Origin of the sequence: Bradyrhizobium sp. WSM2793 (genome assembly GCF_000379585.1) — a bacterium.
Taxonomy (GTDB): domain Bacteria; phylum Pseudomonadota; class Alphaproteobacteria; order Rhizobiales; family Xanthobacteraceae; genus Bradyrhizobium.
This window is the reverse complement of sequence record NZ_KB902777.1, coordinates 55193-110214: the sequence shown is the minus strand read 5'-3', so window position 1 is coordinate 110214 and position 55022 is coordinate 55193. Positions and strand designations below refer to the sequence as shown.

The 55022-nt window shown below is 64.2% G+C and carries 56 protein-coding genes and 1 tRNA gene (2 of these 57 running past the window's edge); 32 read left to right on the top strand and 25 right to left on the bottom strand.

Annotation, left to right across the window (positions count from 1 at the left end):
- Positions 1–411, top strand: the 3' portion of a protein-coding gene (gene recG, locus A3AS_RS0112735) for an ATP-dependent DNA helicase RecG (RefSeq protein ID WP_018317966.1). Its footprint begins 1698 nt before the window's first position; the window shows 411 of its 2109 coding nt (coding positions 1699–2109); its start codon lies beyond the left edge, outside the window; the stop codon is at positions 409–411.
- A gap of 112 nt (positions 412–523) precedes the next feature.
- On the opposite strand, the gene A3AS_RS0112730 is transcribed toward recG, so the two are convergent.
- The 3 genes from A3AS_RS0112730 to glmS all read right to left on the bottom strand — a co-directional run bounded on the left by A3AS_RS0112730 (position 524) and on the right by glmS (position 4167).
- Positions 524–1381 carry an NAD(P)-dependent oxidoreductase gene (locus A3AS_RS0112730; protein ID WP_026201943.1) on the bottom strand — a complete coding sequence of 286 codons (858 nt, stop codon included), beginning with the start codon at positions 1379–1381 and terminating at the stop codon, positions 524–526.
- Positions 1382–1485: 104 nt separating this feature from the next.
- A complete protein-coding gene (locus A3AS_RS0112725) occupies positions 1486–2256 on the bottom strand; it encodes a DUF502 domain-containing protein (protein ID WP_018317964.1) in 771 nt (256 codons plus the stop codon).
- 84 nt (positions 2257–2340) lie between these two features.
- Positions 2341–4167 (bottom strand): glutamine--fructose-6-phosphate transaminase (isomerizing), encoded by a 1827-nt coding sequence (gene glmS / locus A3AS_RS0112720; RefSeq protein ID WP_018317963.1) that lies wholly within the window; start codon positions 4165–4167, stop codon positions 2341–2343.
- A 221-nt stretch (positions 4168–4388) separates the two neighbouring features.
- Between glmS and A3AS_RS0112715 the strand changes: the two genes are divergently transcribed.
- On the top strand, positions 4389–4607 hold the full coding sequence (locus tag A3AS_RS0112715; protein ID WP_018317962.1) for a hypothetical protein: 219 nt from the start codon (positions 4389–4391) through the stop codon (positions 4605–4607).
- 145 nt (positions 4608–4752) lie between these two features.
- Here the strand turns inward: A3AS_RS0112715 and glmU are convergent, their stop codons facing one another.
- Positions 4753–6108 (bottom strand): bifunctional UDP-N-acetylglucosamine diphosphorylase/glucosamine-1-phosphate N-acetyltransferase GlmU, encoded by a 1356-nt coding sequence (gene glmU / locus A3AS_RS0112710; RefSeq protein ID WP_018317961.1) that lies wholly within the window; start codon positions 6106–6108, stop codon positions 4753–4755.
- Between the two features lie 174 nt (positions 6109–6282).
- Between glmU and A3AS_RS0112705 the strand changes: the two genes are divergently transcribed.
- From A3AS_RS0112705 to A3AS_RS0112685, 5 genes are all read left to right on the top strand, one after another.
- Positions 6283–7680 (top strand): hypothetical protein, encoded by a 1398-nt coding sequence (locus A3AS_RS0112705; protein ID WP_018317960.1) that lies wholly within the window; start codon positions 6283–6285, stop codon positions 7678–7680.
- Positions 7681–7855: 175 nt separating this feature from the next.
- Positions 7856–8113 carry a hypothetical protein gene (locus A3AS_RS0112700; RefSeq protein ID WP_018317959.1) on the top strand — a complete coding sequence of 86 codons (258 nt, stop codon included), beginning with the start codon at positions 7856–7858 and terminating at the stop codon, positions 8111–8113.
- A 230-nt stretch (positions 8114–8343) separates the two neighbouring features.
- Positions 8344–8784 (top strand): MgtC/SapB family protein, encoded by a 441-nt coding sequence (locus A3AS_RS0112695; protein ID WP_018317958.1) that lies wholly within the window; start codon positions 8344–8346, stop codon positions 8782–8784.
- A gap of 74 nt (positions 8785–8858) precedes the next feature.
- Positions 8859–9014, top strand: coding sequence for a hypothetical protein (locus tag A3AS_RS48270; protein ID WP_018317957.1), 156 nt, complete (start codon positions 8859–8861; stop codon positions 9012–9014).
- Positions 9015–9104: 90 nt separating this feature from the next.
- Positions 9105–9485 (top strand): hypothetical protein, encoded by a 381-nt coding sequence (locus A3AS_RS0112685; protein ID WP_018317956.1) that lies wholly within the window; start codon positions 9105–9107, stop codon positions 9483–9485.
- Here A3AS_RS0112685 and A3AS_RS0112680 read toward each other — a convergent pair.
- Positions 9445–11004, bottom strand: coding sequence for a beta-1,6-glucan synthase (locus A3AS_RS0112680; protein ID WP_026201942.1), 1560 nt, complete (start codon positions 11002–11004; stop codon positions 9445–9447). The genes A3AS_RS0112685 and A3AS_RS0112680 overlap by 41 nt on opposite strands.
- Positions 11005–11372: 368 nt before the next feature.
- On the opposite strand from A3AS_RS0112680, the gene A3AS_RS0112675 reads away from it, so the two are divergent.
- The 4 genes from A3AS_RS0112675 (at position 11373) to A3AS_RS47175 (ending at position 15512) form a co-directional block, all read left to right on the top strand.
- Positions 11373–11963, top strand: coding sequence for a hypothetical protein (locus A3AS_RS0112675; protein WP_018317955.1), 591 nt, complete (start codon positions 11373–11375; stop codon positions 11961–11963).
- Positions 11964–12197: 234 nt separating this feature from the next.
- Positions 12198–14864: a glycosyltransferase gene (locus A3AS_RS0112670; protein ID WP_018317954.1), complete on the top strand. Its 2667-nt coding sequence runs from the start codon at positions 12198–12200 to the stop codon at positions 14862–14864.
- A gap of 348 nt (positions 14865–15212) precedes the next feature.
- Positions 15213–15288 (top strand) — tRNA-Lys (locus tag A3AS_RS0112665).
- 17 nt (positions 15289–15305) lie between these two features.
- Entirely contained in the window at positions 15306–15512 is a 207-nt protein-coding gene (locus tag A3AS_RS47175) for a hypothetical protein (protein WP_157644263.1), read from the top strand.
- Between the two features lie 1762 nt (positions 15513–17274).
- Here A3AS_RS47175 and A3AS_RS47170 read toward each other — a convergent pair.
- The gene (locus A3AS_RS47170; RefSeq protein ID WP_157644262.1) at positions 17275–17514 is read right to left on the bottom strand and encodes a hypothetical protein; all 240 of its coding nucleotides are present in this window, start codon (positions 17512–17514) and stop codon (positions 17275–17277) included.
- A gap of 379 nt (positions 17515–17893) precedes the next feature.
- Between A3AS_RS47170 and A3AS_RS0112650 the strand changes: the two genes are divergently transcribed.
- Together A3AS_RS0112650 and A3AS_RS48265 are read left to right on the top strand one after the other, a co-directional pair.
- Positions 17894–18088: a hypothetical protein gene (locus tag A3AS_RS0112650; protein WP_018317951.1), complete on the top strand. Its 195-nt coding sequence runs from the start codon at positions 17894–17896 to the stop codon at positions 18086–18088.
- A gap of 1304 nt (positions 18089–19392) precedes the next feature.
- Positions 19393–19563: a hypothetical protein gene (locus A3AS_RS48265; RefSeq protein WP_018317950.1), complete on the top strand. Its 171-nt coding sequence runs from the start codon at positions 19393–19395 to the stop codon at positions 19561–19563.
- Between the two features lie 51 nt (positions 19564–19614).
- Here the strand turns inward: A3AS_RS48265 and A3AS_RS0112635 are convergent, their stop codons facing one another.
- The gene (locus tag A3AS_RS0112635) at positions 19615–19827 is read right to left on the bottom strand and encodes a hypothetical protein (RefSeq protein ID WP_018317949.1); all 213 of its coding nucleotides are present in this window, start codon (positions 19825–19827) and stop codon (positions 19615–19617) included.
- 211 nt (positions 19828–20038) lie between these two features.
- Between A3AS_RS0112635 and A3AS_RS0112630 the strand changes: the two genes are divergently transcribed.
- Positions 20039–20281 (top strand): hypothetical protein, encoded by a 243-nt coding sequence (locus tag A3AS_RS0112630; protein WP_026201940.1) that lies wholly within the window; start codon positions 20039–20041, stop codon positions 20279–20281.
- Between the two features lie 60 nt (positions 20282–20341).
- Here the strand turns inward: A3AS_RS0112630 and A3AS_RS0112625 are convergent, their stop codons facing one another.
- A complete protein-coding gene (locus A3AS_RS0112625; RefSeq protein ID WP_018317947.1) occupies positions 20342–21010 on the bottom strand; it encodes a hypothetical protein in 669 nt (222 codons plus the stop codon).
- 1214 nt (positions 21011–22224) lie between these two features.
- Positions 22225–25554 (bottom strand): DEAD/DEAH box helicase, encoded by a 3330-nt coding sequence (locus tag A3AS_RS0112620; RefSeq protein ID WP_157644261.1) that lies wholly within the window; start codon positions 25552–25554, stop codon positions 22225–22227.
- A 560-nt stretch (positions 25555–26114) separates the two neighbouring features.
- On the opposite strand from A3AS_RS0112620, the gene A3AS_RS0112615 reads away from it, so the two are divergent.
- Entirely contained in the window at positions 26115–26354 is a 240-nt protein-coding gene (locus A3AS_RS0112615; protein ID WP_018317945.1) for a hypothetical protein, read from the top strand.
- Positions 26355–26802: 448 nt separating this feature from the next.
- On the opposite strand, the gene A3AS_RS0112610 is transcribed toward A3AS_RS0112615, so the two are convergent.
- Together A3AS_RS0112610 and A3AS_RS0112605 are read right to left on the bottom strand one after the other, a co-directional pair.
- On the bottom strand, positions 26803–27195 hold the full coding sequence (locus tag A3AS_RS0112610; protein ID WP_018317944.1) for an NUDIX hydrolase: 393 nt from the start codon (positions 27193–27195) through the stop codon (positions 26803–26805).
- A 143-nt stretch (positions 27196–27338) separates the two neighbouring features.
- Positions 27339–28418, bottom strand: a complete 1080-nt coding sequence (locus A3AS_RS0112605) for an AI-2E family transporter (protein ID WP_018317943.1) — start codon at positions 28416–28418, stop codon at positions 27339–27341.
- A gap of 150 nt (positions 28419–28568) precedes the next feature.
- On the opposite strand from A3AS_RS0112605, the gene A3AS_RS47165 reads away from it, so the two are divergent.
- From A3AS_RS47165 to A3AS_RS0112590, 3 genes are all read left to right on the top strand, one after another.
- Complete coding sequence (locus A3AS_RS47165; RefSeq protein ID WP_026201938.1) at positions 28569–28781, top strand: hypothetical protein; 213 nt, start codon at positions 28569–28571, stop codon at positions 28779–28781.
- A gap of 132 nt (positions 28782–28913) precedes the next feature.
- Positions 28914–29141: a hypothetical protein gene (locus A3AS_RS0112595; RefSeq protein ID WP_018317941.1), complete on the top strand. Its 228-nt coding sequence runs from the start codon at positions 28914–28916 to the stop codon at positions 29139–29141.
- A 137-nt stretch (positions 29142–29278) separates the two neighbouring features.
- Entirely contained in the window at positions 29279–29581 is a 303-nt protein-coding gene (locus A3AS_RS0112590; RefSeq protein ID WP_018317940.1) for a hypothetical protein, read from the top strand.
- A 25-nt stretch (positions 29582–29606) separates the two neighbouring features.
- On the opposite strand, the gene A3AS_RS0112585 is transcribed toward A3AS_RS0112590, so the two are convergent.
- The 3 genes from A3AS_RS0112585 to A3AS_RS0112575 all read right to left on the bottom strand — a co-directional run bounded on the left by A3AS_RS0112585 (position 29607) and on the right by A3AS_RS0112575 (position 31093).
- Positions 29607–30041 (bottom strand): hypothetical protein, encoded by a 435-nt coding sequence (locus tag A3AS_RS0112585; protein WP_018317939.1) that lies wholly within the window; start codon positions 30039–30041, stop codon positions 29607–29609.
- Positions 30042–30203: 162 nt separating this feature from the next.
- Positions 30204–30422, bottom strand: coding sequence for a hypothetical protein (locus A3AS_RS0112580; protein ID WP_026201937.1), 219 nt, complete (start codon positions 30420–30422; stop codon positions 30204–30206).
- 386 nt (positions 30423–30808) lie between these two features.
- Positions 30809–31093 (bottom strand): hypothetical protein, encoded by a 285-nt coding sequence (locus A3AS_RS0112575; RefSeq protein ID WP_026201936.1) that lies wholly within the window; start codon positions 31091–31093, stop codon positions 30809–30811.
- Between the two features lie 186 nt (positions 31094–31279).
- Between A3AS_RS0112575 and A3AS_RS0112570 the strand changes: the two genes are divergently transcribed.
- The 3 genes from A3AS_RS0112570 (at position 31280) to A3AS_RS0112560 (ending at position 32880) form a co-directional block, all read left to right on the top strand.
- The gene (locus tag A3AS_RS0112570) at positions 31280–31867 is read left to right on the top strand and encodes a formyltransferase family protein (RefSeq protein ID WP_018317936.1); all 588 of its coding nucleotides are present in this window, start codon (positions 31280–31282) and stop codon (positions 31865–31867) included.
- 172 nt (positions 31868–32039) lie between these two features.
- Positions 32040–32390, top strand: a complete 351-nt coding sequence (locus tag A3AS_RS0112565; protein ID WP_026201935.1) for a hypothetical protein — start codon at positions 32040–32042, stop codon at positions 32388–32390.
- Positions 32335–32880 carry a hypothetical protein gene (locus tag A3AS_RS0112560; RefSeq protein WP_018317934.1) on the top strand — a complete coding sequence of 182 codons (546 nt, stop codon included), beginning with the start codon at positions 32335–32337 and terminating at the stop codon, positions 32878–32880. The genes A3AS_RS0112565 and A3AS_RS0112560 overlap by 56 nt, the downstream gene beginning before the upstream one ends.
- A gap of 52 nt (positions 32881–32932) precedes the next feature.
- On the opposite strand, the gene A3AS_RS0112555 is transcribed toward A3AS_RS0112560, so the two are convergent.
- Positions 32933–33331, bottom strand: coding sequence for a RidA family protein (locus tag A3AS_RS0112555; protein ID WP_018317933.1), 399 nt, complete (start codon positions 33329–33331; stop codon positions 32933–32935).
- Between the two features lie 152 nt (positions 33332–33483).
- Here A3AS_RS0112555 and A3AS_RS0112550 point away from each other — a divergent pair, with 152 nt between their 5' ends.
- Both A3AS_RS0112550 and A3AS_RS0112545 read left to right on the top strand, forming a co-directional pair.
- Positions 33484–34359 (top strand): DMT family transporter, encoded by an 876-nt coding sequence (locus A3AS_RS0112550; protein ID WP_018317932.1) that lies wholly within the window; start codon positions 33484–33486, stop codon positions 34357–34359.
- Positions 34360–34560: 201 nt separating this feature from the next.
- Positions 34561–35994 carry a caspase family protein gene (locus A3AS_RS0112545; RefSeq protein WP_018317931.1) on the top strand — a complete coding sequence of 478 codons (1434 nt, stop codon included), beginning with the start codon at positions 34561–34563 and terminating at the stop codon, positions 35992–35994.
- Positions 35995–36088: 94 nt separating this feature from the next.
- Here the strand turns inward: A3AS_RS0112545 and A3AS_RS0112540 are convergent, their stop codons facing one another.
- Both A3AS_RS0112540 and cysK read right to left on the bottom strand, forming a co-directional pair.
- Positions 36089–36331, bottom strand: a complete 243-nt coding sequence (locus A3AS_RS0112540) for a BrnA antitoxin family protein (protein ID WP_018317930.1) — start codon at positions 36329–36331, stop codon at positions 36089–36091.
- 3 nt (positions 36332–36334) lie between these two features.
- The gene (gene cysK, locus A3AS_RS0112535; RefSeq protein WP_018317929.1) at positions 36335–37312 is read right to left on the bottom strand and encodes a cysteine synthase A; all 978 of its coding nucleotides are present in this window, start codon (positions 37310–37312) and stop codon (positions 36335–36337) included.
- A gap of 221 nt (positions 37313–37533) precedes the next feature.
- On the opposite strand from cysK, the gene A3AS_RS0112530 reads away from it, so the two are divergent.
- The gene (locus A3AS_RS0112530; protein WP_018317928.1) at positions 37534–37752 is read left to right on the top strand and encodes a hypothetical protein; all 219 of its coding nucleotides are present in this window, start codon (positions 37534–37536) and stop codon (positions 37750–37752) included.
- 15 nt (positions 37753–37767) lie between these two features.
- On the opposite strand, the gene tgt is transcribed toward A3AS_RS0112530, so the two are convergent.
- Complete coding sequence (tgt, locus tag A3AS_RS0112525; RefSeq protein WP_018317927.1) at positions 37768–38913, bottom strand: tRNA guanosine(34) transglycosylase Tgt; 1146 nt, start codon at positions 38911–38913, stop codon at positions 37768–37770.
- Positions 38914–39103: 190 nt separating this feature from the next.
- Between tgt and A3AS_RS0112520 the strand changes: the two genes are divergently transcribed.
- The 4 genes from A3AS_RS0112520 to A3AS_RS0112505 all read left to right on the top strand — a co-directional run bounded on the left by A3AS_RS0112520 (position 39104) and on the right by A3AS_RS0112505 (position 43328).
- A complete protein-coding gene (locus tag A3AS_RS0112520) occupies positions 39104–40312 on the top strand; it encodes a patatin-like phospholipase family protein (RefSeq protein ID WP_018317926.1) in 1209 nt (402 codons plus the stop codon).
- A 136-nt stretch (positions 40313–40448) separates the two neighbouring features.
- Positions 40449–41195 carry a TetR/AcrR family transcriptional regulator gene (locus A3AS_RS0112515; protein ID WP_018317925.1) on the top strand — a complete coding sequence of 249 codons (747 nt, stop codon included), beginning with the start codon at positions 40449–40451 and terminating at the stop codon, positions 41193–41195.
- A 251-nt stretch (positions 41196–41446) separates the two neighbouring features.
- Positions 41447–42049 (top strand): PepSY domain-containing protein, encoded by a 603-nt coding sequence (locus A3AS_RS0112510; protein WP_018317924.1) that lies wholly within the window; start codon positions 41447–41449, stop codon positions 42047–42049.
- 241 nt (positions 42050–42290) lie between these two features.
- Positions 42291–43328, top strand: coding sequence for an aspartate-semialdehyde dehydrogenase (locus A3AS_RS0112505; RefSeq protein WP_018317923.1), 1038 nt, complete (start codon positions 42291–42293; stop codon positions 43326–43328).
- Positions 43329–43454: 126 nt separating this feature from the next.
- Here A3AS_RS0112505 and queA read toward each other — a convergent pair whose 3' ends face one another.
- From queA to coaD, 5 genes are all read right to left on the bottom strand, one after another.
- Complete coding sequence (gene queA / locus A3AS_RS0112500; protein WP_018317922.1) at positions 43455–44528, bottom strand: tRNA preQ1(34) S-adenosylmethionine ribosyltransferase-isomerase QueA; 1074 nt, start codon at positions 44526–44528, stop codon at positions 43455–43457.
- A 166-nt stretch (positions 44529–44694) separates the two neighbouring features.
- A complete protein-coding gene (locus A3AS_RS0112495; protein WP_018317921.1) occupies positions 44695–45159 on the bottom strand; it encodes a peptidylprolyl isomerase in 465 nt (154 codons plus the stop codon).
- The gene (locus A3AS_RS0112490; RefSeq protein WP_018317920.1) at positions 45156–45578 is read right to left on the bottom strand and encodes a hypothetical protein; all 423 of its coding nucleotides are present in this window, start codon (positions 45576–45578) and stop codon (positions 45156–45158) included. Before A3AS_RS0112490 ends, A3AS_RS0112495 begins: the two co-directional genes overlap by 4 nt.
- Positions 45579–45587: 9 nt before the next feature.
- Entirely contained in the window at positions 45588–46151 is a 564-nt protein-coding gene (locus tag A3AS_RS0112485; RefSeq protein WP_018317919.1) for a peptidylprolyl isomerase, read from the bottom strand.
- A gap of 35 nt (positions 46152–46186) precedes the next feature.
- The gene (gene coaD / locus A3AS_RS0112480; RefSeq protein WP_018317918.1) at positions 46187–46684 is read right to left on the bottom strand and encodes a pantetheine-phosphate adenylyltransferase; all 498 of its coding nucleotides are present in this window, start codon (positions 46682–46684) and stop codon (positions 46187–46189) included.
- A gap of 261 nt (positions 46685–46945) precedes the next feature.
- Between coaD and A3AS_RS0112475 the strand changes: the two genes are divergently transcribed.
- The 3 genes from A3AS_RS0112475 (at position 46946) to A3AS_RS0112465 (ending at position 50307) form a co-directional block, all read left to right on the top strand.
- Complete coding sequence (locus A3AS_RS0112475; RefSeq protein ID WP_018317917.1) at positions 46946–47203, top strand: hypothetical protein; 258 nt, start codon at positions 46946–46948, stop codon at positions 47201–47203.
- A gap of 174 nt (positions 47204–47377) precedes the next feature.
- Positions 47378–49231: a potassium transporter Kup gene (locus tag A3AS_RS0112470; RefSeq protein WP_018317916.1), complete on the top strand. Its 1854-nt coding sequence runs from the start codon at positions 47378–47380 to the stop codon at positions 49229–49231.
- A 110-nt stretch (positions 49232–49341) separates the two neighbouring features.
- A complete protein-coding gene (locus A3AS_RS0112465) occupies positions 49342–50307 on the top strand; it encodes a phosphotransferase family protein (RefSeq protein WP_049814861.1) in 966 nt (321 codons plus the stop codon).
- Positions 50308–50316: 9 nt separating this feature from the next.
- Here the strand turns inward: A3AS_RS0112465 and gyrA are convergent, their stop codons facing one another.
- Together gyrA and A3AS_RS0112455 are read right to left on the bottom strand one after the other, a co-directional pair.
- Positions 50317–53055: a DNA gyrase subunit A gene (gyrA, locus tag A3AS_RS0112460; RefSeq protein ID WP_018317914.1), complete on the bottom strand. Its 2739-nt coding sequence runs from the start codon at positions 53053–53055 to the stop codon at positions 50317–50319.
- A gap of 354 nt (positions 53056–53409) precedes the next feature.
- Positions 53410–53907 carry a single-stranded DNA-binding protein gene (locus A3AS_RS0112455; RefSeq protein WP_018317913.1) on the bottom strand — a complete coding sequence of 166 codons (498 nt, stop codon included), beginning with the start codon at positions 53905–53907 and terminating at the stop codon, positions 53410–53412.
- 448 nt (positions 53908–54355) lie between these two features.
- On the opposite strand from A3AS_RS0112455, the gene A3AS_RS0112450 reads away from it, so the two are divergent.
- Positions 54356–55022, top strand: the 5' portion of a protein-coding gene (locus A3AS_RS0112450; RefSeq protein WP_018317912.1) for an outer membrane protein. It continues 83 nt past the right edge of the window; 667 of the gene's 750 nt are visible here — the first part of the coding sequence; its start codon is at positions 54356–54358; its stop codon lies off the right edge, out of view.

Genomic DNA, 55022 nt, shown 5'->3' with positions numbered 1-55022 from the left:
ATCGAGAATGCCGAGCGTTTTGGCCTTGCCCAGCTGCACCAGCTGCGCGGCCGCATCGGACGCGGCTCGGAGGCTTCGACCTGCCTGCTGCTCTACTCCGAGCCGCTCGGCGAGATGTCGAAGGCACGCCTGAAGGTGATCCGCGAGACCACCGACGGTTTTCGCATCGCCGAGGAAGACCTCAAGCTGCGCGGCGAAGGCGACGTGCTGGGCGTGCGCCAGAGCGGCCTGCCCGGCTACCGCATCGCGCGCTCGGAGGTCCACGGCCAGCTCATCACCCAGGCCAGAGACGAGGCGCTGCGCATCCTCAAGGACGATCCAAAGCTGAAGGGCGAGCGCGGCGAGGCGCTGCGGTGCCTCTTGTATCTGTATGAGCGCGACGAGGCGATCCCGCTGATTGGGGCGGGCTGAGGTTCAGGCGCGACGTCTCCTCCTCGTCATTGCGAGCGCAGCGAAGCAATGACGCATGGACACACAGACCCGCGCACTTCGACCAAACTGCCGGAGCGATGGTGCGGGGCCACTAGGCCTTCTTCCGCGCGATCCCCGCGGCAAACGCCTTCATCAGCGCCGCATCCGCCGCCTCGCCGCTTGCATCCTTTGCAAGATGCTCGAACCATCTGGCAAACCCCTCGTAGATCTGGCTGGCCGGATGATCCGGGCCGAGGAAACCGGAAATCTCACGCATCTCGGCGACCCAGCGATAGGCCTTGGGGATCATGTCGGGCAGCGCGACTTCGAGCCGCGCCAGGACCGCGGGCTGGCTCAGCGCCAGTTCGTCGCGCAGCGCATCCGCAGCGCCCGCTTTCGTCGCCGCAACCACCATGGCCGAGCCGATGCCGGCGAGGCCCTTGACGATGCCGGCGTACGACATCTTTAGAGCCGATGCCGCGCCGACCGGGCCCTCGACGACACGCACATCGAGGCCAAAATCCTTCAGCACCGCGACGTCCTTCGCGTGCTCGCCGCACACATAAAAGGCCGGGCTCTTGCCGCCCGGCTGCGGCGGAAAACCGATGATGCCGCCATCGACGAACGGCGCCTGCGCCGAGCCGATGATCTCCTCAATTCTCTGCACGGTATCGACGTTGACGGCGTTGCAATCGACCACGATTGGCTTCTTGTCGCGCCTGACGATCAGCGCGGCCAGCCGTTCAGCCAGCGCGACGGCTTCGCCCGGCGGCACGATCGAGAGGATGATGTCGGCGCCCGCAATTTGATTGTCATCGGCACCGACCATGCCGGCTTCCGCCGCGCGTTTCCGCGTCGCCTCGCTCCGCCCGTCCAAAGACGTCAGCACGCGCGCGCCATGCTCGACGAGGCGGCGGGCGACGGCGCCGCCCATGGCGCCGGGTGCGAGAATCGCAATGGTCTTGGACATCATGTACTCCAGATCGAATTCCGAGCGGGGCGCTCAGGCGAACCGAAGACTATCAGAGGATGCGAACCGCGCGTGACCGACGGCCATCCCGCAGCGGAATGGCCCTACTCCACCTTCGCAGGCTCGGGCTGAAGCGCGGACGCGTTGGCGATGCGCGCGGCATTCGCCATGCCCGCGAGTGCCGCGGCCTTTTTCGGATCGGGTGCCGAGCCCGGCTGGACCACGCCTGCCGACATGATCAGCGTCGCCGCGTCCTCGGCGGTGAGGTCGACCTCGATGATCTTGCTCTTCGGGACATAGAAGAAGAAGCCGGTGGTCGGGTTCGGCGAGCACGGCAGGAACACCGAGACGTGCTCCTCCTGCCCCGGCAGGTTGCGCGCGATGTCCTCGTTCGGCGATTGCGAGATCAGTACGATCGACCACATGCCCGGCGAGGGAAACTCGACCAGTCCGACCTTGCGGAAGCTCGAGCCCTTGCCCGAGAACAGCGTCTCGAACACTTGTTTCAGGCCGCGATAGATGGCGCGCACCGCCGGGATCCGGCCGAGGAACGTTTCGCCGACATCGACCAGTGTCCGGCCGATCAGATTGGCTGCGAGGAAACCGACCAGCGTCAGCGTGAAAAATGCGACAACCAGTCCCCAGCCGGGAACGACATACGGCAGATAGGTTTCCGGCCGATAGGCCAGCGGCACGAACGGCCGCACCACGCCGTCGACCCAGGTGACGAACCACCAGACCAGATACAGGGTGATGGCGATCGGCCCCGTCACCACGAGGCCAGTCAGAAAATAGTTGCGGAAGCGGCCCATCAGGCCGGTATGCGGTTCCGGGAGCGGATCAAGAGGCGCAGGCGCGTCGTCGCGGGGGGTCATTCGGGTTCCAGGTCGGTCGCAGCACACAAGCTAGAGTCTTCTAGCAGGTTTTGGAAGACCGCGACCGCCTGATATCCCTTCTGCCTATTCCACGGTCACCGATTTCGCGAGGTTGCGCGGCTGGTCGACGTCGGTCCCCATGACGACAGCCGTGTGATAGGCGAGCAGCTGCACGGGAACGGCATAGACCATCGGAGTGAAGGCCGCCGCCATGTCGGGCATGACGATGGTGACGAGGGACTCGACAGTCGCCTCCTCCGCACCCTTCGCGTCCGTCATCAGGATGATGTTGCCGCCGCGGGCGGCGACCTCCTGCATGTTTGACACCGTCTTTTCGAACACCCGGTCGTGCGGCGCGATGACGACGACAGGCATCGTCTCGTCGATCAGCGCGATCGGCCCGTGCTTGAGCTCGCCGGCGGCATAGCCCTCGGCGTGGATGTAGGAGATCTCCTTCAGCTTTAGCGCGCCTTCGAGCGCAAGCGGGAAGCTGGTGCCGCGGCCGAGATAGAGCACGTCGCTGGACTTGGCGATCCGGTGCGCGAGCTTTTCGATCTGCAGCTCGGTGGTGAGCGCATCCGCCATCAGGCGCGGGACCTCGACGAGGCCATGGACCAGCTTGGTCTCGTCCTCATCGGACAATTCGCCTCTGGCCTTGCCGGCCGCGATCGCAAGGTTTGCCAGCACCATGAGCTGGCAGGTGAAGGCCTTGGTCGAGGCGACGCCGATCTCGGGGCCCGCGAGCGTCTGCAGCACGGTCTCGCTCTCGCGCGCGATCGTCGAGGTCGGGACGTTGACGACGGCGACCGTATGCACGCCCTCGGCCTTGGCATAGCGCAGTGCCGCAAGCGTGTCGGCGGTCTCGCCCGACTGCGAAATGAAGATGGCGAGATCGCCCTTGCGCAAGGGCGCCTCGCGGTAGCGGAATTCGGAGGCGACATCGACCTCGACCGGCACGCGCGCAAAGCGCTCGAACCAGTATTTTGCGACGTAGCCGGCATAGCTCGCGGTGCCGCACGCCGTAATGTTGATGCGCTGGATGTTCTTGAAGTTGAACGGCAGCTTGACCGGCAGCGCGACACGTTCGGTCGCCATGTCGACGTATCGCGCCAGCGTATGGCCGACCACTTCCGGCTGCTCGTGGATCTCCTTCGCCATGAAGTGGCGATAGTTCGCCTTGTCGACCAGCGAGGTCGAGGCGGCATGCTTGATCTTGTCGCGCTGGACGGCATTGCCGTCCTTGTCGAAAATCGACGCGCTCTTGCGGGTCAGCACCACCCAGTCGCCGTCCTCGAGATAGCTGATCGTGTCGGTGAACGGGCCGAGCGCGATGGCATCCGAGCCAAGATACATCTCGCCGTCGCCGTAGCCGATCGCCAGCGGTGGCCCGTTGCGGGCGCCGATCATCAGGTCGCCATCGCCGGCGAAGATGAAGCCAAGCGCGAAGGCGCCGCGGAGCCGCCCCAGCGCCAGCTTGACGGCTTCGACCGGCTTGTTGCCGCGCGTGAGCAAATCGTCGACCAGATGCAGCACGATCTCGGTGTCGGTCTCGGTGTGGAACACCGTGCCCTTTTTCTCGAGCTCCTCGCGCAGCTCGCGGAAATTCTCGATGATGCCGTTGTGGACCACGGCGACGCGATCGGTCGCGTGCGGATGGGCGTTGTTGACGGTGGGCTTGCCGTGGGTGGCCCAGCGGGTGTGGCCGATGCCGGTGGTGCCCAGGAGCGGCTCGGCTTCCAGCCGCTTCTCCAGGTTCTTCAGCTTGCCCTCGGCGCGCCGGCGCTCGAGGTGCTTGCCTTCGAGCGTGGCGACGCCCGCCGAGTCATAGCCGCGATATTCAAGACGTTTGAGCGAATCCACCAGCTGCTCTGCAACCGGCTCGCGCCCGAGAATGCCGACAATCCCGCACATGCGGATCACTATCCCCCAAATCGTCGAAAAATCGCCTAAACGACGCGCTCGGTTTTTAGCGAAAATCCCAGGGAACCATATACTCAATATTTATTGCGGATTGAGACAGCATGGACCGCAACCTGAGCTTCGCCTGCGTCGAATTGGCCGGCCTTAGACCGCGCACGTTAACTTGTTGTCAATATGTTTGACCAACGATTCCGGTGCAGGAGAGCAAAGCCATGAAAGGCTCGTCCGACCGCAAAGGTCTGTCATCGATGTACTTGCGCGCCAGCGAAACCACGGGCACGCACCTGGCGCATTGGCCGCCGCCCCAGCGCGGCAAGGAAAGCAAGCCGGTCTTCCTGAAGCACGCTCAAGGCGAGCCGGCCAAACGCGCCAAGCCGCGCGGTTGGCGCCTGACCCGCGCGATCTTCTCCGAATTCGCCGACGACGAGTAGGGCCACGTAAGAAGCCCCTCATGGTGAGAAGCGCGTCTCGAAGCATGAAGGCCCGCATCTCGCCCGCGGCCGTCCTTCGAGACGCCCGCTTCCAGCGGGCCCTCAGGATCAGGGCGGAGTGCGCTGCGACACAACAGAATAGTGCCTATTTCTCCGGTTTCTTCCCACCCGTCTTCAGCTCGCGATAGCGCGCCGCGCCGCCTTCCCGGATGGTCTGCTGGTTGCGCTCCAGCGCCATGGCGTCGTCGGGCACGTCGCGGGTGATGACCGAGCCGGAGCCGATATAGGCGCCATTGCCGATTTTCACCGGGGCAACCAGCGAGGAATTGGTGCCGACGAAGGCGCCCTGCCCGATGATCGTCTTGTGCTTCTTGAAGCCGTCGTAGTTGCAGGTGATGGTGCCGGCGCCGATGTTGGAATTGGCGCCGACGGTGGCGTCACCGATATAGGAGAGATGATTGACCTTGACGCCGGCCTCCAGCGTCGCTGCCTTGGTCTCCACGAAATTGCCGATGCGCGCGCCGTCGCCGAGCGAGGTGCCGGGCCTCAAGCGCGCATAGGGGCCGATCGAAACGTTCTTGCCCAGCGTCGTCTGCACGATATGCGAGAAGGAATGGATCACGGTGCCGTCGGCGATCGACACGCCGGGGCCGATCACCACGAAGGGCTCGATCGTCACGTCCTTGCCGAACACGGTGTCGGCGGCGAGATAAACCGTCTCCGGCGCGATCAGCGTGACGCCGGCTTCCATCGCCGCTTTACGCAAGCGCGCCTGCATCACGCCTTCTGCTTCCGCAAGCTGTGCCTTGGTGTTGATGCCGCGCACCTCGTCCTCGCTGGTCTCGATCACCACAGACTCCCATCCCTGTTCGCGGACGATGCCGACGGCGTCGGTCAGATAATATTCGCCCTTGGAATTCGCATTGCCGATTTTGTCCAGGATCGCGAGCGCCCGGCGACCGTCGATCGCCATCACGCCGGCATTGCACAGATCGATCTCGCGCTCCTTTGTGCTGGCATCGGTCTGCTCGCGGATCGCGACCAGGCATTCGCCCTCGACGATGAAGCGGCCATAGCCGGTGGGATCGGCGGCACGAAAGCCGAGCGCGGCAATCGCAGCGCCCCTGGCGAGCGGCGCGCGCAGCCGCGCAAAGGTTTCGGCCGAGATCAGCGGCGTATCGCCGAAGGCGATGAGGAGATCATCGACGCCGCGCGCGATCGCCTCGCGCGCCGCCAGCACCGCATGCGCGGTGCCGAGCCGCTCGGCTTGCACGAAGGTGAGCGCGTCGGGCCTGATGCGCTTTGCCTCGTCCGCGACGGCCTGGTGGTCGGGACCAATCACGACCGCGAGCGAGGTGCCGGTTCCCTTGGGTGCGGCGGCGAGCACGTGGGCGAGCAAGGTCTGGTGGGCTACCGGATGCAGCACTTTCGGCAGGCTCGATCGCATGCGCGTGCCTTCGCCGGCGGCGAGCACGATCGTGAGGCTGGAACGGGCGGTCATCGAAATCCTGTCAGATAAGGCCGAATCAATTGGCGCGACGGGCGGGCAGCCACCCTCAAAAGCTCTTGCCTTGCTACCCCCGCAAACGCCCGGAATTCAAGTGCGACACGCTTTTCCTGTTAATGTTCCGTGATTGATTCGGGGAAGCCGGACAGGGCTGGGCACTTAACGTTCATGGCAAAGGATTCCGACCCACTGGCGGATGCCTTCGGCACCAAGGAGACCGGCGGGCTGTTCTCCGGACTTGTAGCCGAGGAAAGCGCGTTCGACCGCCGCATGATGTGGCGGCTGGGCTCTTGGGGTGTTGCGGCGGTAGGCGCCGTCATCATCGCGGTGATGGCCAATCAGGCCCAGCTCGGATGGCGGCGCGACCAGGTCGCGTCCGCCGATCTCGCGCGCCAGGCGGAGCGGCTCCAGGCGCTGGCCAAGGAGAGCCAGAACGAGGCCCGCCGGCTCGCGGCCGCCATCGAGACACTGAACACAGATCGCGATCGGCTCTATTCGCGCGTCACTGTGGTCGAGCAAGGGCTCGATTCCGTCACCGGCGCCATCGCCAAGCAGCCCACCACCCCGCCGCAGGCCGGCAAGCCGCAGGATGCCGCGCCCACGGCCCCCAGCGTCGCGCCCGTCGCCTCGACCCCCGCCTCCGCCGGCGACAAGCCGCGGACCGAGGCCGCCAAGGACACGCCCAAAGACACGCCCAAGGATACCCCGAAGGAAACGGTCAAGGATACGCTCAAGGAAGTTTCAAAGGAGCCGTCGAGCCTGCCACCGCAGACTGCCGCCGCCGCCTCGCTCGTGCAGCAGCCGCTGGCAACGACTTCGGCGCCGCCGACCATACCGCTGGTGCCGTCCAAGTCGATCATGGCGCCGCCCGATCCGGCGGCGTCGAAATTGATTCAGCCCGAGTCAAACGAGAAGGCCGCTGAAAAGAAAATCGAGCCGGCGCCCGCCCCGACCGAGGTCGTCGCGACAGCCGCGAAGGCACCTGAGGCCGCCGAGAACGAATCCCCCGCCATCGCGGTCCAGCAGACGCGTTTTGCGATCGACCTCGGCGGCGCAAATTCGATCGACGGTCTGCGCGCGCTCTGGCGCGGCCTGAGCAAATCCAATCCGGAGATCGCAGCGCTGCGACCGATCATCATGATCAAGGAAGGCAACACCGGCCTCGGCATGCAGCTCCGCCTGGGTGCTGGCCCGCTGGTCAACGCCGCCGCCGCCGCAAAATTCTGCGCGAGCCTCGCCGAGAACGATCGTCACTGCGAGACCACCGTTTTCGACGGCCAGCGCCTGTCGATGCGCGGCGGTTCGGAGAAGGGGCAAGAGAAGTCCCAGGACAGAGTTCAAGAGAAGAACTCCGAGAAGAGCCAGGACGCGGTCCCGCAAGCCGAAACCGCGCCCGCGCCGAGCGCAAAGCCCGAGAAGCCGCAACGCCGCCGCAGCTACTCCTCCAAGCGCTCGTCGAAGCGCGAGGAGCCCGCGCCCCCGCCTGCGGCACAGCCGGCTCCGGCGAAGCCGGAGACTGCGTCTGCGTCCGCGGGATCGACACTGTCGTCGTTCTTCAGGCGATAAACATTGCACCTGAACGCGCGGTGAACGCCGGCGTGCTTTTCCGCGCGCCGATGAACCTAAATTTCGGTCCGAGAAGAGAAACCACCTGCCGATTGCCAAGTTGTCCCGGTCGTGAACCGGAGCGGCCGACATGTGAAATCGTTCGCGCCCGTCTCCATGACCAAGGGAGAAACACGTGAAGACATTGATCATCGCAACGGCCGCGCTTCTGGCGGCAGCTCCGGCGCTCGCGCAAACGACGAAATCGCCGGGCGCGTCGAGCAACGCGCCGGGTCAGCAAATGCACAACACCAAGAAGCCTTCGACGGGACCCGGCGCGTCCGAATACGCCCCTGGTCACCAGACCAATACCACCGCAGGACCGGGCCACTCGGAAAGCGCGCCGGGACAGAAGATGCAGAACACCACGGGCTCGAACACCAGCAAGAAGTGACGGTGCCCGGTCGCGTTCAGCTCTGACGGATGGCGCCGACCGGACTGGTCGGCGCCATCGCCTTGTCGAACGGCGGCTCTCCGCCTGATCGTCGATGATCGCTCGGAGTTGCGCGAGCATGCGACCATCGGACGCTCGGATCTCAGCGGCTATTTCTCACCAAGCGGGCGTTTAGTCCCGATCTACCGGGCGCACGCCAAGCGTCCGTCTCCCGAAACGCGCGAGCATCGATGAACGAGCTGGATGATGTGCTGAGGCTTCTCGTCGCGGCGGGAACAGGGCTGCTGATCGGCATCGACCGCGACATGAACGACAAGCCGGTCGGAATGCGCACCCTGGCGCTGGTCGCTCTCGGCTCCGCGCTGGTCTCGATCTCCGTGATCGAGTTCCAGAATCTGCGCGACCACCCGGACGCGATCTCCCGGGTCATTCAGGGCGTCGTTGCCGGTGTGCTGACCGGCGTCGGCTTCATCGGCGCCGGCGTCATCCTGCACGACGCCAAGGCGAAGACCGTGCACGGCCTCACGACCGCGGCGACTGTCTGGATTGCGGCGGGCCTTGGAATTGCCTGCGCGCTCGGAGCCTGGCTGCTGGTCGCCGCAGCGATCGCCGTCACGTTGCTCGTGCTGTTCGTTCTCGGCTGGGTCGAGCGCCGGCTCGGATTGAAATAGCGCACATACCAAATGATACGGAAGAGGTCCGCGTAAGACGGCAGTATCCGCGACGGATTTGATTCGGAGCGGAGATGACGGACGGGAAGTTTCTGGAGGAGCAACTCGCGTTGATCCGCGAGCTGGCCGAGCAGGCGGACCCCTACATCAGGAAACGCCTGCTCGCATTGGCTGAGAAATACGAGCGACGGCTCGCGGACCAGAAACGGGCGACGCAAGGCCGGCTTTGACGGCCCTCGCGCACGCATTGGGCGAGCCGGATCAACAGAAACATCGCCTGCCCTGTTGCCTGCCCGCGCCATCACGACCATATTGCCGCCATGACAAAAAAGCCCTTCCGCCTCTCGCCCTACCAGGTGCAGTTCCTGATCGTCGTCGGCTTCGCGTCCGTCGGCTATGCGCTCTATCTGCGCTACCTCGCGATCGAGCTGTCGCAGGTCGCTCTCGCCTGCGACGCCGGGCTGCAGACGATGATCTGCAAGGCGCGGTCGGTCTCGACGGTGCTGTTCAAGAATTCGGTGTTCGGCATCGTCGCGCTGGTGGTTGCGACGCTGAACCTGATGCGGCCGTCGATCGTGCTGCTCACCGTCGGCATCATCGCCGCCGGCCTCGGCATCGTGCTCTACAATGTCGTGCTGTCGGGCCTGGCGATCGGCCTGTTCATTCTTGGATTTGCTCGGCCCGCGCCCGCCACAGCGTAAGCGCGAACAACAGATAGATCGTGCAGGTCCACAGCGACTGCCAATTGTCGCGGCCCTCGTTGAAGAGCACGAACACGGCCGACAGCGCCAGCACACCCGCGAACACCGATTCCGCGATCGGACGCTGGCCGATCTGCGGCCGGTTCAGCATCAAAAGCGCGAACGGCACCACCGCCATCGTCAGCGCGGCGTAGGGGAAATCCTTGTAGCGCGGGTCGAACACGAAGCCGAGCGCGGTCGCCGCCGCGATCACCGCGGTCACCGCCAGCGTCAGGCCGAGCACGGCGGTGAGCTTCGACCATTTCCGCCCCTCGCGCGGACCGAGCAGGTCGAGGAAGGTCGGAAGGCTGCGGCCGATCACCATCGCCTGAGCACAGAAGATCGGCGACAGGATGCCGGCCGCGAGCAGCGCGCCCCAGAGAAGCCAGCCGCCGATGCCGTAGCTCTCATAATAAAGCTTGTCGGCGCCGATCCCGAGCAGGCTGCCCGCCGTCGTCGCCGAGATGGCGACGCCGAGCCAGGCCGAGAAACGCGGCGTCCACGGCCGCCGGCGCAGCGTGATGAGCGCGACCGCGAACACCAGCACGGACAGGCCCATGCCCGCGCCCATGTACCATTTCCAGTACGGGAAATTGCTGATCGGCTCGCCCGGCGGATATTTCAGGCTGCGGCGCACCGAATCGTACAGGCCCCAATAGCCGCCGACGGTGCCCTCGAGCTTGCGCTTCCACGGCTGGTCGTAGGACTCGATCAGGTTGACGCGAAACTTCTGCGCCTTCGCCAAGCTGAGGATTTCCGAGACCACCCGCGCCTGGTTGGTGCGTGAGGGCAGCGCGCCGTCGCGCATGCGCCCTTCGCTCGGCCAGCCGGTCTCGCCGATCAGGATTTCCTTGCCCGGAAACGCCACCGCCATGCGCTCGCGGATCGCCTCGACATGGGCGGCGGCGAATTTCGCCTTCACCGGCATATCCTCCCAATAAGGCAGGATGTGAATGGTGACGAAGTCGACGGCGTCATAGACCTCGCGGTTCTTCAGCCAGAATTCCCAGACGTCGGCATAGGTGACGGGCACGCTGACCTGCGTCTTCACCAGGCGGATGATCGAGACGAGGTCCGCCGTCGTCATCTCACCGCGCAGCAGCACCTCGTTGCCGACGATGACCGCGGTGATGATGGCTGGGAATTCCTTGGTGAGGCGAATGGCGAGGGCGGCCTGCTCAAAATTCTTGCTGCGGTTGCTGGAGAGCCAGATGCCTTGCAGCACTTTCAGCCCGCCGACCTTGGCGGCGATCGCCGGCACCTGGTCGAGCCCGTTCTCCATCGAATAGGTGCGGACGCAGTCGGTGATTTCCTTGAGCTGGCGCAGATCCTGCTCGATCTGCTCGGCGTCGATATGGGTCCACGCGTTCAGCGGCGTCTGCTCGCCGCGGAACGGCGCGTAGGAGACGCATTGGACCTTCTCGGCGGGATCGATCGGGGCGCGTGCAAGCGTGATCGGCGCCGCCAACCACCACCACACGGCAGCAATCGCACCCAGTGAAACGAGCAGAAGCGCCAGTGGCGTACGAAGAGAAATCGGTTCCGTCCTCCGCGAAGGGTCCGTCGATTACCTGCTTGCACGCCGTCTGCCAAGGGGGTGCCCAAAGCGGGTGTCCAAGCGGGGGTCCAAATGCCGATCCACACTCAAGGATCCGCGCCTGCCCCAAAGGAATTGGGCTGCGGCCCTTCGACCGGGGCCTAGCATCGTGACTTTGCTGGACAAAATTCCAAATACAGGTCATGGACTCGGAAAGACTTTTCCGCCGCATTGGAGACCCATTTGGACGCCATCACCGGCGCGTCCGCGGGATCCTGACGCGGACGGCCAGCGGATACATTGGGGAATTCATGCGGCAACGGGTGTTCGAGTCACGAAATGCGGTCCTGCGGCAGTTCGCCGCCACCTTGGCCGTCTCCTGCCTTCTCGTTCTCGCCGGTCTCGGTGGCGCTTCCGCCCAGAGCGGCACGCCCGCACCGGACCAGGGCAAGGCTGCCGCCCAGCCCGCCGACGCCGCCAAGGATGCGGCCCAGAACCAGCGCCGCACCGACGAATTCGCCGAAGCGGCCCAGGTCATCAACGGCCCGGCCGGCAATCCCGAATGCGTCTGGCTCGGCCGCCGCGTGGTGCGCCTGATGTGGCGGGATGACCTCGATACCGCGTTCCGCCATCTCGACCTCTACGACCGTTTCGGCTGCCCCGGCGGTCACATCCAGGCCGCCTTCCGCTGCCTGACCCGGTTCGGCGGCCAGATCGATCCCAAGGTCGCCGAGACCCTGGACAGCCGCGTGCACGCCTGCTGGATCAACCCGGCGGCCCAGCCGCAGCAGGCGGCGGCCGCAGCGGCACAGCCGGCCGCTCCCGCTGCCAACAATGCGCAGCCGCAGCCGACCGCCAGCCCATCGCCCGCGGCAAGCCCGACGCCGGCGCCCCAGAAATAGCCCAAGGTCTTAAATAGCCTTGGCCGTTTCAGCTGTCGTTCAGGAACGATCGGCCATAGACGCGGTTGGCACTGCCGCGCGTCGTTCGAAAAAGGCCATGCCCTCATAAGGACATGAGGCCATGACAGTTGTGAAACCGTGCGGCGGAGATATGCTCCCTTTGCCGCGGACTTGGTCGGATCTCGGGGTCGGATCCGCTTCCCTGCCCCCTCAGCCCCTTCAGGTTTAGCCGCGATGCGCGTTGTCGCCGCCGTTCTGTTGCTCGTCTCCGCGCTTCACGCTGGGCTGTGGGGAGTCTTGCGCGACAAGGAACCCGCGCCCGATTTCAAGGGCCTGTTGCCGAGCGTCTCCTACGCGCCGTTCGAAGGCTCGGCTCACCCCGATATCGACAACATCCCGACGGTCGAGAAAATCCGCGCAGACCTGAAGACGCTGTCGACCATGACGCGCGCGATCCGCCTCTACTCGTCCACCGGCGGCGTGGAACTGGTGCCGCCGATCGCAGCCGAGTTCGGCCTCAAGGTCACCGTCGGCGCCTGGATCGACAAGGACAAGGATCGCAACGAGCGCGAGATCAAGGCCGCCATCGAGCTCGCCCGCAAGAACAGCAACGTCGTCGGCGTCGTCGTCGGCAACGAGGTGATCTACCGCGGCGAGCAGAAGGTCGAAGACCTCATCGACATGATCAAGAAGGTGAAGGGCTCGGTCCGCGTGCCCGTCACCACCGGCGAGATCTGGAACATCTGGCGCGACAATCCCGACCTCGGCTCCAGCGTCGATTTCATCGCCGCCCACGTGCTGCCCTACTGGGAAAACTTCCGCTCGGACCAGGCGGTCGACCAGGCCGTCGACCGCTACAATCTCTTGCGCAACCTGTTCCCCGGCAAGCGCATCGTGATCGCCGAGTTCGGCTGGCCGAGCCAGGGCTACAATCTGCGCAACGCCGATCCGGGCCCGTTCCAGCAGGCTCTGATCCTGCGCAACTTCGTCAGCCGCGCCGAAGCCATCGGCATGGAATACAACATCGTCGAGGCCATCGATCAGCCCTGGAAATTCTTCGAAGGCGGCGTCGGTCCGTATTGGGGCATCCTCAACGCCAGCCGTGAGCCGAAATTCGCCTGGACCGGTCCGGTCGAGAACCCCGACTATTGGAAGCTGATGGGCATCGCGCTCCTGGTCGGCATCCTGCTGTCGCTGCCGATCCTGCGGATTGAAAAGCCGACCGCGAAGCAGGCCTTCCTGCTGTCGGCGACGGCCAACGGCGTCGGCGCCTGGGCCGCGACCGTGTTCGCGTTCTGGAACAGCCATTACTTCATCTTCGGCTCCGCCTTCGCGCTGACGCTCGGCATGATCCTGCTCGTTCCGCTCGTCCTCATTGCGATGGCGCGCATCGACGAGATCGCAGCGGTCGCCTTCGGCCGGTCGCCGCAGCGACTGCTCAGTAAGGGCAAGCCGGTCGAGAATGTTCCCGAGAATTACTGCCCAAAGGTCTCGATCCACATTCCCGCTTATTTCGAGCCGGTCGAGATGCTCAAGCAGACACTGGATGCGCTGTCGCGGCTGAACTATCCGAACTACGAATGCGTGGTCATCATCAACAACACGCCGGATCCCGCGTTCTGGCAGCCGATCCAGGACCATTGCCGCGCGCTTGGTGAACGCTTCAAGTTCATCAACGCCGAGAAGGTGCAGGGCTTCAAGGCCGGCGCTCTTCGGATTGCGATGGACCGCACCGCCGCCGATGCCGAGATCATCGGCATCCTCGACGCCGACTATGCCGTCGATCCCGACTGGCTGAAGGACCTCGTGCCTGCGTTCGCCGATGCGCGTGTCGGCCTCGTGCAGGCGCCGCAGGAGCATCGCGACGGCGATCTGTCGATCATGCACTACATCATGAACGGCGAATATGCCGGCTTCTTCGACATCGGCATGGTCCAGCGCAACGAGGCCAACGCCATCATCGTGCACGGCACGATGTGCCTGATCCGCCGCGCGGCGATGGACATGGCCGGCGGCTGGTCGTCCGATACGATCTGCGAGGATTCGGATCTCGGCCTTGCGATCCAGGAGCTCGGCTGGACCACCCACTACACCAACCACCGCTACGGCCAGGGCCTCCTGCCCGACACCTACGAGGCCTTCAAGAAGCAGCGTCACCGCTGGGCCTATGGTGGCCTCCAGATCGTGAAGAAGCACTGGCGCTACTTCCTGCCCGGCAAGAGCCGGCTGACGCCCGACCAGAAGCGCGAATATGGCCTGGGCTGGCTGAACTGGCTGGGCGCCGAAAGCCTCGGCGTGGTCGTGGCGCTGCTCAACCTCATCTGGGTGCCGATCGTCGCCTTCGCCGACATCGCCATTCCCGACAAGATCCTGACGCTGCCGATCATCGGCGCCTTCATCGTCTCGCTGGCGCACTTCCTGTCGATGTACCGCGCCCGCGTCGCCATCAAGCCCGGCCAGATGCTCGGCGCCATGATCGCCGCGATGAGCGTGCAGTGGACGGTGTCGCGCGCGGTGGCGCAGGGCCTCATCACCGAGCACATCGCCTTCGCCCGCACCTCCAAGGGCGGCCTGTCCAGGATGTCGATCGAGTTCCAGGCGTTCTGGGAGGCCGTGATCGGCACCCTGCTCGTGATCGGCGCCGGCGTGCTGATCGCCTCCAACAGCTACCGCCAGATCACCGAGATCTACATCTTCGCCGGTGTGCTGGTGCTGCAGAGCCTGCCGTTCCTGGCCGCCGTCGCCATCGCCATCCTCGAGCTCAGCCGCATCAACTCGTTCCAGTTCTGGCGCGACAGCGCGATCCGCACCGCCGAGCTGATCGGCCTGCGCCCGGTCGCGCTGCCGGCCCCCGGCACGCCGCAGCCCGTGCCGAACGAGGTGCGGCGGGAGACGAACTGACAAACCCTCATGGTGAGGAGCCCGCCAAAGCGGGCGTCTCGAACCATGCAGGCCGAGCCGGTCCGGCGACCCCTGACAGTTCGGCGTGGATGACGGCCCGCCAATCGGGTTGAGCTTTCCGCCCTAAGCAGCGGAAACCGCGAGCAAATCCTCGCCCCTGCCGCGACTTTCAGCAACCACCCACGCTATTGACCTCAGCGCCCCATCCCCCTACACAGCGCGGGCCGAAAGCATGATCCGGAAACAGCCGGTTTTTCCCCGCGACGCCAGCTTAAGCGCAGCGGCAAGACATGCTTCTCGAATGTCCGACCACGATGGCGATCTCTGACGTGCCATCAGCGGCCATGGGAGCGCGTAGCTCAGCCGGTAGAGCACGTGACTTTTAATCACGGGGTCCTGGGTTCGAGCCCCAGCGCGCTCACCAACAGCCGGATCAATAGCTTGGCCAACAAGACCAGCCGAACCGAAAAACTCTGCGTGGGTCCCGTGTTGGCGAATCGATTGCGCGTGAATATGAAGAACATTCCTGCGGAGTTTGAGGACATACTCGCGACGGAACTGGTTGCGCGTTATCTCGATCGCGTGGGCGCAATCATCACGAAGGCCAGGGTGAAGTTTTCCAAGGGCGACCAGCCATCGTCACAGTGATCTTTGCACACCTACGGGGCGCTAGCTCGGGCGCATTCCGAAGCCCAAGTAATTGATAACTCGACTCCGGCTTGCGGCGCGCTTCGATAGCGGCATGCCCGGCTCTGCTCGACGCACACGCCCACGCACGCGGACGGCCGACCGGTGAAGATCATGTTCGGCAAGATGCGCGAGATGGCTTGCAGGGCGTTGTGTTCTACAGCCATTGCGGCCATCACGTAGCGTTGAGCGCCGATCGCTGGCCTGATGTTGTCCGCCTGTCTGATATCGAGCCGCGCTTTGTCTACGCTGCCTGTGGCAACCGCTGAGCCGATGAGGCCTGGCAAGGCCGATGGCCCGCCTATCGCGGATGACGCGCAATCCCCGGCAAAGGATCGCTTCGCGTTGTCCAGGCTCCGCGATCATCCCACCACTGATCTGGTTAAGATTGTTCATTCTCTTGCAGGGGAAAATTTGCCTGTGTGCGCCTTGATGTGGCTCGCCGTCAGGAGGCCATGGAGGCGTATAGCGATGGGACAAACGACCCGAATTCTGAAGCGGGCAAATGTCCTGCCCGATCTCCTGAAAATGCTTCAGGAACTCGAGGAGCTCAGAGAAAGGGTTCGGCTCGCCGAGGCCGCGCGCGTGTTGCACTAGGCCTGCGCGAAAAGTCCCCATCCCCTTTCGGGGGGCGCTTTGGCGCGTCAGTCCCGCAAGCCCGAGGACGCGGTCTCCGAGCGAAATGTCGTTCCATCTCGACATGCGCTGACGTCTAGCGACAGCGGGTTCTAAAAATCGCACTTTTCTGTCGCTGGTCCGTATTTGCTGCTGTAGAAGCGCACCCGACCGAGGACTTTTGACCTGCCAATTGAGCTTGAGCAGGGCCCGAGAAGCTCCTCCCGCTGCGACCTCGTCGCGCGCGAACTTCGGAAGGTAGCGCGGCGTAAGGCTAAAAACGCAATCGACGTATCCGGAATGAGGAATGTACAATTCGGTGACGGCCGGTCGCGATTTCGACGTCGACATGGTTCGCACTCGAGTTCATGCGCAATAGAGCTCTGGTAGCTCGTCGCCGCAAACGAGTGCCAGATTCCGATAAACCCCAGTAGTCGCCCCGAGATGAACTCCCCGCAGCATGCGCCTATTGTGCCCTACCCCTCCAGGCATTTTGGCGATGGTTTGCGTAGCGAAAGACAGCCCGCCCGTTCTGATCTGCTCCAAGTGCGGACGGCCGATGACGTTTTTGGCCACGCTTCCCGCCATCCTCAATCTGCCTGCAGTCCATGCTTTCCAGTGCCGCCCTTGTCTGCGCGTCGACACCATTCCGCTGGCATAGCACTCGGCGCGTAAGTCGGTTTGAGCTCTTGCAAAACCCATCACTCGTTGCGATCAGCGCCGCTGCGATCCGCGATCGATTATCGGAGCGATCCTCAAAAGCCCGCGAAGTGACCGACCAACTTGCCTGCGATGGGTTTCGCAAGTGCTCAACGCGCTAATCTGAATCTCAGAAGCTCAAGCCGTGCAACGCGAAGATCGGTCCCGCCCCTAGAAGGCTGGAACGGCACCATCTCTGCCAAGTTATCCCGCTACCGGAGGTAACTGGAGGAGGTAGACATGCCGGTATTCATACTCTGGGCCGTCCCCACGGTGCTCGTCATCGGCGGCGTCGGCTACTATTTTCTTCGCGTAGTTCACTAGTTGAGTATTTCGGCCACGCTCGAATGCTGATGACGGTTGCCAAAATCTAGCCGGCATTGGCATTGCCGGTAGCCCGGCGTCGACGTCATTGCCCGACGCTGGGCGGCCGCGCCAGGCGCCTCTTTGGCCGATCGGATTTTGCCGACGATGATTTGGGTTTAGCAGTCCGGTGGATTGGTGCGGCCGGTTTGCGGTCGGCGCTACGCATCTTCTGCATTTGCTCGGCCGCGATCACGCGGGAGCGCAAATTTTCTAACTCGGAGAGCCCGGAAGCGAGCTCGTCGAAACGCTGTTTCAGCACAGCGGTGTGATCACCAATGCCCATTGTACGCCCCTTGGGCCACTTAAAGACCGACCGAGACAACCGGGAAAACTATGCGATCGGAAATGCGGTGGCGAGGGGACAGTTCCCATTGAAAGTGCCGCGCATCGTCGCAGCGCGTCCGCTGCAAAATGGCTCAAGGCCCCCATATCGCGAACGCGGAGAAGATCAACTTCCCGGGATACGATCGATCGGTCGGGCTATCGCCAGTGACGGCCCCGGCGGTGGGGGGCTTCTGGGGTGGGAGGCCGGGGCCGCTGGAGGTGCTTGGACCTTTGGGGAAGGCCAAGCCACCGTAGACTAGGAAAAAGCGGCAATCACTTCTGTTCGCTTTCGTACATTGCCTGTACGTTCCATTTGCGGGGAACGGAGCAATGGCCCAATGAAGGATTATCTGGCCCAGATCGAGAAGCTCCGGAAAGATGCGGCCGAATGCGCCCTGATCCGCGATTTGGCAACCGATCCAGGCAAGCGCGAAGTGTTCGACCGGCTTGCAAGCCACCTCACGGTCCTGGCTGACCAAGTTGAAATGGCTATGCTTGAGCGGAAGACTGCGACTGCCCCGACTCGGCCCTAAAAAGGCGCGCCGCGAATCCCGCGGGCCACTTTTTGCGGACATCGTCCAACTGATTTGCTCGACTTGTCTTCAGCTTTCGGGGTCTGCAGCACGTAGGTGCGTTGTGAGCCTCGGCCGGGCCCAAGTTCGGCAGCGTCCGGGGCAACGGACCGTCAATGCAATCGCCTTCGGAGCTTCCTGATCAGCTCCCGCAGATCGTGCTTCGATGTTAGCCAAGGCCTCGTCCGTGCGCCGCGTGTCGCGCGCGGGCTTTGGTCTCGGCGGGGCCGGTGGTTCGTCGTTCGGAGTCATGGCCGGGATGATTGCGAAGGGCTGACGGGGGCCCGTTGTTGACGTGGATCACGGAACGCTGTTCCCCGCGCTGTCAGCGTATCGGGATCAGCGGTGATCTGTGTGCGCCGCCCCGCCACAAGCACGCGAGCGCGAAGACTTTCCAATTCGAATAATTGAGACGTGAGCTGTTCTAGGCGTTCACGCAGCAGCACAGCGGCGTCAACCGCTTGACCATGATGTTCTCGCATATCGTGCAAGCCCCCAACCAAGCTTCGAAGAAACTTGGATTGGCCCGTCGCTGGACCAATCGGGACAATGATGCAATCGGACTAAAATCTCCCGGCGCTGTTCCGGCACCAACATATGTTGCTTCAGCCAAAAGTTAATGAAGGCGAGGACGTGCGGCCGAAGTTTCGTTGGCGTAGCGGCAAGACACGCTTCTCGAATGTCCAACCACGATGGCGATCTCGTCAAAGCCAAAGTGGTCTCAGTCCCCCATTCGCGACCTTGCCCATGTAGCACGTAGAATGGGTTGAGCACTTTCGAATCCCATCGTTCGTTGCAAGCAGCGCCACCGCGACCGGTCTCCCGAACGGCACTCTTATCGCAAAGAAACCGCCCAATTTCCGATAGAGCCCAGTAGTCGCCCCGAGATGAACTCCACGCAACATCTGCCTATTGTGCCCTTCCCCTCCAGGCATTTTGACGATGATCTGCGTAGCGAAAGGCAGCCCGCCCGTTCTGATCTGCTCCAAGTGCAGACGGCCGATGACGTTTTCGGCCACGCTGCCTGCAATCTTCACGCTTCCCGCAGTACAGGCCTGCCAGTGCCGTCCCTGTCTGCGGGTGGACACACCATCCCACTGACTTGAGGCCGAAGTTGCTGATCGCGCTCCACGCCTGCCGGCGACAGTGCCTCCTACCGCTCCCTGCTAGTGCCTGGCATCTGCAGCCGCTCCGGGAGCCACTCTCAAAAACCCGCTGACAACCCGCCGGAAACGTGTAGGATTCACCAAAACCGGAGGAACGGCATGTTTGAAATCAACGGTTTCGACACGGCGGGCGTCGTCAGTCTCAAGCGGCTGTCACTCGCCGCCGCCCTCAAGAAAGCCAAAGAGCTTACAGAGGACGGGTGCTGGGACGTTCAGGTCGTTGATCCCGCCGGCCGGGTCTACACCTCGTTCGAAGAGCAGGCCGCCTAGCCGCTTCGCCATCCGAGCCATTCGATCCATCATCAGCGCCCGTTTCCGCGGCTATCCGCCTCGGCCGACGTTTGACGAGGCGTTGTTCAGCCAGCGCAGCGTTGCATCGTCGCTCCAGCCAGGGACCGCAAAGCGCGCCGCCGGAATTGCGTTCGCGCGGGGCCGGTCCACCGCAGGATGGCGTGCGCGAGGGTGATGCACCGGCGCGGCATTCGCGGAGGCGCACAGCGCCAGCAACACACCCATGGCAAGAAGAGCGCGCATCGCATCAACTCCAATCGAGCTATCGCCCGCTGTCATCTGATGCGCCGATCGGCTCACCACAACCGATTGCGGCTTCACAAGCAGGAGAGAAGCGCGGGCACCTGCGCTGGTGCAGGCAGCTCGCAACTGCCGCGCACCATGCCATTGCCAGTCAACTCGTTTGGGAGCAGGCTCTCTCGAGGCGCTCAAGACGCCGCACAGGGAGCGAACCATGAAGGAACACGGCCTGGATGGCCGCCACCGTGACAAGGATGGCGCGATCAGCAAGAAGCACGGCAACACGCTGGTCGGCACGTTGCGCAAGATTTACGGAAGGGGTTTTGCGGCCGGCTATCCCGATACGACTGAGCTCAGCGAGGTCCTGCTGCAGCTGAACGAAACGTCGCTGAGCCAGTTGCGTCGCGATCACGACACCGGGCATCTGCAGCACAAGATCGACCACGTCGCGAAGTGACGGACTGTCAGACCTGACGGTCAATCCGGGCGACCTCGGTCAATCCCGAAGTTGCAGTCATCAGCTTTCCGGAGCCGCCGTCGCAGCCGGCACAGTCAGCGGCGCGCCTCCGACCGAAACGGGACCGAGGGGCTTTGCTTCGCGGACCATCCGCTTGCGCATCGCTGCGGACAGTCCGTAGCGCGCATGCGCTCTTCGAATGGACGAGGTGACGTCCGACGTCATCGCATTTTGCAGCGTATCGATCTTCGCGATCAGCGTGGACAGCTGCGACGATATCTTCTTCACGTCGACCCGTTCGTCCGTGATGCTCTGTCGCAGCGACAGCAGCACCATTGAATCCTGCTGCAGCAAAACCGAGTTCTGGTCCGTTGCCTGATTGGTCTGTTGCAGCAACGCGGTGTGTTGCTGCTGGGCCGACTGAATGTCCTTCAAGGCCGCGACGACCGGATCAGGCTTCGGCACGGATGCTTCCAGGCGCGGAAGCAGTTCAGCCAGGCTGCCGACATTCAGCGACCGAAAATCGGACGGCGAGGTGTAGATGGCCGCCGCGCCGTTGATGGCCAAGGCACACACCGACAGGGCCAGGACCGATTTCCGGCTGGACTGCTTGATCGGAACCGGGGCTTCCTGGACCGCGGGTTCCTGCTCCGCCGCGGCGGCTGCAAGTGCTACTGCGTCGAGTTCTTGGGCGAAGCTTTGCATTTCGAAGGTCGTGGTCATTTGCATTGACCCCAGTGAGCGAGCAACAGGAAACCGCCCCTGGACCGCCCTCGCGACGACCCCTTGTACGCAGCACCCTTACACAACTGCCTAAAATTGTGAGCATTTTGGATTAATTCCACGTTAGCGGCCGACTACGCCGCCCCCGGCCGATTACGGGGAACGTGCGAAGACCAGAGGCGCTACGCTGACAGCTGCCGTAGGGTGGGCAAAGGCTTTCTTGCGCCGTGCCCACCATGCTTCAGCTGCAATGAACGAAGACGTGGGCACGGCGCTCTGCGCCTTTGCCCACCCTACGGCAGCCGTTCCTAGGTCAGCATCTGACCAAAGGCCTTTCCGAATTTGGCAGAATGCCTCTGTTTTGCCCGACGGAGCGAACGAGCCTTGCCGCCGGATTCAAAACACCTTGTGCCAGCAGCACTTAGCTACTGTGCATGGGGTTGTTTTCGCATTTTTATGCGCTCTTCCCCTCATCCAGCACTCCGAACAGCTCCTCCATCCGCTCGCAGATTACAAACCTGGTCCTTTCGGGCTCGTACCGCGTTTGCGCGACACAGTCGTTCGCCGCTCGACCTGGGCCTTGGCATCCAGCACCTTGTCTCCAGCTCGTGCGGCTCGCTGGTCTGAAAGGCTCGAGCCTCTGCCTGCCAGAGCATCCGAGCCAACTCCGGTGTTTCCCTGAGCCTGTGTTGCCGGCCGTAATCTGTTTTGAGAGGACGCCGAACCAGTGGCCTTTTGATCCTCATTACTCGTGCCGCTCCCAATCGCGCCGATCGGCAGGCCATTTTGAGCGTGACCAACCCCGGCATTTCTCGCAGCCTGAGTTGCCGCCCGCGACCTCGCGGGCGTGGCGGGCTGAACGTTCGGATTGGTCGGTTGGCTGTTGGTGCCCAGATCTCCGCCGGCGGCGGTGTCCTTCGTCCCCATCCCCGCGGGTGCGGAAGGACCTGCATTGCCCGCACCCGTCCCCATTCCGGAAGGCGCCGAGCCGCCAGCGCTACCCGGTCCCGTTCCCATGCCCGCTCCTGCCGACCCGGCATTTGCGCCACCTGCTTGCACCAGGGCCAACAGACACGAGCTTGCGACAATCGCGACAATGATCGGAGGAATGGCATGTGACATCGGACAATCTCCTTCGCCACGCCCCGATTAACTATAATGGTGGAACAGGGACTCCGCTACGAATTCGCAGTTGTTCGCGCTGACGAACGCGCGAGCCCTCACCCCTCGTCCAGCAGCTCGAACAGCTCCTCCACCCGCTCGAACGGCGCGTCCTGCATCTTGGCGTGATGGACCACGCGGTCGCCGTCGCGTTGCAGCGATCTTCCCTTCGACTTCCGCAGGCGTCCGGGCAGGAACGTTGCGGCCGCAGCTTCAGGGCCGACGTCGAGGCGGATGATGCCTCTGCGCTTGCATTCCAGCCTGAGCCTGGCTGCGGCGAAGAAGTCGCGCGCGACCTTCGGCAGCGGGCCGAAGCGGCGGGCGGTTTCCTCCTCGAGGTCTTCGAGGTCGTCCTCATCCGTGCATCTTGCGGCGCGCGCATAGAGCTCGAGCCGCACCGGCTCGGACTGCACATAGGTCTCGGGCAGCATGTCCGCGACCGGCAGGTTCAGGTCGGGCACCCACACCGCCTGCCCCTCGTCGAGCTTCTCCGAAGCCATCTTGAGGAGGTGGCTGTAGAGCACCGGCCCGAACACCTGGACGTGGCCGGATTGCTGCTCCGAGAACAGGTCGCCGGCGCCTCGCAGATCGAGGTCGCGCTCGCTGATGGCAAAGCCCGCGCCGGGCCGGCTGAACTCTTCGAGCACAGCCAGCCGCTTCTCGGATTGTCCGGACTGCGTCTCGGTCAACAGATGGGCAAAGGCCCGGATGCCGCCGCGGCCGACGCGCCCGCGCAGCTGATGCAGCTGAGCGAGGCCGAACTTTTCCGGCCAGCACACCACGATGGTGTTGGCGCGGGGAATGTCGAGGCCGCTCTCGACGATGTTGGTCGCGAGCAGCACGTCGGCCCTGCCCTCAACGAAACTCATCATGCGGTCGTCGATCTCGTCGGCCGCAAGTCTCCCGTGCAGGCAGACGATGCGAAGGTCCGGCGCCACCGCCTGCACCCGCGCCAGCATGGGATCGAGATCCTGGATGCGCGGACAGATCAGGAAACTCTGGCCGTGGCGGCGCTGCTCGCGCAGCAGCGCGGAGGCGATCGCCGCATCCGACAGCGGCGCGATCCTGGTCGCGACCGGCAGCCGGTGCACCGGGGGCGAAGCGATCACGCTGAGATCGCGGAAGCCAGCCAAGCCCGCGGCGAGCGTGCGCGGGATCGGCGTCGCGCTCATCATCAGCACATGGACGTTCTTGGCGAGGCCGGAGAGCTTGGCCTTCTCGGCCGCGCCAAAATGCTGCTCCTCGTCGATGATGACCAGGCCGAGATCGTCGAACCTGACATCCTTGCCACCGAGCGCCTGCGTGCCGATCACGACCTTGATCCGGCCGCTGCGCAGTCCCTCCTTGGTCTCGCGCAGCTCCGCGCCCGAGGTCGCCCGCGACAAGTTTCCGACCTCGATGCCGAACGGCGCAAATCGCTTCTGAAACGTTGCGACATGCTGCCGTGCCAGCACTGTCGTCGGCACTGCGATCGCCACCTGCTTGCCGGACAGCACGACGGCGGCCGCCGCACGCAGCGCCACCTCGGTCTTGCCAAATCCGACGTCGCCGCAGATCACCCGGTCCATCGGGTGGCCGGAGGCAAGATCGTCCAGCACGTCGGCGATCGCCTTGGCCTGGTCGGTCGTCGTGAAGTAAGGAAAACGCGCGACGAACTTCTCATAGGCCGATCCTGGCGGAACCAGCTTTTCGCCGCGCCGCTTGCGGCGCTGGCTGATGTGCTTGGCGAGCGCCTTGCCGGCGACCTGGATTTCGCGCTCGGCCTCACCGCGGCGCGCCCACCACGTGCTGCCGTCCGCCTTGTCGAGCGAGAGCTTGCCGAGCTCGGCCGCGTAAGGCCACATCAGGGCCAGATCGGGCGGCGGCACCAGCACCGCATTGTCGCCGGCGAATTTCAGGCGGATCATCTCCCGCATTGCGCCGCCGCCGGTGTTCACGGTCTGCAGGCCGTCGAGCACGCCGAGGCCGCGCTGGAGATGGACGACCACCGTGCCCTGCTCGGGCACGTCGGCATGGTCGAAGGCCGCGCTCCAGGCGCGCGCCATCGGCTGCGGATGATGCGCCCGGCTGCCGAGCACGTCGGACGCCGTCACGACGACGAGAGGCTTCTTCCCCGGAATCACGAAGCCTGCATCGAGATCGGCCAGCAGCGCCGCCTCGCCGCTCCGCCCGCGCGCCGCGTCGTCCCAATCTTCGCAGCGCTGCGCCTTGAGGCCGCTCATCCGCTCCATCACGCGCAGATCGTCCTCATGCGCTGCGGCGAGGATCAGTCGCGATCCGGCCCGGCGCGTCTCCTCGACGAAGGCACGCAGCGCCTTCCTGGAGGAAGTCAGTTTCGAAAACTCCGGGACCGTCTGGAAGGACGACGCGCGCGGCAACACCTTCATGCCCCGGGAGAGCTGCTTCCAGTCCCGCCGTCCGAGATATTCGCGCTCACGCTCCGCACGCGGCGCGGCCTCCTCGATCGTGTCGAACCAGCCGTCGGCATGCACCGGCACGCCCGCATCGGCGATCCATTTGGCGCGTCCGCAATAGTCGAACAGGCTCGCGCGCTTGCCGCGTTTGCCGGCAAGGCCAAGCCGCTCCGACATGGGATCGACGACAAGCTCCCTGGTCTCGAAGATGATCCTGTGCTCGTTCGGATCGAACGCCACGATCCGCCTGATCGCGCGATCCGAATGCTCGATCCGGAACGGCCCCAGCGCGCCGGCCGGAAATATCTCGAAGGTCTGGCCGTGGAACAGCGCCCCACCCGGATAATCCGGCTCGTCGTCGAGATCGTATCCGAGCGCTTCGAGGTGCGTCTCGAGATCCTGTTCGGAGAACGTGCCGCCCACCTTCAGGCTCACGCTCAGGCGCGACAGGCTCGCCGGCGGCGGCAGTCGCTCCATCACGGCTTCGGCGGTCGAGACGAGAAAGAGTGGCTTCTTGGATTTCGCGAGGCGCCTCAGGACGGAGGCTCTGCGCCCTGCGAGCTCGTGCGACGGCTCGAGCTGATCGAACGGCAAGGTGTTCAATCGCGGAAATACCAAGACCTCACAGGAGGGGTCGAGCGCGTGAATGACACTGCCGAGCCGCTCCGCCCTGTTCTCGTTCTCGGCGAGAAAGACGATGCCGCTGCGTCCGGACTGCGTCCATTGGGCAAGCAGATGGAGCGCCAGCACGCCGAGCGGCGACGAGGACGAGATCGCAGCGCGCTGCGCCGCTTTGCTCTTCCTTGGCGACGTCTTGGTTGGCAGCGCCTTGCGTGGCGACGTCTTGCTCGGTGACGTCTTGTGCGGTGACGCCTTCTTCGGCGGCGTCTTGGCCACCCGCGCCTTTTTGGTAAGCCTCACTTGAATCCGTTTCTGGTCGTAAGCCGTCGTCAACTGAACGCCAGCCGCCCTCATTCCGATTCGGCGACTTCTCGCCTTGCATATGGGATTTGCCCGGTGAACGCACGCCTGGTGGCAACGTTCGGCGCGGCGCCGCGATCCCGACAATTTGGCTGTTGATCGAGCTCGGGCCGGAACTAGCGCGGCGCGAGATCTGCGTCTGTCGATGCGACGCTTGGCGCGATTGTAAACATTCTGCGCCCGGAGAGAAACGAAAAACCCCAGCGCTTGGAGCCACGCTGGGGCGTTTCGAGCAAAATGAACTGGTCAAGCAATGACGTCTTCATAGCAGCGATTTCACCGCGCGCTTGTGAACTGGTTCACACACGCCAAACAAACGACCTCGGTGAGACCGAGGTCGCCAACCTTTGTGGGGAAGGTTTACTCCCGGCCTGGGGGTTTTGGGGCTTGGGGATGGGCCGGGAGCCAGGATTCGACGTTTGCCGTGCCAAGTCGTTCCAAAGTCGCCCGCGGAGGTTCGCCCGCGCGGCATCACGCCGGAACGGAGTACCGCATTCCCCGGTTTGAGCGCGCACCCGTCGCGCGCTAGGATGCCTCATTTTACGGAGGCTCATTTGAAACCAGTCATTTTCATCGCCGCCATTGCACTGCTTGCGACGGCTCCCGCACGCTCACAGCCGCTGGTCGATCCCAACAAGGTTGCTCCCGAATTCCGCGAGGCGGCCGAGAAGCGCCGGGCCGAGCAGTTGCGCCAGCGCGAATGCGCGCTGAAGGCGGATCTCGAGAAAGTGCTCCCGAGGGATCGCACCGCCTTTCTCAACCAATGCCTGGACACGATGGCGGCCAAGCAATAGCGACTGCCCGGCTGTTCCAGCCGGCCTCTTCCACCGCCGGCCACGGCCGGCCGATGGCGCCTGCCCGCGCGTCTGCGAGCATTCCGCCACCAAGGCATTCAAGCTTTCTTCAGACATTTGGGATCAGCTGACGATCCATTTCCCAAAGTCATTGTTGTGCGCGCATGAGTTCAGTCCAGATTCAGTGCACGCGGTGCAAGAACGTGTTTCGCGATCGCGCCGGGCGGTTGCAGGACGGCTATTCCAGGCAATGTCCGAGCTGCGAAGTGGTGCTGTTCTTCGCCGAGGATTCCCAACATCCCTTCGTCAAGCGCGCGATGCGCGCAAGGTCCGCAAGGAGATGCGCGAGGCCGAGGCCGCGAAGCTTGCTGCGCCCGAACCGCAGGGGGCGCAGTCGAGGAGGTTCGCCGGACGAACGCGATCGGCGGGACGCGAGGACTAGCCTAGCTCACCGCCGCCTCTGCTTCCTCGGAAACAGGCGGTCGCGGATATAGCGCGAGGTCGGCGTCAGACGGATGCCGCGCGGCTTCTGCCAGGCGGCACGGTCGATCTCCTTCTTGTCGCCGATCGCCAGCCTGCCTTTGGCGGTCTTGGCAATGAAGATCGCGTCGCTCATCTTGCGACCGGAACGCTTGTTCCTCGCCGTCACTTCCTTCCAGAGGCTGATCCTGCCAAGCTTCAGCTTGGGCAGCTCTTCCCTGATCTCACGCCGCAGGCAATCCTTGTCAGACTCGCGCGCGCGCTTGCGACCGCCCGGGAACATCCACAGGCCGTCCGACCGGCGTCTGACCAACAAGACCTTGCCGCGCCGGGCGGCAACCAGTTTGGAAGACTTCGCCATTGCTGCCGTCATTGAAACCAGAATCGTCCCGATCGTAACTTGTCTAGTCGAACAGACAAGTTCCCGGCACGTTTTGATCACAGGCCGCGATCCCTCGGGTCCTGGCGCGACACGGCGGAAGGATCGCGCCGTTCGAGGCGAGATCAGCCCTCGGACGCCCCCGCCCGATCCTCCGTCCTGATCCAGGCCATCATCATCTCCCAGGCCACCGACAGGATGATCGGCCCGATAAACAGGCCGACGATGCCATGAGCCAGCGTGCCGCCAATGACGCCGACGAAGATCACGATGGTCGGCGTGGTCAGGCCGCGTCCCATCACGAGCGGCTTCAACATGGTGTCGAGGAAGCCGACGACGACGAGAAACACGGTGAGCAGCAGCGCCGTGGTGACGTCCTTGGCGGTCCAGATCCAGATGATGACAGGCAGCAGCACGAGGAAGGCGCCGATCTGCACGATCGAGAGCAGCAGCACGATGAAGGCGAGAAGGCCGGCGCTCGGCACCGCCGCGAGCTTGAAACCGATGCCGGCGAGCAGCGCCTGCACGATCGCGACGCCGATCACGCCCTGCGCCACGGCGCGGATGGTCGCACCCGCGAGCGACAGGAAATGCTCGGTCTGCTCGGGCACGATGCGAAACAGGAAACCGCGGCTGGCCGCGACCAGCCGCGGCCCATGTGGAAACAAGAAGCCCGCCACGAACACCGACACCAGGAACTGGAGCGTGCCGACGCCGGCATCGCCGGCGAGCGAAAGCAGCGGTCCCGCCAGCGGCTGCAGATACGGTGCCACCTCGCGTACCACCGCGCGGACGTTGGTGTAGGCCTGGTCCCAGAGTTCGTAGAGCAAGGGGCCGACCAGCGGCCACGATTTGAGCTGTTCGGGCGCGGCCTGAAGCGCCAGATCGCCGGTGCCGAGCTGATGCGCCAGCTCACGCACGCCGTCTACCGCGCTAATGCCGAGCCAGGTCGCCGGGCCGATGACGATGCCGAGCGTGATCAGGGTCAGGATCACTGCTGCCGTCTTGGGCCGGCCGCCGAGGATTTTTGCGACCCAGCTGAAGGCCGGATAGAACGCGACCGCGAGCACGCCGCTCCAGGCCAGGATCGGCACGAACGGGCGGATGATCAGGAAGGTCCAGATGATCAGCAGGGCGAGCAGGCCGAGCCGGATCACGAGCTGGATGACATCCTCTCCCGTCAGGAGCTGACGGAGACTTTTCACGGGCACTGCTTTCCTTGCGGCATGAACGCAACTTCCGGCGCTTGCGAGGTCTAGCCGTTATTGCCAGCAACGCATCCGGCGTCAAGGCGACTGGAACTGCCGGGGCCCACGATTAGGAACACATCGGGGCCATCCCGCATTCGAAAGACGATGACAGACCCTCCCGGAGAATCCGATGCACGCGCGGGAATGCACCGCGGTATCCGCTATTCCCTGAGGCCGAACGCCGCGCCGGGCTATTGGCAATATGCCTATGCGATCGGCGGCAGGGTCCGCTCCGGACGGGTGCAAGGCAGGCTGCGGCAGCTCGCAATCAGGCGGGTGCAGATGCGCATCGACCGGGACATGCGAAACGGCAGCTGATCCGGCTGCGCAGCCCGCGACGGCGGCCGGGCTTGGCTAACGCCCGTTAACCGGATTTCCCTGCCCCGGTTTACGCCGTTGCAAACGCCCGTGACTACCTTGGGTCGAGGTCAACAAAAAGCATTCCATCAAATGGCCAACAGCATCTGGACGATCGAAGAATTCTCCTGTGCAGGTTGCGGCATGAATTACACCGCGACCAGGGAAGAGCACAGCGAAGCCCACACCGGCAGCTTCAAATGCAGCATCTGTAGCGGCGTGGTGCATGCCTGGTCCGGCAAGCATCATTTCTTCGGCTGGCAAGCCGTGAAGACACGGCCGCCCGTGTTCGGCAAGCGCTGGGCCGACGTCGAGTGGTAGGCTGTCCAATCTCTGATTGCGCCGTGCCAGTCATCCTGGACGGACCGGAGGATCGGCCGAATTGCACCGGTACCGTTTGGACTCCGTTCACCGATCGCCGCTAGATCAGGACGGATCCTTCGCGCCGAACAGCAGACATGGCCGACCTCAACGCCGTCCTTACCAGGCTCAACGACCGCCTGCTCCGTCTCGAGGGCGAGCTGTTCGTGCTGCGCTCATTGGCGCGCGCGACGCTGACGGCGGGCGACGACCATGCAGCGCGCATGCGCAAGCTTGTCGAAGCCGCAAAGATCGCGCTCGACGACGAGGCCAAGCGCCCTCTCGACAAGCCGACACGCAAATATGTCGATGCAGCCACCGCGCTGGTGGAGGAATTGCTGGTCGAGCCGACCCCGGCTCGGCCGCTATTCACGGTGATCGACGGCGGCCGGCGCGACTGAGCGCCCGCCTCAGTACGGCGATCGATTACCGCCCGTACATGCCGGGCGCGCGTGCGCGGTTCGGATAGCACTGTCCGCTCGAATAGTTGTAATCGTAGCCGTCCGGGCAGAGTCCGCCGCGTCGTCCGCCGTAGGCTTCGGGACGCCCGTAAGCGCCGGGCCCGTGCGCCCCGTTCGGATAGCAGCTGCCGTTCGAGTAATTGTAGTCGTAGCCGTGCGGACAGAGGCCGCCGCCGCGTCGTCGTCCGTAGTATTCGCCTGGCCCTGGATCCCGGGTATAGACACCCGGCGAATGATAGTCGTTGGGATAGCAGCGGCCGTTCGAGTGGTTGTAATCATAACCGTGCGGACATTGTCCGCCCGGACCACCCCTGAACTGAACTTGCTGCACCATGGGCTCCGGCGATGCCGCAGGCACGGTTGCGAATGCAAGCAGGCCGGCCAGCGCAAGCTCGATCATGACGTCTCCTCCAAATCACGGGGACAAGCCTAGCAGGATTCGTGTCCCACGAAACAACTCGGGGATTGAGACATGGCCGGCCTGAACCATGCATGAACCGGTTTTCGGCCTGCGACGATGCGTCGTCCCCACTCCGCGCGGGAGCCCGCCTCGCCGCCCCCGCTAGACCGGGTTGGAATTTTCCGCCTTGAGCCGGCCAAGGCCGGCCTCGATGATCGCGATCTCCTCGTCGATCTGGCCGATCGGCAGGCTGAAATCATAGCCGGACCTGCTCTTCAGATCGACCGCGAGCCGCTGTCTGTGCATCATCAGCTGATCGAGCCCGCGCCGGTTCTTCAGCCGCACATAGCTGTCGACAATCTGCTCAATTGCGCTCGGCATGAAATCTGTCCCGGCGAAAAAGGCCCGCGCGGCGCACAAAGGCCGGCGGGACATTTTCGGTGTCGCGGTACGCAATACAAATCCGCGACGGATTCGTCGATACGCCAGGCTGGTTGAAATCGTCTTACCATTCGATGATTTCGTGATGCGTGGCACGAAAAGGCCGCTGGCGATTATGCCAGCGGCCAAAGCCGGGTTCGAAAACGGATGCGGGTTGAAATGTCGCCAGCCCCGGTAGGCGCAGGTCTAGCAGCCGGCCGCAAATACCTCTGTTAAAAACGAAACACAGGAACCGGTTTTATCGCCTGCATGCAGGCCCGTCGTGGCCGTGCGGCAACGCCAAAACATGCTCCGGAAAAGTGCGCAGCGGTTCTCCGGATCACGCTTTAGTCCGTGACGCAGAAATAGGTGCGCGGATATCTGCGATAGGCGCCGTAGCGATAGTACGGCCGGTAAGCATAGCCGCGATAGAGCGCCGGCGGCTCCTCACCGTAATAGGCACCGTGATAGAAATTGGTGACCGGCCCTCCGGCGCAACGATAGGCGTCCCAGGTCGGCCCCACGAACGGCGCGACACCCGTCTCCGTCGGCACAGCAGGGTACGGCCCGCCGGCATGGGCCGGAGGGGCTACGATCAGCATCCCGAAAAGGAAAAGCCAGGCGCCTCGCATGCACTCGCTCCCAAGCCGTGCAATGCAGCTATGGAGCACCGGAACGGTCGCCTGCGCAATCGCGAAATCCGTCGCGCCCCGCCGGCACATTGTTGATAACCGGCGCAAACGCCGCGCGGGGGGTGACAGGGCGTCCGGACGTGTTATCGGGAGGATGACGCAGTTGCGAGACCGGATCGGACACCCATGCGCATTACCCTCGTCGGCTCCCGCCATTTCGGCGTGACCACCCTGAACATGCTCCGGGAGCACGGCGTCTCGGTCGTCCGGGTCGTCGTCGCCGATGCCGAGGATCGGCTGGCCGCGTCCGCCAAGGCGGCCGGCATCGAGGTCGCGGTCCAAGCCAATCCGAAGCTGGTGGTGGCCTCCGAGATTGCCCCCGATACCGACCTGATCATCACGGCGCACAGCCACGCCCGGATCGGCAGGGACGCGCTCGCCGCCGCCAAGTTCGGCGGGATCGGCTACCACCCCTCGCTGCTGCCACGCCATCGCGGCAAGGCCGCCGTGGAATGGACCATCAAGGAAGGCGATCCGATTGCCGGCGGCACGATCTATCATCTCGCCGACCGCATGGACGCTGGCGCCATCGCCGCCCAGGATTGGTGCTTCGTCAAGAAGGGCGAGACCGCCCGCGAGCTCTGGGAGCGCGCGCTCGCTCCGCTCGGCCTCAAATTGCTCGCCGACGTGATCGATTATGCCAAGGTCCACAAGGCGCTGCCGTCCAAGACTCAGGACGAGCAGTTCGCGACCTCTGCACCGAGTCTCTCCTGACGTTTACCCTTAACGTGAAGGGGCCTTGATTCCGCTTCGAAAATTGGAGCCAGGATCGCAAATAAACCATTGTTTCCACAGGAACAATTTTCGATTTGGCATTGCAACAAATTTCCGTCACATTTCGTCCGAATAAACGGCAGCATATCAGACAAATTCAAGGACGGAATTCATGCGTTTTGGTCGCATCGCGGCGTTCTGTGCCGCTGCAGTTTTGACCGGCACCCTCGCCGCTCCCGCCCTCGCCCAGAGCCCCTATGACGGCAACTGGCAGGTCATCATCGTCACCAAGAGCGGCACCTGCGAGCCGACCGCAAGCTCCATGCTGACGGTTGCCGACGGCCGGATCACCGCGCCCGGCGCTAACGTTTCCGGCACCATCGGCAGCGGGGGACTTGTGAAAGTTTCGATCAATGGTGCATATGCCAACGGTCAACTCAGCGGCAACGCCGGATCGGGGAAGTGGAATGGAGCATCTGCAGGCATACCGTGCAGCGGGCGGTGGGAAGCATCGCGCCAATAAACCAATTGGGGCTCGCGCCCGGAACCGGCGGCTGCTGATTGCGGCCGCCGTTTTGTTTGCGGCAGGGATCGCCAACACCGAAAGCATGGCCCAGTCGGGCCCCTTCGCCCCGCTGGCGGGTACCTGGAGCGGCGGCGGCGTCGTCACCCTAGACGACGGCTCGACCGAGCGGATCCGCTGTCGGGCCAGATACGCCCCGATCGGACCGACCATGGAGATGTCGCTGACCTGCGCCAGCGACGCCTACAAGTTCAACCTCGGAGCCAACGTCAAGGCTGAAGGCGGCGCGATCGCCGGCAGCTGGTCAGAGGCCAGCCGCAACATCTCTGGCTCGCTTCAGGGCCGCGGTGCCGGCGGAAACTACGAGCTGGTCGCCTCGGCCGCCGGTTTCAATGCCAACCTCTCGCTGAAGACGTCCGGCAACAAGCAGAACGTCTCGATCCGCGCGGATAGCCAATTCCGCGGCGCCAACATCTCGCTGTCGAAGTAAGACCGTAAAGCGACACGGCGGTCGATCCGGCGAGCGCGCCGGGTCGACTTTTTTATGCGCCGGGCACGAACGCCGTGACCTCGATCTCGACCTTGGCCCGCTCGTCCACGAGGCCACCGATATAGAGCAGCGTCGAAGGCGGGAAATTGCGTCCGAGCGTTTCCTTCCAGGCGGCGCCGATGCCGGCACCGGCTGCTTCATATTCGCCGCGGCTGGTCAGGTACCAGGTCAGGCGGACGATGTGCTCGGGGCCGGCGCCGGCCTCGGCCAGAAGCTTGATGATCCGCTTCAGCGCGGCCGCGACCTGCGCGGCCATGTCGGGCGCGTAATTGCCGGCCTCGTCGCCGCCGGTCTGGCCGGCCAAAACCACCCAGCGGCCAGGGCCTTCCGCCACAATGCCGTGAGAGAAGCCGCGCGGTTTTTTCCATTCGGCCGGCTGCAGGATCTGCATGAGCGGATTTCTCCCATTTTCTGTCGTTGTTCGTTGATGCCTTAGCACGTCGCCCTGCATCGCTGCATCCGCAGATTTGGCCGTTGCAAACGGTGGCGATGTCGTCGATACCGGCCGTCCTTTCACATTCCATCCACCAGCACCCTGCCCCAATGAGCGCGACACCGTCCAAAACGATGGCTGCATTGTGGATGGCCGGCTGGCTGTCGCTGATGCTGGTCATGGCGGTTGCCGGGCGCGAGACCACGCGGGAGCTCAACGTCTTCCAGATCATGGAAGTGCGTTCGGTGATCGGTCTCACGCTGCTCCTGCCGCTCATCTACCGCGCCGGCGGCTTCAAGGCGGTCGCGACCAAACGCCTGCCGCAGCACCTTGCACGCAATGGGGTCCATTATTTCGCGCAGCTCGGCTGGTTCTACGCACTGACGCTGATCGGAATCGGGCAGGTGGTGGCGATCGAGTTCACCATGCCGATCTGGACTGCGGTGTTGGCCGCAACGTTCCTGTCCGAACGCATGACGATTTGGAAGATCGCCGCCGTCGTGCTCGGGATCGTCGGCGTCGTCATGATCGTGCGACCCGCCACCAGCGAGATCAATCCGGGCCAACTGATCGCGCTCGGGGCTGCAATCGGCTTCAGCGTCTCGATGATCCTGGCGAAGTCGCTGACTCGGACCGAGAGCGCCTTGTCGATCCTGTTCTGGATGATCATCGTGCAGATGGTCGTGGGCCTGCTGCCGACATTCGCCGTCTGGACCTGGCCGTCAGCCTATCTTTGGGGATGGCTGTTCGTCATCGGCGTCTGCGGCACTTTCTCGCACTATTGCCTTGCCAGCGCGCTCCGACATGCCGACGCGACGATCGTGGTTCCCATGGACTTCCTCCGGGTTCCACTGACTACGACGGCCGGCTGGCTGCTGTATTCCGAGCGGCTCGACGCCTGGACGGTGCTCGGCGCTGTACTGATCCTCTGTGGCAATCTGCTGAATTTGAAGCCGGCCTCAGCGGTTCCCGCCCGCGCGCCGTGAACCTCGCGCTGCCTGGCGCGACAAAACAAAGTGGCCGTGTGATTTGGATCACGTTGGGAATCATTCCCATCGTGCACATTCGGCCACACAGCAGCGGGTTGCACGCAACGGACCGCCGTTTCGGTGGCGCGAAGTCGGGCACTTCGTGTAGGTTCGTTGCCAATTCGTTGCTGCCTGCAATTCGATTCTGGGGATTTCAGAATGCGCTATCTCACCCTCCTCGCTTCGCTCATGTGCGTGGCACTGTCGGTCAGTGCCGCGAAGGCCGACCGTCGTGTCGCCTTCGTCGTCGGCAACGGCTCCTACAAGAACGTCGCACAATTGCCGAACCCGCCGATCGATGCCAAGGCGATGGCGGCGACGCTGCGCAATGTCGGCTTCGAGGTGATCGAAGGCTCCAATCTCAGCCGCGACCAGATGACGGAGAAGCTGCTCGACTTCGGGCGCAAGGCGCAGGGCTCCGACATCGCGCTGTTCTATTATGCCGGCCACGGCATCGCCGTCAGCGGCACCAATTACCTGCTGCCGGTCGACGCCGACATCAAGTCGGAGATGGACGTCAAGCTGGGCGCCGCCATCAACATCGATCTGACGCTCGAGCAGACCATGGGCGATGCCAAGGTCAAGCTCGTCTTCCTGGATGCCTGCCGCGACAATCCGTTCGCCGCCAAGATCAAGTCGAACTCCGCGACGCGCAGCGTCAACGTGCAGAGCGGTCTTGCCGAGATGAAATCCGGCGAAGGCACCCTCATCGCGTTCGCCACCGGCCCTGGCCAGACCGCGCTCGACGGTCAGGAGGGCAACAACAGCCCGTTCACCCGTGCGCTGATCGACAACATCACCAAGCCCGGCATCGAGATCCAGCAGGCGATGACGTCGGTGCGCGCCCAGGTCAATGAAGAGACCCGCAAGGGTCAGCTGCCCTGGGGCCACACCAACTTGACCGGCTCGGTCTATCTCAACCAGGCTCCGACAACCCAGGTCGCCAACGCGGCGCCGACCGCTTCTGGCATCGTGCCGGCGGCGAGCGGTAGCTCGGACGGCGTCGAGCTCGAATATTGGCGCTCGGTGAAAGAGTCCAACAAGCCCGAAGAGCTCAACGCCTATCTCTCCGCCTATCCGAACGGTCAGTTCAAGGCGCTGGCGCTGGCACGCCTCGCGGCCATCAAGAGCGGCCCGTCGACCGCGACGCGCACCCTCAACGCCGGCGTCGATCCGGCGACCTTTACCGACGAGGCCACCCAGCTCACCGAGGATCAGATCGGCCTCGACAAGACCCAGCGCCGCGACGTGCAGCGTCGCCTCACCGGGCTCGGCTTCGACACCAAGCAGACCGGCGTGTTCAGTGATGAGACCCGGACCGTGCTCAAGCGCTGGCAGGCCGCTCGCGGCTATCCCTCATCGGGTTACCTCAACAAGCACCAGCACAAGGCCCTGATCTCGGAGGTCCAGGCCGCCCCGCCGACCGCGAGCGACAACAGCCAGAAGGCGGCCCGCCGTGCCGCCGCGCCCGCAGGCAGCAGCGCACCGGCACCGGCACCGGCTCCCCAGCGCAGCAATCCCGGCGATGCCGCCGGCGCGGCGTTCGTGGGCGGCGTCGTCGGTGGCATGATGGGCGGCATGTTCCGCCGCTGAGATGCGGTAAGCTTGAAAACACAAAAGCCCGGCTCGCACCGGGCTTTTTCTTTGGTGCGACGGTGTCGCAGCATGCCCGCCATTGCGAGGTTGGCTACTTCCCCGCGGCCTTGCGCAACGCATCGTTGATGCGGTCCTGCCAACCCGGTCCGCCCTCCTGGAAAAACTCCAGCACGTCCTGATCGATGCGCAGCGTCACCTGCTCCCTGATTCCCGGCGCCACGTTCGGCTTCGGCGGCGCCGCGGCGACCTTGGCTGTCACCTTCTTGAATGCCGCCTCGGCCTCGGTCCTGGCATCTCCGAGCGTGCGCGGCCGCCTCGGGGGTTGATCCGCCATGTCCTAGATTCCCTCAAACAGCGCTGTCGAAAGATACCGCTCCGAGAAGGACGGCACGATCGCCAGGATGGTCTTTCCCGCCGCTTCCGGCCGCTTGCCGATCTGGATCGCCGCAGCGATCGCCGCGCCCGAGGAGATGCCGCCTGGAATGCCCTCATGCCGCGCCAGCGCGCGCGAGGTCTCGATCGCCGTCGTCGAGTTGATCTTCACGATCTCGTCGATCACGGCGCGGTCGAGGATGTCGGGAACGAAGCCGGCGCCGATGCCCTGGATCTTGTGCGGCGTATGCTGTCCGCCTGACAGCACCGGGCTTTCCTCCGGCTCGACCGCGACGACGCGAAGTGAGGCCTTGCGCGGCTTGAGCACCTGGCCGACGCCGGTGATCGTGCCGCCGGTGCCAACCCCGGCCACGAAGAAATCGATATTGCCGCCGGTGTCGTTCCAGATCTCCTCTGCGGTGGTGCGGCGGTGCACCTCGGGATTGGCGAGGTTCTTGAACTGCTGCGGCATCACCGAGTTCGGCGTCGTCTTCAACAGCTCCTCGGCCGCGGCGATCGCGCCTTTCATGCCCTGCGCCGCCGGCGTCAGCACCAGCTCGGCACCGAGAAAGGCCAGCATCTTGCGCCGCTCGATCGACATCGATTCCGGCATCACCAGCTTGAGGCGGTAGCCGCGTGAAGCCGCCACGAAAGCGAGCGCGATGCCGGTATTGCCGGAGGTCGGCTCGATCAGCACGGTGTCGGGCTTGACGATGCCCGCTTTCTCCATCGCGATGATCATGGCCGCGCCGATGCGGTCCTTCACGCTCGCGGCCGGATTGAAATATTCAAGTTTTGCCAAAATCGTGGCATTCACATCGTGCATGCCGGGCAGCCGGCGCAAGCGCACGGTCGGCGTGTTGCCGAAGGCGTCGACGATCGAGTCATAGATCCGGCCGCGGCCGGGTTGGTGCGCTGCACCCGTGGTGGACGATGCGTCCATGATGAACTCCCTGTGACGACACTTGCGCTTCTTACGCAGCTCATGCGCAGTTACGGATAGCCTGCGACGACACGCAAGCGAGAATGCGGCACATGTTAAATACGCTGCATCGCAAAATCGCGTGAGCTTCAATTAGCAGAAAACCAACGCATTTGTGTTGCGACCTCGTCAACTGATTCTGCTTATGTTAGACTTAGGTCTCAAAGCAGGGAGGTCACACGATGTCAGCAGTTGCTGAAGTGATGCCGACCGTAGCGCTAAGGCGTGATCCGCGTTGCAGCGAGTTGCCGACCTGTCCCGTGTGCGCCGACTCCATGGTCGCCGCCGAAGCATCTGCGTATGTGTCGGACCATTTCATCAGCTATCTCTGGACCTGCGACAATTGCGGCTATGGCTTTGTCACCAAGCACGCCGTCAAGCAGCGGATCGTGTGCAACTGAGCTTGGACCGTTGATCTAGCGCGGGGCGATATCGCCCCTCGCCCAGTCCGCGCGCGTACGCTGATAGAACTCATCGAATTTTCCATGTGCGATCGCGTCCCGGATGCCCTGCATCAGGAACTGGTAGTAAGCGATATTGATTTCAGACAGCAGCATCGCCCCCAGCGTCTCGCCCGCCTTGACGAGATGATGCAGATAGGCGCGCGCGCAGTTGCGCGCCGACGGCCATGAGCTCTCCTCATCCAGTGGACGCGGATCGTCGGCGTGGCGGGCATTGCGCAAATTCACCTGGCCGAAGCGGGTGAAGGTGACGCCGTGCCGGCCATTGCGCGTCGGCATCACGCAATCGAACATGTCGATGCCGCGCTTGACGGCTTCGAGGATGTCGTCGGGCGTGCCGACGCCCATCAGATAGCGCGGGCGCTCTTTCGGCAGCAATGGTGCGGTCTCGTCGATCATCGCCAGCATCACCGCCTGCGGCTCGCCGACGGCAAGGCCGCCGATCGCATAGCCGTGGAAGCCGATCGCCACGAGACCTTGCGCGCTCTCGTGGCGAAGCTGCGGGATGTCGCCGCCCTGCACGATGCCGAACAGCATGTAGCCGTCGGGCGCGCTCTCGAAGGCGCGCTTGCTTCGCTCGGCCCAGCGGAGCGACAATTGCATCGCACGCTCGATGTCGGTGCGCTCGGCCGGCAGCCGCACGCACTCGTCCATCTGCATGGCGATATCGGAGCCGAGCAAGCGCTGCACCTCGATCGAACGCTCCGGCGACAGTTCGACCTTGGCACCGTCGATATGCGAACGGAAGGTGACGGCGTTCTCGGTGACCTTCCGCAGGTCCGACAGCGACATCACTTGGAAGCCGCCGGAATCCGTCAGCATCGGCCCGTTCCAGCCGGTGAACTTCTGCAAACCGCCAAGGGCTGCGATCCGCTCGGCGCTTGGACGCAGCATCAGGTGATAGGTGTTGCCGAGCACGATGTCGGCGCCGGCATCGCGCACCTCGCGCCAGTGCATGCCCTTCATGGCGCCGGCGGTGCCGACCGGCATGAAGGCGGGCGTGCGCACCACGCCATGAGGCGTGGTCAGGCGCCCGGTCCGCGCGGCGCCATCAGTGCCGAGCAATTCAAAGTGATTGGGAAGATCATGGTCCGGATTCATGGCCGTGCTTATTGCGTGTCGGAGGAAGCCGATCAACCCGCCCAACCCACACGGTGGCCGGTCAGTGCCTCGGACTGGGACATAATCGACGCGAAAAGTCGTACCGCCACCCTTGTTAAACAAAACGATACAGTGTAGTTTTATCCTGGGGCTGGACGAGATGCCGCGGCGAATTTGCCGGCGGCGGTAAATGCGTGATCGCCAGCCACCGACAATGCCCTTCGCTTCCTGCTCGACTGACGTCGCCGGCCGCTCGCATGCCTGGATCAGGCAGACAGGCGGCCGCCTGGCCGCATTTCTGGTCCTGGCGTGCAGCCTGGTGCTCGGCGCCTGCACCTCGCTGCCCCGGACGCCCTATACGGCCGCAGAAGCCAGCACATCGCGCGTGCTCGAGATCGATGGCCTCAGGCGCTACGCCGACGAGCCCATCACAAAATTCAGCTTCGAGAAGGACACCAGCACCGCGACGAAGTCCTATCTGGCGCTCTCCGGCGGCGGCGCCGATGGCGCCTACGGCGTCGGCGTGCTCAATGGCTGGACCGCGGCCAGAACCCGCCCCACCTTCTCCGTCGTCTCGGGCGTGAGCACCGGCGGCCTGATCGCACCGTTTGCGTTTCTGGGCTCGCAATACGACGACACGCTGAAGGAGGTCTATACCAGCGGCATCGCCGAGACCCTGTTGAACGATCCCAGCATCATGCGCGTGCTGTTCGGATCCGGCCTGTTCGGCAACACGAGGCTGCGCGAGCTCGTCGCCCGCTATGTCGGGCCGGAGGTCATGGCGCAAGTCGCGCGCGAGAATGCCAAGGGCCGAAAGCTCCTGGTGGTGACGACCGATCTCGACACCCAGCGCACCGCGATCTGGGACATGGGCAAGATCGCCGCGGTCGGCACGCCCGAGGCGCTCAAACTGTTTCGCGACGTGATGGCGGCCTCCGCCAGCATCCCCCTTGTGTTTCCGCCGATCATGATCGACGCCGAGGGCCAGGGCCGCAAGTTTCAGGAGATGCATGTCGATGGCGGCGTGACCGCGCCGGTGCTGACGCTGCCGGAAGCCCTGCTTTTCCAGGGCAACCGTCTGCCCGGCAACGCGAAGATGGACATCTACATCCTCGTCAACAAGAAGATCGAACGCAATTTCGAGCTGGTCTCCAACGGCACCATTGATGTCGCCTCGCGCAGCCTGTCGGCGATCACCCAGTCGCAGACGCGCTCGATCATCTTCTCGACCTATGATTTCGCCAAGCGCAACCGTCTCGGCTTCCACCTCTCCTACATCGCGCGCGAGTATCCGGCGCCGCCGTCGGAAGGGTTCGACACCGCCTATATGCGGGCGCTCTACCAATACGGATATGACAAGGCCGCTGCCGGTCAGGCCTGGAGCTCGACGGTGCCGTGAGCTTCCCGAGACGGAACGAGGCCCTGCCGAAACCGTTGACGATACGGCCAATTCGGCCAGATTCGCGATGACGCCTCCCCTCCTGCGCGATATAGAGCGAATGACGACTGTCAGAAACGCGCAGGAATCATTGGGCATGGGATTGACTGCGACCAGGACGAGACCAGCAGCGCCGCGGCGCGAGGTGCCGAAATCCCGCGGCGGCCGGCCGACGAAGACCGCCGCCATCGAGCGCGACCAGCGGCTGATCGAGGTCGCCACCCGCCTGTTCCTGGACCGCGGCTTCGACGCCACCTCGCTCGACGCGGTCGCGGAAGCGGCCCGGGTCAGCAAGCCCACCGTCTATTCCCGCTACGGCGACAAGCGCGGCCTGTTTGCCGCCGTGCTGAGGCGCGAGATTGCGCGCTGGCTTGCGCCATTGTCGGCCGCCGCCGAGACGCAACTCTCCAGCGTCTCCGACATCTCGGTCGAGCAGCGCCTGGTGGAGATCGGGCGCGAGATGCTGACATTCACCTGCGGACCCGACGCCGTCGCCTTCAGCCGCATGATGACGTCGCAGGCCATCAACTTCCCCGACGTTGCCAAGCTCGGCAAGGAGGAAGGCTGGATGAAAGCCGTCGCCACCACGGCGCGCTTCTTCGACCGTCTGGTGGCGCAAGGCGCGCTCGACGTCGAGGACACCAACATTGCAGCCGAGGTGTTTCTCGACGTGGTCGTCGGTCACACCCACCGCATGGCGACCTTCGGAACGGCCCTCGAGATGAAGGCCGCCGAAAAGCGCATGCGCGCGGCCATCAAGCTGTTCCTGGCCGGCGCGCTGGGGCCTGCCGACCGCGCCCAGGACACCAAGGGCAGCACGCAGCGCCGCCGCCCCTCCCGCTGACAATTCCGTGAGCGCGCGATCTATCCCCACGGGGGTGAGGCCGGCGGCATTGACCAAAATAAAACGATACGGTATGGTTTAGTTATAAGGCGATACGGACCGCTTTTTCACCAGCCCCAAAGAGGTCCGTATCGCTTCGATCGCCGCGGCGGGTACAGCCCGTCACGACGCTCCGCGGCCGACCGATGCCCAAGGTCGGCCGCGTCTTCTTTCGGATGATCAGGCCCGCTCGCCGGCCAGAGGTTTCGAGCATGAAGACAACTGAACGACATATCTCGCGATTGCTTGCGATCGCCTTCTCCGCGCTGCTCCTCGCCGCGCCTGCGCGGGCGATCGTGACCGCGGGTACGCCGACCGCCCTTCACAGCGACACAGATGGTGATGCCGAGGCCGACCGCCAAGCCGTCAGCCGCGAGATCGAGCGCTTCCGCAGCTCGTCGATCTCGATCAGCCAGGCCATGTCGATCGCCGAAGCCCGGCACGCCGGCGCCACCACGGCGGATGTGAGTTTCGACGGGGCCGCCCGGGTGCCGGTGTATCGGGTGAAGACCCTGCACAACGACCGGATCTGGCGCCATACCATCAATGCATCGACCGGCGAGCTCGTCGGCGGCGAAGCCGCCCTCCCCCTCACTGAGCTCGACCACGAGGATCGCGACAACCTCGCAGCGCTCGGTGCGATCAGGCACCGCCTCGCCGATGCTGTCCGCGTCGCCGAACGCGCCGCCTCGGGCAAGGCGATCAGCGGCGGCTTGGTGCGCGAACGCGGCCGGCTCAACTTTTCGATCGTCGTCGTCAGCGGCGACGACCTCAAGGAGGTCACCCTCGAGCCGCCGGGCGCCAGGGCGAAATAACGGGAGTTCGGCCCCGGCATCGACCGGGGTGAAAAGCCATTGACGACCGCAAAACTCTCCCGCATAAGTCGCCGCCATGTTCACGACCACCAAACGCACGACCAAAACCACCACGGCCTCAGGGGCCCGGGGAGGCGTGCGCGCGTAGTCGTCGACTAAAACGCATCAGCTCTACGGCAAGCCCCGCCCTCGTTGGTCCGGGGCTTTTTTGTTGCCTAAATCTCAGCTCAACCGAAATGCAATGGAGGACAAAGTGAGTAACGATCCCGTCGTCGCGATTGTCGGCGTCACCGGTGCGGTGGGCGCCGAATTCATCGCCACCATGGACAAGCGCGGGTTTCGCGTCGGCAAGCTCAAGGCGCTGGCCAGTGCCCGCTCGGCCGGCAAGACGGTGTCGTTCCGCGGCCAGCCGGTCGTGATCGAAGAGCTCAATGAGCGCTCCTTCGAAGGGGTCGATATCGCCCTGTTCTCCGCTGGCGGCAGCATCTCCAAGAAGTTTGCGCCGATCGCGGTGAAGTCCGGCGCGGTCGTGGTCGACAACTCCTCCGCCTTCCGCATGGATCCGAACGTGCCGCTCGTGATCCCCGAGATCAACGCGAACCGCATCCGCGACCACAAGGGCATTATCGCGAACCCGAACTGCGCCGCGATCACCGCACTGGTGCCGCTGTGGCCGATCCATCAGACGAACCGCATCAAGCGCGTCATCATCTCGACCTACCAGGCCGCTTCCGGCGCCGGCGCGGCCGCGATGGAGGAGCTGGTCGAATCCACCCGCGCCAATCTCAACGGGCAGGTCTATACGCCGAAGGTGATGCCGCACCCCTACGCGTTCAACCTCTTCAACCACAACACTGCCGTCGACCCTGACACCGGCTACAACGACGAAGAGACCAAGGTCATCAAGGAGACCCGCAAGATCTTCGAGGACGAGAGGATCGCCATTGGCGTCACCTGCGTGCGCGTGCCGGTGCTGCGCGCGCATTGCGAGGCCATCACCTTCGAATGCGAGAAGGAGATCACCGAGGACCAGGTCCGCGCCATCATGGCCCGGGCGCCCGGCGTGAAGGTCGTCGATGACCGCGTCAAGAACTACTTCCCGATGCCGATCGACGCCTCGGGCCAGGACGACGTCCTGGTCGGCCGCATCCGCAAGGACCTCAGCGATCCCTCCGGGCATTCGATCTCGATGTTCGTGGCGGCGGATCAGCTTCTCAAGGGTGCTGCGCTGAATGCGGTTCAGATCGCGGAGCTGTTGCCGCAGCGGGTGATGGCGTAGTCGATGTCCTAGCAACTGGTATCGTAGGGTGGGCAAAGGCGCGCAAGCGCCGTGCCCACCACTCTTACCCCCAATTCAAGAAAGACGTGGGCACGCTTCGCTTTGCCCACCCTACAGCGCCAGCGCTTAGCCGCGCGACCTGAAGAGCAAGCACGCATCGCCATACGAATAAAACCGATACCCGCTCGCGATCGCATGCGCATAGGCCTGCTTCATCGTCTCCAGCCCCGAAAACGCCGACACCAGCATGAACAGCGTCGACTTCGGCAAATGGAAATTCGTCATCAAAATATCGACCGCGCGGAAGCGATAGCCGGGCGTGATGAAGATCGAGGTCTCGGCCGCGAACGGCTGGATGGTGCCGTCTTCGCTCGCGGCGCTCTCGAGCAAGCGCAATGACGTGGTGCCGACGGCTATGATACGGCCGCCGTTCTTTCGTGCCGCGTTGAGCTGCTCCGCCGTCTCGGCGGAGATCGTGCCCCACTCCGCATGCATCTTGTGGCCTTCGGTGTCGTCCACCTTCACCGGCAAAAACGTCCCTGCCCCGACATGCAGCGTGACCCTGACGATGCCGACGCCGCGCGCGCGCAGCGCCTGCTCCAGCGCCGGGGTGAAGTGCAGGCCCGCGGTGGGCGCTGCGACCGCGCCTTCGTTCACGGCGAACATGGTCTGGTAGTCGACGAGATCCTGATCGTCGGGCGTGCGCTTGGAGGCGATGTAGGGCGGCAGCGGCGGACTGCCGAGATCGGCGATGGCCTGATCCAGCGCCGGGCCGTGGAACGAGAACGACAACGTGACCTCGCCCTCGAGGCCCTTGGCCTCGACCTCGGCATCGAGATGGCCGAGCAGGCAGACCTTGCCTTCATTGCCGAAGCGGATGCGGTCGCCGGCGACAAGCTTCTTCGCGGGCTTCACCAGCGCCTGCCAGCGCGAGCCGTCGAGCCGCTTGATCAGCGTCGCCTCGATCCTCGGCTCGGTCTCGCGGCCGATGCGGCGGCCCTTCAATTGCGCCGCGATCACCTTGGTGTCGTTGACGACGAGCTGGTCGCCCGGTCTCAGCCATTGTGCGAGGTCGGCGATGGTCTGGTCGCGCAGTGCGCCGTTCTCCACGACCAGCATCTTCGCGGAGTCGCGCGGGCTCGCCGGACGCAACGCGATGCGCTCGGCGGGCAGGTCGAAATCGAACAGGTCGGTGCGCATGTCGGGCTCAGCGCCGTGCAGTCACTCCTCATCCTGAGGAGCGCGGAACGCGCGTCTCGAAGGATGAAGGCCCGGCTGCATCAGCTCGGCCTTCATGATTCGCTCGGCGATGCAAAGCATCGTCCGTAGACGGCGCTTCGCGCCTCCTCACCATGAGGGGGAACGCTTACTCAGCGTCAGCCGCCATCCGCGCCTTGACGATCTTGTCGGGGTTCTGCACCGGCTCGCCGCGCTTGATCTTGTCGACGTTCTCCATGCCCTCGGTGACCTTGCCCCACACCGTGTACTGGTTGTCGAGGAAGCGGGCGTCGTCGAAGCAGATGAAGAACTGGCTGTCGCCGGAATCCGGGTTGGCGGCGCGCGCCATCGAGGTGGTGCCGCGCACATGCGGCTCCTTGTTGAACTCGGCCTTCAGCTTCTTGCCGGAGCCGCCGGTGCCGGTGCCCTGCGGACAGCCGGTCTGCGCCATGAAGCCGTCGATCACGCGGTGGAACACGATGCCGTCGTAGAAGCCCTCCCGGACCAGCTCCTTGATGCGCGCGACATGACCGGGCGCGAGGTCGGGCCGCATCTCGATGGTGACCGGGCCCTGGGTGGTCTCGAGGATCAGGGTGTTTTCGGTGGCGCTCATGCTCGTCTCTCTTGCGTTGGAGGTGAAGTCTTGTCAGGCGTTTTGCGGCTGCGGAACTGGATCGCGAATGGTCGCCCCGCGGCGGCGCCGGCCATTGCATCGGTAAATGGCATCGGCGTGCAGCGTTGCAACGCCTCCATCACCGCGATCCGGTATTGCAGCCGGTCATTGTCGGAGGCCTCCGCGGATTCATAGGAGATCCTCGGATGGCCCAGAATGTCGCCGGACCGGTTAAAGCTCACGACGACGGTGATGTCGAGTGGGCGAGCCTTGGCGGCAGGCGGCGGTTTCCAGCAGGTGCGCAGGTGCCGGAAGATATCCTGGATGGTATTGACCTGCCTATCCTCGGCGGCCGCACTGGACACGCCGAGCAACAGCACCGCAGCAACCAGCAGGAGCCTGTCGCCACAACGTGCCATCGCCTTCTCCTATTTGATGTCGGAGGCGACCTGCACCTTCACCATCTTGTCGGGATCGGTCACGGCGCCGCCGGGGGAGCCGGGAGGAGCCTTCTTCAGCTTGTCGACGACCTCCATGCCCTGCACGACCTCGCCGATTACGGTGTACTGGTTATCGAGGCTGCCGCCGTCGGCGAACATGATGAAGAACTGCGAGTTGGCACTGTCGACGCTGTCGCCGCGCCGGGCCATGCCGACGATGCCGCGGGCGAAATGCACCTTGGAGAATTCCTGCTTCAGGTTCGGATATTTCGATCCGCCGGTGCCGTTGAAGTTCTGGCCGTCGCCGGTCTGCGCCATGAAGCCGTCCATGACACGATGGAACGGCACGTTGTTGTAGTAGCCCTCACGCGCGAGCTGCTTGATGCGCTCGGCATGCTGGGGCGCGATATCGGTGCGCAGCTTGATGACGATGCGGCCTTTGGTGGTGTCGATGACGATGGCGTTGGCCTTGTCGAGATTGGCCGGCAATTGCTGCGCCACCGCCGGCACCGCGAACAGAAGCGCGGCAAGAACTGCGAGAATTCGGATCATGACAACTCCGGATCAGAGAGAAAGGAAGCGCGCCGTTATGCGGCGAATTTTGCCTTGAGCTGGGCCGCAACCTGCGGCGGGACGAAGGCCGAGACGTCCCCGCCCATGCCGGCGATCTGGCGCACCAAAGTGGCGGTGATCGGGCGAACCATGGGAGAGGCCGGCAGGAAGACCGTATGCACCTCCGGCGCCATCGCCTCGTTCATGCCGGCGAGCTGCATCTCGTAGTCGAGATCGCTGCCGTCACGCAGGCCCCGAATCATGATCGTCGCACCGTGCTTGCGCGCCGCCGTCACCGACAAATCATCAAACGTCACAGCTTCGAGCACGCAGCCGGCCTTGGCGGCCAGCGGCCCGCAGACGTCATGGAGCATCTGCAGCCGCTCCTCCGTCGAGAACAGCGGCTTCTTGCCGGGGTGGACCCCGATCGCGACCACGAGCCGGTCGCACAGGGAAACGCTGTGCCGGACCACGTCCAGATGGCCGTTGGTGATGGGGTCGAAGGAACCGGGATAGAAGGCAATGCGCGGCATGGCCCCGTCCTACCGCGCCCGGCCCGGCCCGGCAAGCCGGGCCGGTTCCCCAGCCATTTTCCGGCGAAATATCCCGCCGGCCCTGTCGGCGATGGCCGGTTTGTTTCGTCCTGAGGGCGACCACGAAACAAAGCGGCGCGGACACGAAACCATTTCCCGTGCCGGCGAAGACGTCCGGAAACTGGCCATGGTTACTAATCCGGCCAACGAATGACGGGCCGCACACTGGGCGTAGGCGGCCGCATCACAGGGGACTGTCAAATGATCAAGGCTCTTTCAGCGATCGCTCTGTCTGCGTGTGTCGCCGCCGCCCTTACCCTCCTGCCCGGCTTTGCCCCGAGCGTCGAGGCCAGCGTGCCGCAGCCGCTGGCCAAGAGCGACCGGCTCGATATCCGCGCCATCGGCAAGGACTGTTCGCAGCAGGCCTGGCCGAATTTCGAGGCCTCCTGCCTGCGCAAGGCCGGCACCAAGGCGAATGTCCGCGAGGCCCGCCTCGTGACCGCCAACCGCACCCCGTAGGCCTGTCAGCTTCACGTCACATAATCCCGATGGAGTTTTGCGACGTCTCGTCGCAGACTGCGTTGCTCGCGCCCGCCGGAATGGCCCGTCGGGCGCGATCCTATCGGGGGGTTGCCATTGTCCAGTACGCCCGCTGTCGTTTCCGGCCACCATCCTGATCCGCTACCGCTTGCCATGACGATGGGCGCCCTCGGGGTGGTCTATGGCGATATCGGTACCAGCCCGCTCTATGCCCTGAAGGAAGCCGCCAAGGCGGCTGCCCATGGCGGCACACTCAGTCACGATGCTGTCCTGGGGATTGCCTCGCTGATCCTCTGGGCCCTGCTGCTGATCATCTCCCTGAAATATGCGCTGTTGATCCTGCGCGCGGACAATCGGGGCGAAGGCGGCATCGTCGCGCTGCTGGCGCTGCTCCATGCCCGCCACGCCCAGCCAGGCACATGGCGCGCCCATCTCCTGGTGGTCGGGCTCGTCGGCGCTGCGCTGCTCTATGGCGACGGCGCGATCACGCCGGCCATCTCGGTGCTCTCAGCCATCGAGGGCCTCAAGGTCGACGCCCCCTCGCTTGCGCCGGCCGTGGTGCCCGTGACCGTCGCCATCCTGATCGGCCTGTTCATGATGCAGAAGCAGGGCACCGGCTTCATCGGCCGCATCTTCGGGCCTGTGATGCTGGCCTGGTTCGTCGTGCTCGCGGCGCTCGGCATCCACGGCATCGTCAAGGCGCCGGCGGTGCTGGCGGCGCTCAGCCCGCTCTATGCCTTCGACTTCCTGATCCACCAGGATTTCCACATCTCGTTCGGAATTCTCGGCGCGGCCTTTCTCGCGGTGACCGGCGGTGAGGCCATGTATGCCGACATGGGACATTTCGGCCGCCTGCCGATCCGCCTCGCCTGGTTCGCCATCTGCCTGCCCGCGCTGGTGCTGAACTATTTCGGCCAGGCCGCGCTCTTGATCACCGATCCCACGATGATCGATAATCCGTTCTTCCAGCTCTGCCCCGACGCCCTGCACTATCTGCTGGTCGCATTCTCGACGGTCGCGACCGTGATCGCCTCGCAGGCGATCATCTCCGGCGTGTTCTCGCTGACCCAGCAGTCGATCCAGCTCGGCTTCCTGCCGCGCATGCTGATCCGTCACACCACGAGCCACGCGATCGGCCAGATCTACGTGCCGCTGGTGAACTGGCTGCTTGCAGCTGCGACGCTCGGGGCAGTCCTGAGCTTCGGCACGTCGGACGCGCTTGCCGGCGCCTACGGCATCGCGGTGTCGCTGCTGATGGCGATCACGACGCTGCTCGCCGCGCTGGTCGCGATCCAGTGGGGCTATTCGCCCTGGCTCGTGGTGGCCGTGAACGGCGCCTTCTTCGTCATCGACGTGATCTTCTTCTCGGCCAACTCGATCAAGCTGTTCGAGGGCGGCTGGTTTCCGCTGCTGCTCGCCGGCCTCGTCGCCTTCCTGATGCTGACCTGGCGCGCCGGCGTGAAGCTGGTCGAGGCCGCGAGGGGCCGGCTCCGGCAGCCCGAGGAAGACCTGATCGAGACCGCCGTGAACAAGTGCAGCGCAAGACTGCCCGGGACCGCCGTGTTCCTGGCCTCCGCACCGCGCGGCGTGCCGCTCGCGCTCACCCAGTTCGTCAGGCACAACCGCGTGCTGCACGAGCGCGTGCTGCTGGTCACAGTGCTGATCGAGGAGCTTCCGCACATCGCGGACGAGGAACGCGCCGAGGTGATCGACATCATTCCCGGCATCACCCGCGTGATCCTGCATTACGGCTTCATGCAGAACCCGACGATCTATGAAGGCCTGAATCTCGTCTGTCGCCAGAGCAAGCTGCCCGGCATCGACCTCTCCGACATCACCTATTACGTCGGTCGCGAGACCATCATTCCCAGCGAGGACATTCCCGGCATGTGGGTCTGGCGCGAAGGCGTGTTCGCCTTCCTGCAGCGCAACGCCGAACGCTCGGCCGCGTTCTTCGGCGTTCCGACCAAGCAGGTGGTGGAGTTCGGCACGGAGCTGGAGATTTAGGGCATGGCGCGTAGCCCGGATGGAGCGCAGCGCAATCCGGGACTTTTGAGCCTTGCGAGAACCCGGATTTCGCTTCGCTCCATCCAGGATACAAGCCTGACCTTGAAGCCATGACAACCAGTGACGCTCCTTCCTTGAAGCTGAAGCCACGCCTGCCGGTCTCGGCCGATCAGGTGCACGCGATCATCCGCCGGATATACCCGCAGGCATCGCTGCTCGGCATCACAGAGCTACATGGCGGGGAGATCAGCACCGTGCTCGAGATCGCGCTGGCGGATGCGCGCCCCTGCATCCTCAAGGTCTATCCGGAATCGCTGCAATGGAAGATGGCCAAGGAGGTTTACGTCCTGGGGCTCCTGCGAGACCTCGGCACGTCCATTCCCAAAATCCTGCTTGCCGACGACACGCGAACGGCGATCGAGCTGAACTATCTGCTCATGACCCGGCTCGACGGCACGGTACTCGGCCGACGCGAGGCAACGCTGTCGGAGACCGAGCTGTTTGCGATCTACGCCGAGATGGGCGCGACGCTACGCCGGATCAACGACGTCGCCCTCGACAGCTTTGGCTATATCGGCCCCAACGGCGTCTGGTCGGCGCATCCGAGCAACCAGGCCTACATGTCGGCGCAGTTCGACCGAAAGCTCAGGGAGTTTCTCACACGCGGCGGCGATCCAGCTTTAGCCGCGCGTCTTCGCGACAGCGTCACGGCACGACAGCAACTGTTCGAGGCAGCAATCACCCCTCGACTGTGCCACTACGATTTCCATGCTGGCAATGTGCTGGTGACGTCGCAGGGCGCACCACGCCTGACGGGCATCGTCGACTTCGAGAACGCGACATCGGGCGATCCGTTGATGGATATCGCGAAGGCGCTGTACTATTTCACGCCGAAGGATACGCCAAAGCGCGACGGATTGCTCGCCGGCTGTGGTCAGATGGGGCGCCCCGACTGGCAGGAGACGCTCGATCTCTATCGGCTGTACTGTACGCTGGAGCTCTGGTGCTGGATGGCACAGATCGGCAAGCGAGAGGCGCTTGCCGACCTCACGAGCGAGCTTGCGAATGGCGTGTAGAACGGGGCATCACGCCCCGTTCCCGTTCTCGCCATTCCCGCTCTCGGCCTCTTCCGTGATGTGCTCGACCGAGACGACATGCTCGTCCTCGGCGGTGTCGAACACGATCACGCCTTGCGTCGAGCGGCCGGCGATGCGGATGCCTTCGACCGGGCAGCGGATCAGCTGGCCCTTGTCGGTGACCAGCATGATCTGGTCGGCATCTTCCACCGGGAAGGACGCGACCAGATTGCCGTTGCGGTTGTTGACGCTCATGGCGACGATGCCTTTGCCGCCGCGGCCGGTGGTGCGGTACTCGTAGGACAATGTCCGCTTGCCATAACCGTTGACGGAGACGGTGAGCACGACCTGCTCCTGCGCCGACATCTCGGCGTAACGCTCCTGCGCGAGCTGGAAGCTGCCGGAGGTCTCCTCGGCCTCGGCGTCCGCGGCGGCTTCTTCGGCCGCAGCTTCGCCGGCGACGGCGCGGCGCATCTTCAGGTAGGCCGAGCGCTCGTCCGAGGTGGTCTCGACGTGGCGCAGGATCGCCAGCGAGATCACCTTGTCGCCTTCGCCGAGCGCGATTCCGCGCACGCCCATCGAGGTGCGCCCGGTGAACACGCGCACATCGGGGACCGGGAAGCGGATACACTGGCCGCCGGCGGCGGTCAGCAGCACGTCGTCGCGCTCGGTGCAGATCTGCACGTCGACGATCGACTCGCCGTCATCCAGCTTCATGGCAATGATGCCGGAGCGGCGGACGTCGACGAAGTCTGACAGCTTGTTGCGGCGGACATTGCCGCCTGTCGTGGCGAACATCACGTCGAGTTCGCCCCAGGTGGATTCGTCCTCTGGCAGCGGCATGATGGTGGTGATGCGCTCGCCCTGCTCCAGCGGCAGGATGTTGATCAGCGCCTTGCCGCGCGCGTTCGGCGCGGCCATCGGCAGACGCCAGACCTTCTCCTTGTAGACCTGGCCGCGCGAGGAGAAGAACAGGACCGGCGTGTGCGTGGAGGCCACGAACAGGCGGCTGACGAAATCCTCGTCGCGGGTCTGCATGCCGGCGCGGCCCTTGCCGCCGCGGCGCTGCGCCCGGTAAGCCGACAGCGGCACACGCTTGACGTAGCCGGCGTGGGACACCGTGACGACCATGTCCTCGCGCTGGATCAGGTCCTCGTCCTCGACCTCGCCTTCCTGCTCGATGATGACGGTGCGCCGCGGGGTGGCGAACTCGGCTTTCACCTCGGCAAGCTCGGTCTTGATGATGCCCAGCACGCGCTCGCGCGAGCGCAGGATGTCGAGATAATCGGCGATCTCGCCGGCAAGCTTGTCGAGCTCGTCGCGGATTTCGTCGCGGCCGAGTGCGGTGAGGCGCTGAAGGCGCAGGTCGAGAATGGCCCTCGCCTGCTCCATCGACAGCCGGATCGTGCCGTCCGCGCTGATGCGGTGACGGGGATCGTCGATCAGGGTCAGCATGTCCTCGACGTCCCGGGCCGGCCAGTCGCGCGACATCAGCGTGTCGCGCGCGGTGGTCGGGTCCGGCGAGGTCCGGATCACACGGATCATCTCGTCGATATTGGCCACCGCGATTGCCAGACCGACCAGGATATGGGCGCGGTCGCGCGCCTTGGCGAGCAGGTACTTGGTGCGCCGCGTGACGACCCGCTCACGGAAGTCGACGAAGATCGCGAGCAGGTCCTTCAGATGCATGATCCGAGGACGGCCGCTGTCGAGCGCCACCATGTTGACGCCGAAGCTGGTCTGCAGCGGCGTGAAACGGTACAGCTGGTTCAGCACCACATCCGGCACGGCGTCGCGCTTCAATTCGATGACGACGCGGTAGCCTTCGCGATCCGATTCATCGCGCAGGTCGCCGATGCCCTCGATCTTCTTTTCCTTCACCAGCTCGGCGATGCGCTCGACCATCGTCGCCTTGTTCACCTGGTAGGGAATCTCGGTGATGATGAGCGCCTCACGCTCCTTGCGGATGGTCTCGATCGCGACCTTGCCGCGCATGACGATCGAGCCGCGGCCGAGGTGATAGGCGGAGCGGATGCCCTGCCGTCCGAGAATGACGCCGCCGGTCGGGAAATCCGGTCCGGGCACGATGTTGATGAGCTCGTCGATGGTGAGCGCGGGGTTGTCGATCAGCGCGACGCAGGCGTCGATGACCTCGCCGAGATTGTGCGGCGGGATGTTGGTGGCCATGCCGACCGCGATGCCGCCGGCGCCGTTGACGAGAAGGTTCGGGAACTTGGCCGGCAAGACCGACGGCTCGGTCTCGTTGTTGTCGTAGTTCGGCTGGAAGTCGACGGTGTCCTTGTCGATGTCGGCCAGCAGGGCCAGCGCGGCCTTGGTCAGGCGCGCTTCGGTGTAACGATAGGCAGCCGGGGGATCGCCGTCGACCGAGCCGAAATTGCCCTGGCCGTCGATCAACGGCACGCGCATCGAGAAGTCCTGCGCCATGCGGACCATGGCGTCGTAAATCGACTGGTCGCCGTGCGGGTGATACTTACCGATGACGTCACCGACCACGCGGGCGGATTTGACGTACTTCTTGTCGGGCGTGTGCCCCTGCTCATTCATCGAGAACAGGATGCGGCGGTGCACCGGCTTCAGACCGTCCCGGGCATCAGGCAGCGCCCGCGCCACGATCACGCTCATGGCGTAGTCGAGATAGGACTTCTTCATCTCCTCGAAGATGGAGACGGGGCGAATATCCGAGGGTTGCCCCGGCTGGTCGCCGGGCTTGTCGTCGTCGTCAGCCAAGGGGAAATCCGGTGAGGTTTTATCTGGGAATCATATAGCGCATCGAGACCCTGATAACCACCCTCGCAGGCTTCAGGGAAGCGCTTTTTCCGCTTATTTTTCCAATAACTTACGGCCTTAAGGGGAGCGTCTCGGAGGGACCCGGAACAGGCCTTCCGAAATCGCCTCTGGGACCCCTGTCAATCGCGCGCCAACGCGCCCTTCGACGCGATTGCGCTGGGCGATCCGAGTTCAACCCAAACATGAAGCGGGCCCGGAAATCCCGAGCCCTTTCTGCCGATTAGTAAGGTTTGCTGACACGAAATGAGAAGGCGCCGCTCAGCCGGCAGCGCCCCCTGATCGTCCGGTCCGTGCTCAGAACGGGATGTCGTCGTCCATGTCGCTGTTGCGGCCACCGCCGCCGGCGGCGACGGGACGGCGCGGCGCGCTGCTGACGGGTCCGGAGGAGCCGAAATCGCCGCCCGGCTCGTCGCCGAAGCTGCCGCCTCCTCCGCCGCCGCCACGGCCATCGAGCATCGTGAGCGTCGAATTGAAGCCCTGGAGCACGACCTCGGTCGAGTACTTCTCGACGCCGCTCTGGTCGGTCCATTTGCGGGTCTGGAGCGCGCCCTCGATGTAAACCTTCGCGCCCTTCTTCAGGTACTGCTCGGCGACCTTGCAGAGCCCTTCATTGAAGATCACGACGCGATGCCACTCGGTCTTTTCCTTGCGCTCGCCGCTGTTCTTGTCGCGCCAGGTCTCGGAGGTGGCGATGCTCAGATTCGCGATCGGCCGCCCGTCCTGGGTGCGGCGGATTTCAGGATCCTTGCCGAGATTTCCAACCAGAATGACCTTGTTGACGCTTCCCGCCATCGCCGCTCTCCACTCCGAATGCCACTGAATTTCCTAAGGCCGAGCGCGCTGCCCGCGTTCCTCTGCGCCCTGTTAAGGCGACCCTATACGCTTGCAGGGGCTGATCAGCCCATCACCCCCGAGGTTATCCCCACATATAGCACCGACCGGCGATCTGTTCCAGATTTGTTCCTTCAGAAATCGCCGCCAAATGTGGAGACGCGATGGCATCCAGATGGCGCTGCGATGGCAATCGGGATGGAACCAAATCGGGTTCCCGTGAACGGCAAAAACTACTTAACATTCATTAAGTTAGAGGTAGGTCGATTACATCCGACTGTTGCACTCCGGGCACGGACTCTGCCGCAGAATCGAGCTATCGTCGTGCCTGGAATTGATGCAATGGGCCTCGCGCCTGATCGTCCGCCTTGGGGAACTCAGAGAGGCGGACACGACTGGGGAGATTACAGTGAAGAAGATTTTGTTTGGCTTCGCCGGCGCGGTTGCGCTGACCCTCTCGGCTCCGGCCGGTGCTGCGGATCTCGCAGCGCGTCCCTATACAAAGGCGCCGGTCGCGCCCCCCGCTCCGATCTATACCTGGACCGGCTTCTACCTCGGTGTGCAGGGCGGTGGTGCCTGGGGCCGCAGCGACGAAACCTTCTTTGGCGGTCCGAATACGGCGCTCTTTGCGGGAAGTCAGAACTACGACACCACCGGCGGCTTTGTCGGTGGCGTGGTCGGCTACAACTGGCAGGCGGCCAACTGGGTGTTCGGCATCGAGGGCGACTATCATTGGGCTGACATCAACGGTCGTTCGGCCGAGATCAATGCCGGCCTCGGCGACACCTATTTCACGAGAATCCGCGGCTTCGGCGACATCAAGGGCCGTCTCGGCTACTCGACCGGCCCCGCTCTCTTCTTCGTCAGCGGCGGCGCTGCGGTCGGCGACATTCAGCATCGCTACGATGGCGTCCCCGGAAACGTCTTCATCCAGAACAACACCCGCTGGGGTTGGACCGTCGGCGCCGGCGCGGAATACATGTTCGCTCCGAACTGGTCGGCCAAGGTCGAATACAACTATATCGATTTCGGCAAGAGCACGATTCAGTACAGCCCCGTCGTGACCAACCGGTCCG

Excerpts from the sequence above, each read along its gene's own strand:
- A3AS_RS0112455 (WP_018317913.1), bottom strand. The coding sequence starts at position 53,907 with ATGGCGGGAAGCGTCAACAAGGTCATTCTGGTTGGAAATCTCGGCAAG.
- glmS (WP_018317963.1), bottom strand. The coding sequence starts at position 4,167 with ATGTGCGGGATTGTCGGCATTCTCGGGCGCGAGCCGGTTGCAGAGCAG.
- A3AS_RS0112630 (WP_026201940.1), top strand. The coding sequence starts at position 20,039 with ATGAAGGAACACGGCCTGGATGGCCGCCACCGTGACAAGGATGGCGCG.
- A3AS_RS0112495 (WP_018317921.1), bottom strand. The coding sequence starts at position 45,159 with ATGAGCGCCACCGAAAACACCCTGATCCTCGAGACCACCCAGGGCCCG.
- glmU (WP_018317961.1), bottom strand. The coding sequence starts at position 6,108 with ATGACCGCCCGTTCCAGCCTCACGATCGTGCTCGCCGCCGGCGAAGGC.
- A3AS_RS0112545 (WP_018317931.1), top strand. The coding sequence starts at position 34,561 with ATGCGCTATCTCACCCTCCTCGCTTCGCTCATGTGCGTGGCACTGTCG.
- A3AS_RS0112575 (WP_026201936.1), bottom strand. The coding sequence starts at position 31,093 with ATGCGAGGCGCCTGGCTTTTCCTTTTCGGGATGCTGATCGTAGCCCCT.
- A3AS_RS0112550 (WP_018317932.1), top strand. The coding sequence starts at position 33,484 with ATGAGCGCGACACCGTCCAAAACGATGGCTGCATTGTGGATGGCCGGC.
- A3AS_RS0112485 (WP_018317919.1), bottom strand. The coding sequence starts at position 46,151 with ATGATCCGAATTCTCGCAGTTCTTGCCGCGCTTCTGTTCGCGGTGCCG.
- A3AS_RS0112530 (WP_018317928.1), top strand. The coding sequence starts at position 37,534 with ATGTCAGCAGTTGCTGAAGTGATGCCGACCGTAGCGCTAAGGCGTGAT.
- A3AS_RS0112475 (WP_018317917.1), top strand. The coding sequence starts at position 46,946 with ATGATCAAGGCTCTTTCAGCGATCGCTCTGTCTGCGTGTGTCGCCGCC.
- A3AS_RS0112635 (WP_018317949.1), bottom strand. The coding sequence starts at position 19,827 with ATGCGCGCTCTTCTTGCCATGGGTGTGTTGCTGGCGCTGTGCGCCTCC.
- A3AS_RS0112555 (WP_018317933.1), bottom strand. The coding sequence starts at position 33,331 with ATGCAGATCCTGCAGCCGGCCGAATGGAAAAAACCGCGCGGCTTCTCT.
- A3AS_RS0112580 (WP_026201937.1), bottom strand. The coding sequence starts at position 30,422 with ATGCCGAGCGCAATTGAGCAGATTGTCGACAGCTATGTGCGGCTGAAG.
- A3AS_RS48270 (WP_018317957.1), top strand. The coding sequence starts at position 8,859 with ATGACGGACGGGAAGTTTCTGGAGGAGCAACTCGCGTTGATCCGCGAG.
- A3AS_RS0112540 (WP_018317930.1), bottom strand. The coding sequence starts at position 36,331 with ATGGCGGATCAACCCCCGAGGCGGCCGCGCACGCTCGGAGATGCCAGG.
- A3AS_RS0112510 (WP_018317924.1), top strand. The coding sequence starts at position 41,447 with ATGAAGACAACTGAACGACATATCTCGCGATTGCTTGCGATCGCCTTC.
- cysK (WP_018317929.1), bottom strand. The coding sequence starts at position 37,312 with ATGGACGCATCGTCCACCACGGGTGCAGCGCACCAACCCGGCCGCGGC.
- A3AS_RS0112610 (WP_018317944.1), bottom strand. The coding sequence starts at position 27,195 with ATGGCGAAGTCTTCCAAACTGGTTGCCGCCCGGCGCGGCAAGGTCTTG.
- A3AS_RS0112505 (WP_018317923.1), top strand. The coding sequence starts at position 42,291 with ATGGAGGACAAAGTGAGTAACGATCCCGTCGTCGCGATTGTCGGCGTC.
- A3AS_RS0112730 (WP_026201943.1), bottom strand. The coding sequence starts at position 1,381 with ATGTCCAAGACCATTGCGATTCTCGCACCCGGCGCCATGGGCGGCGCC.
- A3AS_RS0112715 (WP_018317962.1), top strand. The coding sequence starts at position 4,389 with ATGAAAGGCTCGTCCGACCGCAAAGGTCTGTCATCGATGTACTTGCGC.
- A3AS_RS0112685 (WP_018317956.1), top strand. The coding sequence starts at position 9,105 with ATGACAAAAAAGCCCTTCCGCCTCTCGCCCTACCAGGTGCAGTTCCTG.
- A3AS_RS0112515 (WP_018317925.1), top strand. The coding sequence starts at position 40,449 with ATGGGATTGACTGCGACCAGGACGAGACCAGCAGCGCCGCGGCGCGAG.
- A3AS_RS0112695 (WP_018317958.1), top strand. The coding sequence starts at position 8,344 with ATGAACGAGCTGGATGATGTGCTGAGGCTTCTCGTCGCGGCGGGAACA.
- coaD (WP_018317918.1), bottom strand. The coding sequence starts at position 46,684 with ATGCCGCGCATTGCCTTCTATCCCGGTTCCTTCGACCCCATCACCAAC.
- A3AS_RS0112570 (WP_018317936.1), top strand. The coding sequence starts at position 31,280 with ATGCGCATTACCCTCGTCGGCTCCCGCCATTTCGGCGTGACCACCCTG.
- A3AS_RS0112520 (WP_018317926.1), top strand. The coding sequence starts at position 39,104 with ATGCGTGATCGCCAGCCACCGACAATGCCCTTCGCTTCCTGCTCGACT.
- A3AS_RS0112625 (WP_018317947.1), bottom strand. The coding sequence starts at position 21,010 with ATGCAAATGACCACGACCTTCGAAATGCAAAGCTTCGCCCAAGAACTC.
- queA (WP_018317922.1), bottom strand. The coding sequence starts at position 44,528 with ATGCGCACCGACCTGTTCGATTTCGACCTGCCCGCCGAGCGCATCGCG.
- A3AS_RS0112585 (WP_018317939.1), bottom strand. The coding sequence starts at position 30,041 with ATGATCGAGCTTGCGCTGGCCGGCCTGCTTGCATTCGCAACCGTGCCT.
- A3AS_RS0112470 (WP_018317916.1), top strand. The coding sequence starts at position 47,378 with ATGACGATGGGCGCCCTCGGGGTGGTCTATGGCGATATCGGTACCAGC.
- A3AS_RS0112465 (WP_049814861.1), top strand. The coding sequence starts at position 49,342 with ATGACAACCAGTGACGCTCCTTCCTTGAAGCTGAAGCCACGCCTGCCG.
- A3AS_RS0112620 (WP_157644261.1), bottom strand. The coding sequence starts at position 25,554 with ATGAGGGCGGCTGGCGTTCAGTTGACGACGGCTTACGACCAGAAACGG.
- A3AS_RS0112565 (WP_026201935.1), top strand. The coding sequence starts at position 32,040 with ATGCGTTTTGGTCGCATCGCGGCGTTCTGTGCCGCTGCAGTTTTGACC.
- A3AS_RS0112705 (WP_018317960.1), top strand. The coding sequence starts at position 6,283 with ATGGCAAAGGATTCCGACCCACTGGCGGATGCCTTCGGCACCAAGGAG.
- A3AS_RS0112725 (WP_018317964.1), bottom strand. The coding sequence starts at position 2,256 with ATGACCCCCCGCGACGACGCGCCTGCGCCTCTTGATCCGCTCCCGGAA.
- A3AS_RS0112670 (WP_018317954.1), top strand. The coding sequence starts at position 12,198 with ATGCGCGTTGTCGCCGCCGTTCTGTTGCTCGTCTCCGCGCTTCACGCT.
- A3AS_RS0112595 (WP_018317941.1), top strand. The coding sequence starts at position 28,914 with ATGGCCAACAGCATCTGGACGATCGAAGAATTCTCCTGTGCAGGTTGC.
- tgt (WP_018317927.1), bottom strand. The coding sequence starts at position 38,913 with ATGAATCCGGACCATGATCTTCCCAATCACTTTGAATTGCTCGGCACT.
- A3AS_RS0112675 (WP_018317955.1), top strand. The coding sequence starts at position 11,373 with ATGCGGCAACGGGTGTTCGAGTCACGAAATGCGGTCCTGCGGCAGTTC.
- A3AS_RS0112490 (WP_018317920.1), bottom strand. The coding sequence starts at position 45,578 with ATGGCACGTTGTGGCGACAGGCTCCTGCTGGTTGCTGCGGTGCTGTTG.
- A3AS_RS0112650 (WP_018317951.1), top strand. The coding sequence starts at position 17,894 with ATGAAGGATTATCTGGCCCAGATCGAGAAGCTCCGGAAAGATGCGGCC.
- A3AS_RS0112590 (WP_018317940.1), top strand. The coding sequence starts at position 29,279 with ATGGCCGACCTCAACGCCGTCCTTACCAGGCTCAACGACCGCCTGCTC.
- A3AS_RS48265 (WP_018317950.1), top strand. The coding sequence starts at position 19,393 with ATGTTTGAAATCAACGGTTTCGACACGGCGGGCGTCGTCAGTCTCAAG.
- A3AS_RS47165 (WP_026201938.1), top strand. The coding sequence starts at position 28,569 with ATGACAGACCCTCCCGGAGAATCCGATGCACGCGCGGGAATGCACCGC.
- A3AS_RS0112560 (WP_018317934.1), top strand. The coding sequence starts at position 32,335 with ATGGAGCATCTGCAGGCATACCGTGCAGCGGGCGGTGGGAAGCATCGC.
- A3AS_RS47170 (WP_157644262.1), bottom strand. The coding sequence starts at position 17,514 with ATGGGCATTGGTGATCACACCGCTGTGCTGAAACAGCGTTTCGACGAG.